Origin of the sequence: uncultured Paracoccus sp. (assembly GCF_947487305.1) — a bacterium.
In the GTDB taxonomy this organism is placed as follows: Bacteria; Pseudomonadota; Alphaproteobacteria; order Rhodobacterales; family Rhodobacteraceae; genus Paracoccus.
Map to the genome: position 1 here is coordinate 1 of NZ_CANKWH010000003.1, position 56876 is coordinate 56876.

Sequence of the window (56876 nt, forward strand, 5' to 3'; positions counted from 1 at the left end):
TTGGGGAAGGGTCACATGGGTCAAATCTCAATGGAAATTACGCGCCAACCCGGGTCAGTTCTGGGTGGAAATCAACACTCACGGTTGAGTCTCTCTCAGTTATCGACAAACGTCGGCAGCGAGTATGGACAGCGGTTATCTGCTTAACCCCTCAGGACGCATTTGACTGCTATACTGAATAGACCATGCCTTTTCAGACGTTAGCGGTACAAGTTCCACATAATCAATTTTGACCTTAGCACGGTTTGCCAGCGCGACGCCGGCGCAGCACCCCCCAAGCTTCCTAGTTCGAGGCGATTCCGCTGTTGTTGTCACCGCTCCCATGGCGCGCGGATGTAGCAAGTTTTGTAGCAAAACGTGTAGCAAAATGCTACGGTTTCATGGCCGATCAACTGGTAAAATATTGAAATCTAACAAATTAATGAAATGCAGTCTGGATAATTTGGTGGAGCCAAGGGGAGTCGAACCCCTGGCCTCATCATTGCGAACGATGCGCTCTACCAACTGAGCTATGGCCCCACAGCACGCGGTTCTAGCCTGCGCAGGCTGATTGTCAAGCCATGTCAGCCGGCGACGCGGGTGCAATCGAAGCTGTCGCCGGACTGGTGCGAGAACCAGGTCATGCTCCGATCGGTCACGTTCTGCAGCGACATGCGGTTGCCATTGGCCAGCGTGATCTGGGTCGCACCGCTGGCGGTGCGGAGGAATTCGGTGATCGCGATCGGCTCGTCCTCGTTCGAGGGCAGGTAGCCGTCGGGCAGGAAGGTCATCACCGTCACGCCGCAGTCCCAGCTGCCCATGAAGGCGAAATCGGCGGGGTAGGTGGGGCCGGGCGCGGGCGCGCAGGCGGCCAGCAGGGCGGCGAGAGGCAGAAGTGCAACGCAGCGAGGCATGGGGGCTCCTTTCGCGAGTCGGATGGCGGCGATGATACGCCGCAAGTCGCCGATCTCGAACGGAAATCAGCGCCGCCCGACTGCCGCCTCAGCAAAGCGGACCAGATCGGCGGCGGGGCGGGCGCCGGCCTCGCGGGCCAGTTCGCGGCCACCGCGGAAGAGGATGAAGGCAGGGATCCCGCGGATGGCCCAACGCTGGCTGGCGGCCGGTTCACGCTCGGTATCGATCTTCGCAAGGCGGACGCGACCTTTCAGCGTGAGTGCGGCCTTGTCGAACTCGGGCGCCATCTGCCGGCAAGGCCCGCACCAGGGCGCCCAGAAATCCACCAGCAGCGGCACCTGGTCGGTCTTCGCGGCCTTCTCGAGCGTCCTGGCATCGACGGCAACGGGCTTCCCCGGCATCAGTGCCACGCCGCAGGTGCCGCATTTGGGATCCTGGGCAAGCTTCTCGGCCGGCACGGCATTGGTCTGCCCACAATCGAGACAGGTCAGTTTCAGCTTCTCGGCCATGCGCGGGTTCCCCGGTTGTTGAAAGCGTTATCTGGGGGCTTGTGGCGGCGTTGCAAGGATTGGTGGGCGGTGGCGTTATTCCGGGATCGCGCTGGTCCCGCCGCGCACCACCAGATCAAAGCGCGGCAACCCGGCATGGGCCGAGGCCAGCGCGACAGCCTGACGCGCGGTGGCCCGGATCTCGGGCAGGATGCGGGTCAGCTGATGCCGCGCGTTCAGAAGATGGAGGTGCCAGATCGTCATGGAGCGGAGTTTCGCAGGTTCGGCGGAGGGGCGCCAGCGGGATCGGGCGGCGGGTCCTGGGCTTCGGCGGGGCGTTGCGCAACGGCGGCGTGCGGTGGGTGTTGCGTCGGAGGAGGGGTGAGGGGCGACAGGGCCAGCAAATACTGGGGATGGGGGTGCACAGGGCGTGCACAGGGGGTGCACGGAGGGTGCACTGGGATGGGGATTTGAGTTGATTGGGGACGGATCTCGTCCTAGGCCAGACAATCATGGCTTGCACAGTTGGATCCTCGGTTGGGGCCGAAGTAGGTGCTACTTGTTGTTAGTCGCGAGGCCACTTCGAACGAAGTATCCTCGTTGAGGTTTCACCTCAATTCACAGCGGGCGATTAAATATTGCTGAAAGCGATATTTTACTTGACGAGACAGCTGTACCGAGCCTAAAGCTGTAATTGTGATGAACCTTGCATATACAGAACCCGACGCAAACTGGGGCCAGAGGCCCTGTGAAGGTCTAGTGCCTTCGACTCACACCTGCGTCTCGGGGCGGGGGCTGGCCGCGCGCCGCACCCATCCGGGGTTGGGTGCGGCATGTAAGGGGTCAAACGCCGCTGATCTTGAACCTCATTCCTACGGGGGCCAGCGCTTGTGCTGGTCGGAACTGAGGAACTACTCTCATGTGCAAGAAGAACGTTCAGCACCAGCGGCGGCATCGCAAGCTACCTTCGAAGCGGCGATACGTCTATATCGCAATTCTGATTGGGCTCCGCATCTGGGACTTGATCAGCAGACATTGGGAGTGAATCCCAGTGCGATCGAGGACAGCGGCGGTGACCCCTTCACAGCCCTTTGGTGCGGAGATGTCTAGCCAGAAGAAGACTATGATCAGCGAGGCACTTAAGCTGGCTCGCCTGTATTGGGGCTACTCGCAGACTGAGATGTCGCAAGCGACCGGCATTTCGCAAGCGATGATTTCTGAGATTGAGCGCGGCACCAAAGCAGTTACGCTCGAAACATTGGATCGCTATAGTGAAGCGCTTGGTGTCAGGAAGTCGGATCTGTTGTTTTTCGCTGAGGAGATTGAGGGGCAGGCGCCGATTCGGAAGGGTCGCCTGATTATTGCTGAGAAGGCCCTGCGAATACTCAACAAGTTGAAGCCTGAGGAGAATCGCGGTGCAAAGGCTCCGTAGGTCCCGATCACTCGAACGGTATTCCCTCGATAGATCGCCATTCGCGCAGCGGCCGACCCAGCGTGATGTTGCCGAGCTCTTGCGAGAAACCAAGGATACTCTACAGAAGTTGGCGACCCCACGGTTCAAGGAGCAGTTCTTAGTTCGGAGAACAATTGAGTCAGGCGGGAAGAAACGAAATTTGGTTTATCCCGTAGCTCGCCTTCGTGCTGTACACGAGCGGCTCAGGTTTCAGCTCGCAAAGATATTTCAGCCGAGCTACTTGATGAGCCCGCGGGTCGGCAGAGCCCAGCGAGACAATTCTAAAGCGCATCTGAATTCTGCGGAATATCTGACCTTAGACCTCAAGCAGTTTTATCCTTCGACCACGCGTGCCATGATCCGCGAGTCTTTGATTGGGCAGTTTGGAATGGCCGCGGATGTGGCCGGCCTGATCGCACATCTTGCAACTGCCGATGACTGTGCCTGTTTTGGTTCGCCTCTCACGCCGGTCCTAGCGTCCTTAGTTCATCGACCCATGTTTGACGCTATCGCAGACCTCTGTATTGAATACGATCTCAGCTACACCGTTTGGGTGGACGATCTTACCATCTCCGGAGAATGTATCCCCGGAGAATTCCGATCCAAAATCCGACAAATTATCTCAAGGTACGGGCTGCGATCCCATAAACTTCGCTATAGGACAGGGAATCGTGTCGTTTTCATCACTGGTGTAGGCGTGGTGGGTTCGGTTCTAGTGGTGCCACGAAGTTTGGAAAAACGTAGCAAGGAACTGTGGGATGAACTCAAAGCATGCGAGTCCTTCGCTTCAATCGACGACGCTTCGACGCGCTTGTTAGCGCATCTTGGTGGAATACGATATGTTGTAGGTCGTGGATCCGCGAGATGGAAAAAGTTGTCCGATGAGATGAACTCGATCCGCCAGAAGCGAAGAAAGGCGTATCTCGCTAACGTGGCGCACCTTACAGCTGAGACAACCGGCTTACGATACCTTTCAGAGGAAGAAAAAGAAGCGCGAAAGGAAGAGATCGACGCGATCGCTTTCTAATACACCCAACGGCTCCCGGATCGCGTACACTCAATATGCCGTTTGAAATTGTGTGAACTACACCAAGTGCATCGAGTTAAGTGCGCTTTGCTTTTGGTGATCTAATAGATCATATTGCGGCTTGACGCTTGAGCGTCGGATTGTCAATTTCCGGTCGTAAGTTAACGCCGAACGGCCGTTCGATATAGTTGCGCCATAAAGGTGCTTGGCTCAACCGCCTCAGCGGCAGCCCGCGGTCGGCCGCTGGCCCTCGGGCGGGTGAGGGTGGTGACGCCGCTTTTTCACAGCTCTTACTGGAGCCGTATAGGTGCCTTGTACGGCCGCCTCCGCGACCCTCAGCGGTCGCAGGCTTGCCCTTGGTCGGGCGCAGGTGAGAGAGAAGCCCCCCTCACACCTCCGGCACCAGCACCTCGCGTTTCCCCACATGGTTGGCGCTGCTGACGACCCCCTGCTCCTCCATCTGCTCCACCAGCCTTGCGGCCTTGTTATAGCCGATGGCGAGTTTGCGCTGGATATAGCTGGTCGAGCATTTGCGGTCCTTGGCGACGATCATCACCGCCTGATCGTAGAGGGCATCGTCGCTGCCATCGCCGCCGAGGCCCAGAACGGCGTCGATATCCGAGGCGACCTCGTCTTCGGGGCCCTCGACCACGCCGGATTTGTAGCTCGGGGGGCCGAAGCTCTTGAGGTGGTTCACCACCTCCTCGACCTCCTCGTCGCTGACGAAGGGGCCGTGGATGCGGGTGATGCGGCTGCCGGTGCCCATGTAGAGCATGTCGCCCTGGCCCAGAAGCTGCTCGGCCCCCTGTTCGCCCAGGATGGTGCGGCTGTCGATCTTCGAGGTCACCTGGAAGCTGATCCGGGTGGGGAAGTTCGCCTTGATCGTGCCGGTGATGACATCGACCGAGGGGCGCTGCGTCGCCATGATGAGGTGGATGCCGCTGGCGCGGGCCATCTGTGCCAGGCGCTGGATGCAGGCCTCGATCTCCTTGCCTGCGACCATCATCAGGTCGGCCATCTCGTCGACGATGACGACGATATAGGGCAGGCTCTCGGGGGCGAATTCCTCGGTCTCGAAGACCGGCTCGCCGGTATCCTCGTCAAAGCCGGTCTGGACGGTGCGGCGGAACATCTCGTTCTTCGACAGCGCCTCGCGGACGCGGCCGTTATAGCCCTCGATGTTGCGCACGCCCATCTTGGACATCTTGCGATAGCGGTCCTCCATCTCGCTGACGACCCATTTCAGCGCGACGACGGCCTTCTTGGGGTCGGTCACGACCGGGGAGAGAAGGTGCGGGATGCCGTCATAGACCGACAGTTCCAGCATCTTCGGGTCGATCATGATCAGCCGGCATTCATCCGGCGTCAGCTTGTAGAGAAGCGACAGGATCATGGTGTTGATCGCCACCGACTTGCCCGAGCCGGTGGTGCCGGCGATCAGCAGGTGGGGCATCTTGGCGAGGTTCGCCACCACCGGATCGCCGCCGATATCCTTGCCGAGCGCCAAGGGCAGCGGGTGGCTGCCATCGCCGAAGGCGCGGGCCGAGAGGATCTCGCGCAGCACCACCTTTTCGCGGCGCTGGTTCGGCAGTTCGATACCGATGACGGTGCGGCCCGGAACGGTCGAGACGCGGGCCGAGAGCGCCGACATTGAGCGCGCGATGTCATCGGCCAGGCCGATCACCCGGCTGGCCTTCAGCCCCGGTGCGGGTTCCAACTCGTAAAGCGTGACCACCGGACCGGGCCGGACCTCGGTGATCTGGCCCTTGACGCCGTAATCGTCCAGCACGGCCTCGAGCATGCGGGCGTTTTCCTGCAGCGATTCCTGGCTCATCTGGTGCTGCGGGCTGGCCACCGCTGCGGTCAGCAGCGACAGCGGCGGGCGTTCATAGGCGCTGGTGGATTCGTCAAAGCGGAGCGCGGGTTGGGCCTCGGCCTGGGCCTGACGCGAGGGGGCAGGGGGCTTGGCCTTGGGCGGCATCACCACGCGGGCGGTCTCGGCGCCGAAGGGGCGGGCCTCGGCGGGTTCGATCTCGTCGATCTCGCGTTCGGGCTGGCTGCGGCCGCCGTCGCGGGCCAGCCGCGCGGCCACGGTCGCCAGCACCGAGGGGCGGTTGCCATGGGATTTGATGGCGTCGCTGATGCGGTGGTTGACCTCTTCGGCCGAGGGTGCCTCGCCGTCGTAATGGGCGCTGCGATCGACCAGTTCCGGCTCGGGCCAGTCCTCGGTCAGCTTCTCCATCGGCTCGGTTGCGGCGGGCTGGCCGCGCAGCCGGGCCATCAGGCCCATGCGCGCCTCGGTGAAGGTGGGCGCATCGGGAACAGCCGAAGCGCGCTGACGCTTCTCGGCCCGCTTCTCGCGCAGGCGTTGGGCGGTCTGGGATGACAAGACCGCACCGCGACCGGCCAGCCGCATGGCGCCGTCATAGGCCGTCACCAGCCCGATGACAAAGCGCCGCCACAGCTGGCGCAGCTCGGTCCGGTCGAAGCCGAGGACGAAGGCGGAAAAGGCCAGCGCACCGGCGGCGACCAGAAGAGCCGCGATCTTGATGCCGACATGCGGGCTGAAGGGCAGGATATTCAGGATCGCGCCCATCACCATGTCGCCGAAATGGCCGCCAAGGCCATAATTCTGCGCCCATTCGGCGGGCGGCACCATCGAGGTGGCGTAAATCGACCAGAGCGCCACGGCGATCGGCAGGAAGATCGCGCGCACGATTCGCTCTTCCCCCCGGTGCAGCATCAGGCGCAGGCCCCAGACCACCGCGCCGACGACCAGACCCCAGGCGCCATAACCGGCAATCATCATCAGCGGCGAGGCGATATAGGCGCCGAAGGTGCCCAGCAGGTTCTCGGCCGGCTGGTCGGTGGCCGAGAGGAAGCTCGGATCATCGGGGGACCAGCTCGACAGCATCATCGCGACGATGACGCCCAGCAGCACCAATCCGCCGCCCAGCAGTTCCTTGCCGCGCCGTTCCAGCGCTGCCTGCGTCGTCTGATCGAACAGCGGATCGCGGTGTTTCGCCTGCCAGCTTGCCATGATCCTTACCCTTCCCTACTCGTCCGCATCGTAAAGCACGGCCTTGAGCCGCGTCAGTGCGGTTTCTGTCTCGTCTGCTGGGCCGACCAGGGCCACCCGGATGAATCCTGCGCCGGGATTGCGACCCCCGACCTCGCGCGAAAGATAGGCACCGGGCAGGACCTGAATCCCGGCCTTTGCCCAAAGCGTCTTCGCCGCCGCCTCGCCATCCTCGACCGGCAGCCACAGGAAGAAGCCGCCAGCGGGGCCCTGATAGCCCGGCACATTGCCCAGAACCCGGTCGGCGATGGTGAATTTCTGCTGGTAGAGGCGCAGGCTCGCGGTCACATGCGCCTCGTCGCGCCAGGCCGCCTCGCTGATGCGCTGCGCCGGCAGCGGCAGGGGGGCACCGGCAAAGCTGCGCAGCTTGCGGATCTGGTCGATGTTCTCGGCACTGCCTGCGACGAAGCCCGAGCGCAGCCCGGGCAGGTTCGACCGCTTGCTGAGCGAGTTGAACATCACCACCCGGTCGGCATGACCCATGGCGGTGGCGACGGCCAGCGCGCCGGGGGGCGGCGTGTCGCGCCAGATCTCGGAATAGCATTCATCCGAGAAGATCAGGAAATCATGCCGCACCGCCAGCGTCACCAGTTCCTGCAGGTAATCGACCGAGGCGATGGCACCCTGCGGATTGGCCGGCGAGCAGATATAGGCGATGGCGGTGCGATCCAGCAGATCGCCGGGCAGGCCGGCATAGTCGGGCAGATCGCCGGTCTCGCGCGTGGCCGGGACATAGACCGGGTCGGCGTTCACGGCAGCCGCCGCGACCGTATAGACCTGATAGAAGGGGTTCGGCATCAGCACCGCCGGCCGCTCGCCATTCTTCCACTCGGGGCAGAGCGCCAGCGCGGCGTTGAACAGCCCCTCGCGCGTGCCGTTCAGCGCCATGATCCGCTCGGGCGCGACATGCAGCCCATAGCGGCGCTGGAGCCAGCCGGAGATGGCGTCCAAGAGGCCCGGCGTGCCCTCGTTGGTCGGATACTTGGCAAATTCGCCGATATGCTCGGCCATCACCGAGGCGACGAAATCGGGCATGGCATGGCGCGGCTCGCCAATGGTCATCACCATCGGCTCGCCGCCGGGCTGAATGCCCGACAGAAGCTTCCGCAGACGCGGAAACGCGTAATCCGGCAGGTTCGAGAACCGCTCGGGGATTGCCATACTGCCTCGCTTTCGGGATCTCATGTCCCGTTTTGCTGTCAGAGTAACGTGAAGCCCGGTTCCCGTCCAGCAAAAGGACGGCGGCAACAGGGGGTTGTGGCTTTTGGGTCGGGGTGCCGGGACCACCCCGTCAGGGCGCGGCAGGGCGCGCCGGGGGTCAGAGCCGCCCCAGCCGCTGCAGGATGCGGACCACGTCCGGGCCGATATGGTCATAAAAGGCATAAAGCCCGGCGCAGAGATAGTTCAGCCCCGGCTCGCCCGTGGCGGTCCGGATCAGCCGGTTCTTGGGACATTCGCCCCAGCAGAGCCGCAGATAGGCGCAATCACGGCATTTCTGCGGCAGGGTGGCGCTTTTCGCCCGGCCGAAATCCTGCTGCGGTTTGGAAAAGGCCAGCTCGGCCAGATGGGTCTGATTGATATTGCCGATGCGATAGTCGGAATAGACGAAATGGTCGCAGGAATAGACCTCGCCGTCATGCTCGACCGCCAGTGCCTTGCCGCAGAACTCGCTTTGCGTGCACATCTGCGCCGGCTGGCCGGCGGCCTGCGCCACGGCGGTCTCGAACAGGTTCACATGGACACGCCCGATATCGGTGGCGAACCATTCATCCCAGACCGCCGACAGGAAGGCGCCGTAATCCACCGGATCGACCGACCAGTCGGTGACGATCGAGTCCGGCAGACCGGGGCGGGCGCGTGGCTCGTCCTCGCGCGGCTGGTCGCGGGTCAGGGCGGGGGCGTCGGTCTGGAACTGGCGCGGCTCGACGGCGGGGGTGAACTGGATGCGCCATGTGCCCAGCTCGTCGGCGAGGAAGCGATAGACCGCGCGCGGTTCCAGCGCATTCTCGCGGTTCACCACGCAGAGCGCGGCAAAGGGAATCTTGGCCTCGCGCAACAGCTTGGCGGCGGCCATGACCAGATCGAAGGTCGGCTTGCCGTTCTTGGTGACGCGGAAGCGGTCATGAAGATGGCGCGGGCCGTCGATCGACAGGCCGACATGGAAGCCATGGGCCTTCAGGAAGGTGATCCAGCGTGCGTCGAGCAGCAGGCCATTGGTCTGCAGGTCATTTTCGATCCGCTGGCCGGGCTTGCGATATTTCGCCTGCAGCACCACGACCTTCTGGAAGAAGGGCAGGCCCATCAGCGTCGGCTCTCCACCCTGCCACGAGAAGATCACCTCCTCGCCGGTCTGGCCCTCGATATATTGCCGGATGTGCTGCTCGAGCACCTCGTCGGACATCCGCGAATGCGCGGGGTGATGCAACAGCCCCGACTTGTGCAGGTAGAAGCAATAGGTGCAGTCGATATTGCACTCGGCCCCCGAGGGTTTGACCATCGCGTGAAAGCGGTAGGTCCGGCCCTGGATGAGCCGGTCCCTGTCAAGCACGGGTGCGGGCATGGTCATGTCCTGTATCGGGTGAGGCGGGCGCCCCCGCGAAGGGGCACCCCATTGGGTCAGTTCGCGCCGGAGCCGACCTGATTCATGATCTTCGAGAGATCGAAGGACGGTGCGACCTGCACGGGCGGGTGTTCGATCAGCGTTTGCACATGCGCGGCCAGAAGGTCCTGGATCGGCCCCATCAGCCACTGCTTGCGCTCGTTGCCATAGGTCAGATCGGTCACGGTATCGAAGCTTTCATAGGGGTCGAAGTGCAGGTTCATCACCATCGGGAACTTCAGCTGCTTCCAGGCGTCATAGAAGCCTTCCGAGGTGGCGAAGTGCATCTTCCACTTGCCAAGCCGTACGGCCCGCACGTCGTTGCCTTCATAATAAATGAAATCGTTGCGGTTCGACTTGTCGGAGATGCCTTTCCACCAGTCGAGGTTGTTCACCCCGTCGATGATCTGGTTCTTCTCGGCCAGTACATCTGCCGCGACATCCTTGACGCCTGCCGCCGCTGCCAGCGTGGTGAAGACATCCATATTGGTCTGGATGCCCTGCATCACCCGACCACCCGGAATTTGGCCGGGCCACCAGGCGATGAATGGCACCCGGACGCCCCCTTCATAGGTGGTCATCTTCTCTCCGCGGAATGGCGTCGTGCCGCCATGGACACGGGCGCCATGCGAGGGTCCGTTATCGGTCGACCAGATGACGATGGTGTTGTCCAGTTCGCCCATCGCCTTGAGTTTCTCGAGCAGGTCGCCGACCTGCATGTCATGCTCGATCATGCCCGAGCCGTAGACGTCATCCTCCATCGTGGCTTCCTGCGCCAGATAGCGGTTCTCATCGGTAAGATGCTGGAACAGGTGCATCCGGCTGGGGTTCAGCCAGACGAACCAGGGCTTGTCGGCCTCTTTCGCGCGCGCAACGAAATCGAGACTCGCATCGATGAAGTTTGCATCGATCGTCTTCATCCGCTCGATGGTCAGCGGGCCGGTATCCTCGATGCGCTGCTTGCCGACCTTGCCGAAACGCGGGTCGACAGTTTGGTCATCAACATCGGTCGCCCAGCTGTGCAGCACGCCGCGCGGCCCGTATTTGGCCTTGAATTCGGGGTCCTGGGGATAGTCGCGCTGCTCGGGCGTTTCTTCGGCATTCAGGTGATAGAGATTGCCGAAGAATTCGTCGAAGCCGTGCACCGTGGGCAGCGAGCTGTTGCTGTCGCCCAGATGGTTCTTGCCGAACTGGCCAGTGGCATAGCCCTGGCCTTTCAAAACCTCGGCCAGGGTCGGGGATTCGGCCTTCAACCCCAAGGGCGAGCCGGGCAGACCGACCGAGGTCATGCCCGAGCGGATCGGGTATTGCCCGGTGATCAGCGCCGCGCGCCCTGCGGTCGAGGAGGGCTGGGAATAATGTTCGGTGAACATGATGCCTTCGCGCGCCAGCCGGTCGATATTGGGTGTGGTGTATCCCATCACGCCCTGACCGTAGGCGCTGACATTGGTCCAGCCCACATCATCGGGATAGATAATGAGGATATTGGGTTTGCTGGCTGCGTCTGACTGCGTGGCTTCACCCGTGGCCGCAGGCTCGGGTGTCGTCTGTGCAAGGGCCGGACCGGCAAGCATCGTGGCCAGCGCCAGGCTTGAGGTCGCAAGGACGGTCCGGATCGACGTTGGGGGTCTGAAAGACTGAGACATGGCTTTCCCTTTGAATGTAAACGCCAGCTCGGGGGGCCACGCGCATGATATCATGCTTAACCATGATCTGTGAAAGGCCCGGGGGGTGTGACCAATTGGCGCACAACCACAGGGAGGTGCGTCCGGGAGGGCGCGCGCACCGTCCAGATCGGGAAATTTCTCTTAATATTTAAAGGCGTTCGGCCCGCGATCCGGGCCGAACTCAGGGTCAGCCGAGCGCGGACTCGATCGCGGCGGCGACCCGCATCAGTCGCCGGTCGCCATCGGTCGCGCCCATGGCCATCAGTCCGCAACCGGGTTGGCCGGTGGGGATGGTGGCGGCGGGCAGGCCCATCAGGTTGCCAACGCGGGTATTGCGCAGCGTCAGCAGGTTCGCCTTGACGAAATAGTCGGTATCGGTCGCCAGCCGTTCGGCATCGGGCGGCAGGATCGGCACGGTGGGCAGGATCACCGCGTCATAGCCTGCCATCTCGGCCGCCCATTCCCGGCGATAGCGCACCAGCGATTCCCATGCGGCGACGAAATCGGGGGCGCGGACCTCCTTGCCGCCCCGAAAGCGTTCGAGGATAGGCGGATGCATCGCCTCGGGCGCGGCCTCGATCTGGTCGCGCCAGATGCCATAGGCCTCGGGCGCGAAAAGCAGCGGCGACAGCGCCATGGCCTTGGGCAGAAAGCCCGGTGCCGTGCGCGAGATGATGGCACCCGCAGCGGCGAGGCGGTTCACTGCGTCCTCGAAGGCCAGAACCGGGGCTTCCTGCGCCTCCTCGAAGGGCACGCCGTCCAGCACCATCAGCCGCAAGCCCGCGACCGAGGCACCGGCGAGATCGACCGGCTGATCGCCGCGCAGCGCCGCCAACAGGAAGGCGCAATCCTCGACCGTGCGGGCCAAGGGGCCGACCACGTCGAACTTGCGCGCCAGGGGCACCACGCCGCGGCTGTCGGTGCCGCCATGGCTGGGCTTGAAGCCCACGAGCCCGTTCCACGCCGCCGGCACCCGGATCGAGCCGCCGGTGTCGGAACCGATCGCCGCCGCCGCCAGACCCATCGCCACCGACACTGCCGCCCCGCTGGACGAGCCGCCGGGCGCCAGCGCAGCGTCGAGCGCATTGGGCGGCGTCGCCGTCATCGGGTTCAGGCCAAGGCCGGAAAAGGCCAGTTCGGTCATATGGGTCTTGCCGAGGCAGACGGTGCCCGCCGCCGTGGCGTTGGCCAGCGTCGCGGCGTCCTGCGCCGGGATCCGGCCTTCCAGCAGCCGCGAGCCCGCCTCGGTGGCGATGCCGGCGCTGTCGATATTGTCCTTCCAGCTGATCGCCACCCCGTCCAGCAGGGAACGGCGCATCCCGGCCTTGTTGCGGTCATGGGCGGCAATGGCCTCGACCTTGGCGCGGGCAGGGGTCACGCGGGCATAGATGCGCTTGGCAAAGGGATTGGCCTCGATCGCGGCCAGATAGGCCTCGGTCTGGTCGACCGGGTCCAGAAGCCCGGCCATGATCGCCCGGCCCTGCTCGGCCGCCGACGCCCTGAGCCAGTCCATCAGAAATCCACCGCCAAACCGTTCTTCTCGTAATCGCCAAAGCGCACCGGCTCGGCCCCGTCGCGGCCGCCATATTCCTTGGGCAGCGGCGGCAGCGCCTCGGCCTTCTTGCGGCGCTCGGCGGCTTCGGCAAGGGCACGCTGCGCTGCGGGGGGAAGGTCAGCGGGGATATCCTGCTTGTCGGTCATGGTCTTGGACCTCTAATGCGCCTATGTGTCTCACTTCGGTTTAGGCGAAGGAAGCGGCTTTGGCAAAGGTTCAGGCTCGGGGGGTTCAGGATCGGGCAGTTCAGGATGGCGCGCGCAAGGGTGCGCTGGCGCTGCTGGCGGGTCTGCGCGAGGGGCGGTCACTTGGCGATCAGGCCGGGCGGCTGAACCACCTTCCGCATGGCGACCGGGCGCGGGCGCAGCGGCTGGTACTGGCCGCCCTGCGCCACCGGGATCGCGCCGACCTGGTGCTGGGCCGGTTCCTGCAGCGCAAGCCCAAGCCCGAGGTGGCTGACCTGCTGCGTCTGGCGACGGTCGAACTGCTGGAACTGGGCGAGGCGCCGCATGGCGTGGTGAATGCCGCCGTCGGGCTGGTGCGCGGCATGGGCAAGAAGGGCGCGGCGGCCTCGGGCATGGTGAACGCGGTTCTGCGAAAGGTAGCCGAGGTCACGGACTGGGCCAACCTGCCGGTGCAGCCCCTGCCCAATTGGCTGCGGAAGGCGCTGGTCGCCGCCTATGGCCGCGAGGCGGTTGCGGCGATGGAGGCGGCGCATCAGGCCGGCGCGCCGCTGGACCTGACGCTGAAGCCGGGCGCTGCAGCGCCCGAGGGCGATCTGCTGCCGACCGGCTCGGTCCGGCTGGTTGGTACGCCGCAGCTTTCCGCGCTGCCGGGATATGAGGCGGGCGACTGGTGGGTGCAGGATGCCGCCGCCGCGCTGGCCGCGAAGCTGCTGAACGCGCAGCCGGGCGAGACGGTCGTGGACCTTTGCGCCGCGCCGGGCGGCAAGACGCTGCAAATGGCCGCCGCCGGGGCCAAGGTCACGGCGGTCGACATCTCGGATCAGCGCATGGCGCGGGTGGCCGAGAACCTCGCCCGTTGCGATCTCACGGCCGAATTGGTGGTGGCCGATGCGCTGGCATGGACCCCGGCCAGCCCGCCCGATGCGGTGCTGCTGGATGCGCCCTGTTCCGCCACCGGCACGATTCGCCGCCATCCCGACCTGCCGCTGTTGCGCGATGGCGCGGGGCTGGCCGAGATCACCGCGCTGCAATCGGCGCTGATCGACCATGCGTTCGCCATGCTGCCCACAGGCGGCCGGCTGGTCTTTGCCACCTGCTCGCTGCTGTCCGAAGAGGGCGAGGCGCAGCTGACTGCCGCGCTGGCGCGTCACCCGGACTTGCAGGTGATCCGCCCCGAGATGCCCGGCATCGATCCCGCCTGGATCACGCCCGAGGGTGGTTTGAGGCTGCGCCCGGACTATTGGCCGGATCGCGGCGGCATGGACGGGTTCTTCATCGCCGCCCTGCGGAAAACCGCCTGAGCGCTGGACGCGGCGCCGCCACGGGGGTAACTGACCCGCAAACCACGCCCGAGGACCCAGATGACCGACCTGATCCCGCTGCGCCGCGCGCTGATTTCCGTTTCCGACAAGACCGGGCTGATCGACTTCGCCCGCAGGCTGGATGCGCGGGGGATCGAGATCCTCTCGACCGGCGGCACCGCCAAGGCGCTGCGCGAGGCCGGGCTGACCGTGGTGGACGTGGCCGATGTGACCGGCTTTCCCGAGATGATGGACGGGCGCGTCAAGACGCTGCACCCGGCGGTGCATGGCGGGCTTCTGGCGCTGCGCGACAATGACGAGCATCTGGCCGCGATGGAGGCTCATGGGATCGGGCCGATCGATCTTCTGGTGGTGAACCTCTACCCGTTCGAGGAGACGGTGGCCAAGGGCGCCGGTTACGACGAGTGCATCGAGAATATCGATATCGGCGGGCCGGCGATGATCCGGGCGGCGGCCAAGAACCATGCCTTCGTCAATGTCATCGTCGATGTGCAGGATTACGACGCGCTTCTGGCCGAGATGGATGCGAATGACGACCGCTGCTCGCTGGCCTTCCGCAAGCGGCTGGCGCAGACCGCTTATGCCCGCACCGCGGCCTATGATGCGGCGGTGTCCAACTGGATGGCCGGGGCCATCGGCGAGGAGACCCCGCGCCGCCGTGCCTTTGCCGGGACCTTGGCGCAGGGCCTGCGTTACGGCGAGAACCCGCATCAGGCGGCGGCCTTCTATGTCACCGGCGAGGCGCGGCCGGGCGTTGCCACCGCGCGTCAGTGGCAGGGCAAGGAACTGAGCTATAACAACATCAACGACATCGACGCGGCTTTCGAGCTGGTGGCCGAGTTCGACCCGGCTGAAGGCTCGGCCTGCGCCATCATCAAGCACGCCAATCCCTGCGGCGTGGCGCAGGGTGGTTCTGCGCTGGACGCCTACAAGCGCGCCTATGACTGCGACCGGACCTCGGCCTTTGGCGGGATTGTGGCGCTGAACCAGGTGCTCGACGGAGCGACGGCGGAAGAGATCGTGAAGATATTTACCGAGGTGGTCATTGCGCCGGATGCCGACGAGAATGCCAAGGCGATTTTCGCCGGCAAGAAGAACCTGCGGCTGCTGACCACCGGCGGGCTGCCCGACCCGATGGCCGCAGGGCTGAGCTTCCGGCAGGTGGCCGGCGGGTTCCTGGCCCAGGGGCGCGACAACGGCCATGTGGCGTGCGAGGCGCTGAAGATTGTCAGCAAGCGCCAGCCGTCCGAGGCCGAACTGGCCGATCTGATGTTCGCCTGGACCGTCGCCAAGCATGTGAAATCCAATGCCATCGTCTATGCCAAGGATCTGGCGACCGTGGGCATCGGTGCGGGGCAGATGAGCCGCGTCGACAGCACCCGCATCGGCCGCCGAAAATCCGAGGACATGGCCGAGGTGCTGGCCCTGCCGCTGCCGCTGACCGTGGGTTCTGCCGTCGCCTCGGATGCGTTCTTCCCCTTTGCCGACGGGATCGAAGCTCTGGCCGAGGCCGGCGCCAAGGCGGTGATCCAGCCCGGCGGTTCGATGCGCGATGCCGAGGTGATCGAGGCCGCCGACCGTCTGGGTCTGGCCATGGTCTTTACCGGCCAGCGGCATTTCCGGCACTGATCCATGACCGAGAACAGCGCCCCGCCGCCGCTGCGGAAAAAACCCGCCGCCGCCAAGCCCAAGCCACGCGCGCCGAAGATCGAGCCGCGGCCCGATCCCGCGTTGACCGGCTCGATGCGTCTGGTCGCCTGGGTTGCGGGGGCGATCATCCTGCTGGACCAGGTGCTGAAATACTGGGTCGTGCATGTGCTGGAGCTGGACCGGGTGCGGGCCATCGACCTTTTGCCGCCTTGGCTCAACCTGCGCATGGCCTGGAACGAGGGGGTGAATTTCGGCCTTCTCTCCAGCGAGAGGGATTTCATGCGCTGGGTGCTGATCGCCGTGGCGGTGGTCATCTGCCTCTGGGTCTGGTTCTGGCTGAAGCGCAGCGCGCAGGGGCGGATCGCCAAGATTGCCGGGGGCCTGCTGATCGGCGGGGCCATCGGCAATGTGATCGACCGGATCTATTTCGGCGCGGTGGCGGATTTCCTGAACATGTCGCTGCCGGGCTGGGAGAATCCCTACAGCTTCAACGTGGCCGATATCGCGATCTTCGCCGGCGCCATCGGACTGATCCTGATGCCGTCCAAGGACAAGGCCGGGACGCCGGGCGACAAGACCCGTGACGAGCCTCGGAATTCACGCTAGAACGGGCCGAAAGAGACAGAGGGCAGGCACAGTATGCGGGCATTCGCGCTGACATTGACGATCACGGCCGGGCTTGGACTGGCCGCTTGCAGCAACGATCCGCGGCTGATGAACCTGAAATCCGGTCAGGACGGGCCGGACGAGTTTGCCATCCTGCCGACGAAACCCCTGTCCATGCCGCCCGATCTGGCGCTGCTGCCGACGCCGACGCCGGGTGGCGGCAACATCACCGATCCGACGCCCTTCGGCGATGCGGTGGGCGCGCTTGGCGGCAACCCGGCGCGGCTGGCCAATAACGGTGTCGGCGCCGCCGATGGCGGGCTGGTTTCCTATGCCTCGCGTTACGGGGTGCAGCCGAACATCCGTGGCGAGTTGGCACAGGCCGATGTCGAGTGGCGCTCGAACCATTCGCGCAAGCTGTTGGAGCGGCTGGCCCAGACCAGCGTCTACATGCGGGCCTATCGCCCGATGACGCTCGACTCGGATGCCGAGTTGCTGCGTTGGCGGCGGGCCGGGGCGCAGACCCCCAGCGCACCGCCGCCGCCTGCGGACGAATAAGACTGTCCGATCAGGGCCGGGTCGCCGCCCCCCAGGGATAGCGACCGACCTTGATGGTCTTGACCGGGTTGCGGCTGGCCACGTCGATCACCGTCACATCGCCCGAAACGCCGTTGGTGGTGAAGAGCTGGCTCATGTCCGGTGAAAACGCCATGTGCCAGACGCGGCGGCCGACCAGCACATAATCCTCGACCTCGAGAGTCTTCATGTTGACCACGGCGACATGGTTTGCCGGACCCAGGGCGACCCAGGCATATTCCCCCTTCTCGTCGAACTCGAAGCCGACCGGCTGGATCTTGTCGGGGTGGATGTTCGGTATGTCGAAGCGCACCTTGCCCAACTCGGCCTGGGACCTGGCGTCGAAGACGGTGATGGTGCCGCCGATCTCGGAACTGACCCACAGCTGACCGCCGTCATGGGTGAACTCGGCATGGCGCGGGCGGCTATCGACCAGGGTATTGGCAAAAAGCTGCTGCGTCCCGGTATCGATCCAATGCGCCATATTGGTGGTTTCCGAGGTGGTGATGGCGATGTTGCCGTCGGGGCTGACCGCCATGCCCTCGGGCTCGATCCCTACATTGATCTGTGCCACGACCTTCTGCGTCTCGGTATCGACAACCGTGGTGATCGCGTCATCTTCGTTGGCGATGTACAGGTGCTTGTCGTCGGGATGCAAAACGAATTGCTCGGGGTCCTCGCCCGAGGGCAGGTCATGCAGGATCTCGCCCGTCTCCGGATCCATAACCTGAACCGTGTCGCTGTCCGAGGCGCAGATATAGACGACACTGTAATCCTTGCTGAAGGTGATGCCGCGCGGACGCTCTCCGGTCGGGATGGTGCGCGTCACCTCCAGCGTCGCCACATCGATGACGCTGATGGTGTTGTCTTTTTCATTGGTGATCCAGATCTCGGCGGCATGGGCCATCGAGGCGGCGGAAAGGGCGGCCAGAAGCGGGGCGGAAAGGGCAAGACAGCGCATGGCAAACGTCCTTGGTCTGATCAGTCGGAAAAGGCGGTGCAGGCGGATTCGGCGCGGTCGGTGCCGAGCGTGTCGAGTTCCGTCACCTGGTGCATGAAGCCCTCGATCGGGGCCAAGGCCACCACGGCGCGGTCGCTGACCAGCGGGATCGGCTGGCGCATCTGGCCGTTCCAGTCACGGAAGCTTTGCGGGCGGCCCTTGAAGCCGGCCAGCTGGAACTGGTCGGAGAGCAGGAAATCCCGCAGCGCGGCCGGATCGGCGCTGTTCAGCCGCGTCACCGCCTCGCCCACGGCGCGGACCGCCGCCCAAGCGGCGTAGTCACCCGATTGCATCTCGCGGCCTGTCAGCTCGATGAAGCGGCTTTGCAGTTGTGCCGCGCCCGATTGTTCGACCGAGGGCGACCATGCCGCCGGCACGATGCCCTCGGTGCCCCCGGTGGGACGGGGAAGCCAGGTGTTGAAGGGGATGTAGCGGTCGAAATCGTCCAGCGTGTCCGAGATGAGCAGCAGGTCGTAATCGCCGAAATCCTGCGTGAACAGCGGCACTTCGGCACTGGCGTTGCGGCGCATGTCGGCATCGAAGGCCCAGGTCTTGCGGGCGGCGATCTTCTGCCCGAATTTCGTGGCCGAGGCGTCCAGCGCGGCGGAAAATTCGGCATCGCCCGGATGTTCGCCCTCGATCAGCACCAGGTCCGACCATTGCCGCCAGGCGATGAACTGCATCAGCGCATCGGTCAGCATTGAATCCGAGGGCGCGGTGTGCAGCAGGTTCCGACGGCAATCGGTGCCGCGCAAGCGGTCCTCGCCACGCGCGACATTGAAGATCAGCGCCCCCTGCGCCTCGGGCAGATCGGCGATCTTCACCATGGTCTCGGCGGGCGCATCTACCAGCAGGAAGGGGGTCTGGGCCAGTGCCGAACGGGCGGCGGCCAGCGGATCCTCGCCCTCGGGCACGAGGGTTTCGGTCAGCTGATAGTCATGGCCCGTGAAGCTGCCGGTGGTCGCATTGTCCTCGCGCCCCAGCCGCGCCCCGGCAAGGCCGGTATCGGCAGGCGGAGGGGCGAGGTTCGACAGGATCGGCGGGTCGGGCTCAACGACCTTCAGCCAGCCGATCGGCACGGCCAGCGGCTCATTCGCCGCGGTCTGGGCCAGCGCAGGCGGGGCAAGCGCGGTCGCCAGCAGCACCGCAACTGAAAGGCTGCGCCAGTCGCAGCGGGCGGCCTGTGCCGGTCCGGTCATCCTTATCCTCCCCTTTCGGAAAGAATAAAAACTGTCGTGCAGAGGCCCAATTCGACCATGGTCCCATGCCGGTCTGCTGCAGCGCGGCGCTTCGCTACCTATGTCGAATAGCCGTGAAGGAGTGCACCGACTTAGACCAAGAGCAAGGTGACAGGCTGAGGAGGAGTTTGCCATGTCCGGACTTGCGAAACCGACCGAACGGCTGATCCTGGCCGCGATCCTGAGCGTGGCGACGCTGACCCCGGTGGCCGTTCTGGCCCATGGCGACGTGGTGCCGCAGGCCGTCGATACGACCGGCCTGCCCGAGATCGCCGCCGATGACTGGGCAACCGTCAACCCCTATCGTGCCGATACCGCTGGCGACGAGGTGTTCAACAAGGCGGTCGCGATCGGAGCCTCGGGCTATAACCAGAACTGCGCCCGCTGCCACGGGCTGGAGGCGATCTCGGGCGGGCTGGCCCCGGATCTGCGCTATCTCGAGGCCGAGGAATATGGCGATGAGTGGTTCATCGAACGCTTCAGAGAGGGCTACACGCAGGACGGCGTGACCAAGATGCCAGCCTTTGGCGAGCTTCTGGGCCCGGCGGCTGCCTGGGCGATCCGCAGCTATGTCGAAAGCCGCCCCGATGACGGGCAGGTGACAGAGGCCGCGCCGGAGCTGACCGAGATCCGCGACTCGCTGAAGGCGGCGGCCGATGGCGGCAGTGCCGACAGCGCGGCGATTGCCGCCCGGTTGACCGAGATCGCAGGTGCCATCGAGACTCTGTCGGGCGCCCCGGTCTCGGACAATATCGCCATCCGCGCGGCCCATGTGCTGGAAGCCAAGCCCGAAGCCTATGGCGAGGCGGCCGAGGTGTTGACCATCGGGCTGTCGGCGGCGCATTGATGCCGATGTGATGCGGATGCGAACGAATTTCATCGCAGGCAAGGGGGCGCAATGCGCCCTTTTCGCCGTTCTGGCGCTTGGCCTTGCCACGCCATTTGCCGCGCAAGAGGCCGGGACCAAGGCCCCGCTGTCGCCCTTCGCCGTCACCACCCCGCCCTCGGCCGAGACGGCCCAGGGCAAACAGGATCCCTGCGCCGATTTCGTGCCGCAGGCCAAGCCGCAGAACGCGAGCCGCGACATCGTCGGGCAGGATCTGGATCAGGTCATCGAACGCGGCTTCATGACTTTCGCCGTCTATGATGCCTATCCGCCCTATTCCTGGCTCGAGGGCGAGACCCCGCGCGGGGTGGATGTCGATATCGCCAAGCTGATCGCCGGCGAGATCGGGGTCGAGCCGCGCTTTACCTTCGTCATGTCGGGCGAGAACCTGGAAACCGACCTGAGGCTGAACATCTGGCAGGGCTCGGCGCTGAATGCGCCGGTGTCGAACGTGATGATGCGCGTCCCCTATGACAGCCATTTCGCCTGCCGGGTCGAGCAGGTGGTGTTCAACGGCCAATATGCCGAGGAATCCATCGCCATCGCCTATGCCAAGAAGGACTACCCCGAGAACCCGCCGGTGCCGGCCTATTTCCGCATCGACACGGTGGGGGTCGAGAATGACTCGATCTCGGATTTCTACCTGACCGGCTTTGCCGGCGGGCAGACGGCGGCGGGGGTGCGGCGCTATCCGACCGTGGCGGCGGCGATGCAGGCGCTGGCGGATGGCGAGGTGATGGCGGCGATGGGGCCACGCGGGCAGCTGGAATATGCCATTGCCCAGCTTGGCCCCGAGGCCGGGATCGGGCTGCACCAGCCGCCCTTGCCGGGACTGGCCAAGTCACGCTGGACGCTGGGGACGGGCGAACATTTCGCCCATCGGCCGTTGGCCTATGCGGTGGATGACGCCATCGCGGCAGGTCTGGCCGATGGCCGCATCGCGAAGATCTACGAAAGCTACGGCATGACGCATCAGCCGCCCGAGAGGTAAGGGCTTTCAGCCCTCGGACGGTGTGACCGAGGCCAGAAAGCTGCGCAGGGCGTCGGTGTCCAAGGGCTTTGGCAGCAGCGCCATCCCCTCGGCGAGACAGGCCTCGACCAGCGTGGCCGAGCGGTCGGCCGAGATGATCCGGCCCGGGCGGCGGCCGAAGCGCAGCTCGACCTCGCGCGCCAGATCGAGCCCGGTTTCGCCCTCGCCCAGCTGATGATCCAGCAGAACCGCATCGGGGGCGATGCCGGTCTCGTCCAGCAGCACCAGCGCCTCGGCATAGCTGCCCGCCTCCAGCACGCTGACGCCCCAGCTGTCCAAGAGCCCCACCATCGCCTCGCGCATTTGGTCATCGTCATCGACCAAGAGCACGATCAGCCCGTCACCCGGCAGGGTCTGGTCATCGGCATCCGACAGATCGCCAGCCGCCATGGTCAACTGCGGCGCGGCCCCCGACCCGGCCAGCGGCAGCGTCACCTTGAACACGGTGCCCTTTCCGGGGATGGAACACAGTTCCAGATGATGCCCCAGCCGCGCGCAGGCGCGTTCCACGATGGCAAGGCCAAGCCCCATGCCCTCGCTGGCGCTGGCGCGGCGGTTCAGCCGGCGGAATTCCTCGAAGATCACCCGCTGATCGGCCTCGCGGATGCCGGGGCCGGTATCCCAGACCTCCAGCCTGAGCGCGCTGCCCTGCCGCCTTGCGCCGACAAGCACCCGGCCCGAGGCGGTATAGCGGATGGCGTTCGACATCAGGTTTTGCAGCACCCGACGCAGGAAGCCCGCATCGCTGACCACATGGGCGGCGCTTGGCATCACCCGCAGGTCCAGCCCCTTGGCCTCGGCCTGCGGCGCCAGCGCATTGGCGACCGGGATCAGGATCTCGTCCAGCGGGAAGGCATAGCGGTCCAGCGGCTCGTCGTCGCTGTCCAGCCGCGAGATATCCAGCAGCGCCTCGATGATGTCCTCGACATTCTGCAGCGCCTGTTCGGCCTTGGCGATGGTCTCGGCCTGCGGCCCCTCCTTGGCGCCCATCAGATAGAGCTTCGCCGCCGACAGCGGTTGCAGCAGGTCATGGCTGGCGGCAGCGACGAAACGGTTCTTGGCGGCGTTCGAGCGTTCGGCCCCCCGCAGGGCCAGTTGCAATTCGGCGGTGCGGGCGCGCACGCGGTCTTCCAGCGACTGGTTCACCCGGGTCAGGTCGGCCAGACTGGCGCGTTCTTCGGTCACGTCGGTCAGGCTGATGATGAAACCGTCATCCGGCAGGTGCTGCATGAAGGTTTCCAGCGTGCTGCCGTGACGGTCCGAGAGTTCCTGAAACACCGGCGCGCCGCGGCGGCTGTGATCGCGGACCCAGTCGGTGATCCGGTGCCGCGCCTCGGCATCGGGCAGCACGAACATCTGCTGCAACTGCTCGGCCACGCGCTCGAAATCGGCGCCGATGCGGAAGGCGGTCGGCGGCAGGCGGGTGAGAATGCGGAACTGCGAATTCCACAGGACCAGCCTTGCATCGCGGTCGAACACCGCCACGCCCTGCACCAGATGATCCAGCGCCGCGCGGATCACCTGCGACTGGTTGTCCAGCAGGTTCTCGCGCGCCGCCCGCTCGGCCCGGATCAGGTCGGTCACGTCGGTCTGGATGATGGCGGTGCCGCCATTGGCGGTGCGATGCTCGCTGATCTGCAGCCAGTGATCGCCGGCCAGCCCGATGGTCAGGTTGGCATGGGGCTGGCCGTGGCTTTGCAGCCGCGCCTCGCGCCAGTCGTCGCGGCTGACCCCGCGCGGCAGGCGCAGATGGGCGCTGTCGCTGGCCAGCGAGATATAGCTGGTGAATCCCATGCCCAGCCACAGCCGGTCCCGCACATCGCGCAGGCCCCAGCAGAAGCGGCTGTTATAGAGCTTCAGCCGGTCGTCCTGATCGAAAAGGGCAAAGCCCTCCTGCACGGTTTCCAGCGCGCTTTCGACATCGCGCCGCTCGCGTTCGACCAGGGTATTGGCCTGCGACAGCTGCTCGTTGCTTTCGTTCAGCAGACGCAGCGCGGTTTCCAGTTCCGAGGTGCGGCGGCGAACCTCTTCTTCCAGCACCACCGCGCGTTCGAAATGGGCATAGGCGGCACCATCGGCATCGGTCTGCGCCTCGACCCGGCGCATCAGCGCGTCGCAGATCGCGGTCATCTTCGACAGCTTCCGCTCGAGTGAATCGGCGGGGTCCAGAAGGCTTTCGGTCATCGCCGCGCCGGTTGCTGGGGGTGGAAGAAGGCCACCCCGGTCATGGTCATGTTCACATGGGTCGCGCCATATTGCTCGCCATAGGTCGAGAAGCCCACCACGTCATGGCGCCGAAAGCTGTCGGACATGGTGCGGCTGGCCTGTGTCTGCTCGGCCTCCTGCCGGCGCAGCACGCAGTCGCAGATCAGCACCCGGTCCAGATCACCCATCCGGGCAATGGCCTGCAGGTCCTGTTCCAGCGTCTCGGCAATGTCGCGGGTCTGGGCCAGCGTCAGCACCACCCCCTCGTCAATGGCCGAGTAGAAGACCAGATCGCCGTCATCGGTGACGCGCTGGATCGAGCGGACGTAATATTGCCCGCCGACCCGCACCACCAGCGGATGCGCGGCAAAGGTGAAGGTCGACAGCTGGTCCGGGTCCTTGCCGAGGATGCGGGCATATTCGCGTGCCGCCGGCTCGTCATTGATCCGCTGGACGATGCGGCCGTCGCGGTCGGCCTTTGTCACCACCATGCGCTTGTCGCCGGGCTCCAGGTGGTCGAAGCTGAACACCTTGATCGGACAATCGGTGCGCAGGAAGGCCAGCACCGCGGCATTGGTCATCACCCGGCCATTATGGGCGACAAGGCAGCGGTCGAACTGCTGCCCGTCGCCGGCCGATCCGCCGAACAGCGGCACCGGCCCCAGCCCCTGCGCGACCATGCGCATCAGCGCGTCCTCGCGCATGGTGATGCCATCGACCATCAGGAAGGCGAATTCATGGTGGAAATCCGGCCCGGCCCGCATCGTCGCCTTGCGGGCAAGGATCAGTTCGCGCACCTGACGTGCGGCATCCAGCGCCCCGAGATCGGGGAATACCACGGTGGCGGCGCGAAAATGCGCCTTCGGCAGGCCGACGGCGACGATGCGCCCCTCGACATAGCCGCGATCGATCTCTCCGGCGGTGGTGCAGGCGATGACCGAGACATCGGGCAGGGCCTCGCTGGCGGCGGCGCAGACGGCCGCGAAATCGGCGGCGGGCGAGACAAACAGCGCCAGCAGCGCCAGATCATCACCAAGCGCCGCGCGCAATTCGCCGCCGACATCGGCGCAATCGGGCGGCAGGTTGGCCACGCGGGTCAGGCGGGTGACAGTCTCGCTCACGTCTCGAAGGAACCCAGGTTGCCGATCCGCGCCTCTTGCGCCACCAGCACCGCCTGCGTGCGGCTGTTCACCCCCAGCTTGCGCATGATCGAGGTGACATGCGCCTTGACCGTGGTCTCGGCGATCGACAGCTCAAAGGCGATCTGCTTGTTGAACTTGCCCTCGCAGATCAGCGCGAGGATGCGCGCCTGCTGCTGGGTCAGGCTGTTCACCCGGTCGGCGGCGGGGTTGCCCGAACCGCCCTCGGAGGGGCGCGGCAGGACCGTGCCCTCGGGCAGGAAGCTCTCGCCCCGCGCCACCGCGTCGAAGGCCGACTGGTAGACATGGCGTTGGCTGTGCTTGGGCACGAAGCCCGCCGCCCCCGCACTCATGGCGGCGGCGATGATGCGCGGATCGGTGACGGACGAGACGATCATCACCAGCGATCCCGGCGCGGCGCGGCGCACGCGCAAAAGGCCCTCCAGCCCGTCCACATCCGGCAGGTTCAGGTCCAGCAAGATGATGTCGGGCGGCGGTGCGCTTTCCAGCCGGAGGATCGCCTCGTTCAACGTTTCCACGGCGGTGACATCGGTGATCCCCCGCACCATGCGAAGCGTGATCGAGATCGCGTCGCTGAACAGCGGGTGATCCTCGACGATCAGGGCGGTTTCGATGCGCCGGTTCGGGCCGTCGCGGTTCGATTCGGGGTGTGTGGCATTCTGCTGCATGAAGCCAGCATATCGTGATTGTGAAGCTTGTCGCCACGGTTGCGTGAAGGACGGGGGACGGGTCATGTCGCCTCGCTGATGAGATCGCCATTCGGGGCGATGGCGGTGATGCGGGTGACGGCGGGACCGGCGCGGCGCAGGATCGTCGCCAGCGCGGGGCGGTCGGCAAGGCAGAGGGCGGTGGAGAGCCCGTCGGCCAACGCGGCGCTGTCGGCCTCGACGCTGAGCGTGGACCAGAGCTGGTCGGTTTTTCCTGTCGGATCAAGAATATGCGGGGCGCTGCCCAGCATCATCGCGGTGGGCGAAGAGGTGGCGATGGCATTGCCGGAGAGAGACCGGTCCAGCACCAGCCCGAGGCCCGGATCGCCGACCCCTACCCGCCACGGCCCGCCAAGCGCGGCAAATTCACCCAGATCGACCAGCGCGCGGGTGAGGCCATGTTGCGCCAACACCTCGCGCACCGCATCGGCGGCGAAGCCCTGCGCGATGCCGTTCAGCGTCAGCGCCTGCCCCGGCGCCAGCTGCACCCGGTCGGCGGTGATCCGAAGCCGGTCCCAGCCAATCAACGCGCGGGCAGGGCCGGGGTCGCGCCCCTCGGCCAGCGCCCGCCAGAGCGGCTGCACCGTCGGATCGAAGCGGCCTTCCGTCAGCGCATGGACATCGCCTGCAAGCCGCAGGAGGGCAAGAAAATCCGGGTCGGGATCGTCGAGCCGCCCCGTCGCGTTCAGCTGCGACACGGCCGAGTTGAGGCGGTAAAGGCTGAACAGGTCCTCGATCTGCTGCATCCGGGCCAATGCGGCGGTCAGGGCCGGGCCGGTCTGCCGGGGCGGGCCGTGCAGCGTCAGGCGGGCATCGGCGCCCATGACGACACCCTGCCAGTCGGCGGGGGCGGCCAGCGCGGGCCGGGCCAGCGCGGCGAAGGCGGTGACGGCGAGAAAACGGCGGCGGGTCTGGGCGCTCATTCCGCGGCCTCCGGGATGCGCAGCCCACGACGGCGCGACAGGACCAGAGGCACGCATTGGCGCGGATTGTCATGGATGGTCACGCAATCGAGGCATTGGAAGCATTCGGCATATTCGATCTCGCCGGATTTGCGGATCGCCGCATAATTGCAGCGCACCTTGCACAGCTGGCAGGGCGTGCCGCATTCCACCCGGCGCGGGATCCAGTCGCGCCCGCGCAGCGCCCCGCCAATGGCCATCAGCGCGCCAAGCGGGCAGAGATAGCGGCAGAAGCCCTTGAAGACGAACAGGCCGAGGACCAGCCAGAAGCCCGCGTAGGCGACGTAATACCAGTCGCGGATGAAGAAGACGGTGATGGCGGTCTTGAACGGCTCGATCTCGACCGCCTTGTCCAGATGGCCGGGCGAGATCAGCATGGTGGCGACCAGCCCCGCCAGCGCGGCGAATTTCACCAGCTTCAGCCGGGCGTCCCAGACCGCGCGCGGCTCGATCCGGGGCAGGCGCAGGGCGCGGCCAAGGTGATGGGCGAATTCCTGCAACGCGCCGAAGGGGCAGAGCCAGCCGCAGAAAAGCCCGCGCCCCCAGAGGAAGAAACCAAGGATCGCGGCGCCCCAGATGATCAGCGAGAACGGGTCATAGAGGAGGAAGTTCAGGCTGCCCCCGTCGATCAGCGCTCGGGCGGTTGCCAAGGGCGTGACGATGGACAGCTGCCCCTGACCCCACCAGCCGACGAACCCCACCACGACCGCGAGGATCGAGAGCCGCACCGGGGTAAAGCTGCGCAAGCCGGCCAGCCAGCTTTGGCGCAGCAGCAGAAGCGGCAGCAGCACGACCAGCCCGCCGGCCAGCAGGATCAGGTCGCTTTCGCGGTTCAGCAGCGCCTCGCGCCAGGGCGGCAGGGTCTGCGGTTGCTCGACCGTCTTGAAGAAGCGTGGGTCCGAGCGCGCGGTGATCTGGATGTGCTGGCTGCCCGTCTCGGGCTGGAACATGCCATGCTGGCGCACGATCTGGACGTTCAGCAGCCAGTCCTCAACCGGGTTGAAGCCAAGCCGGCGGTCGGTGCGCAGGATCATCGCGGTGCCGTCATGGAGGGCATCGGGCACCTGATCCGACAGCCCGACAAGCAGATCGGCATCGCGCAGCGCCACCGGCAGGCCGCCCTGTTCCGCCGTCAGCCGGTCGGGCGCGGTATTACGAACGAAATCCGGTGAAACCAGCCCGTGACGGCCGGTGTCGATGATCAGCAACGGCTCGTCATCGGGCGAGATCTGCTGGAAATCCTGCAATTCGGCCAGGGTGCGCGCGTCCAGCACGGCGCGGGCGACCGAGGGCGGGCCGATATCGATCAGCCAGAGGTCCAGAAAGGGTGCCTCGGGCTCGGCCTTGGCCTCGGGGTCGTCATCGGCCCAGATCGTGCCCTTGAACAGGGCGTCCACCTCGGCATTGCTGACCCGGCGATGCACCGCCAGACCCTGCGCCACCAGATCATCCCAGCTCAGCGCCTCGTCATGGTCGGGATCGGGCGCGGCGGGCGGGCCGCTGGCGATGCCCTGCATCCGCTCGCGCGCGACCTTCAGCGCCGCCGCCAGCAGGCTTTCATGGGCAATGCGCACGCTGGCCGTGGCCTTGGTCACGCCGTCCAGATAGACCAGATCGCTGCCCGCCCCGCCCGCGCCATAGGCATTGCCGACCACCATCGGATCGGCGATCGACAGGCCCGGATATTGCTCGAAAAAGGCATGGAAAGGCGCCTGCCCCAGACCCGAGACGAAGATCGGCTCGTTATGGTCCAGCAGCTTCACATCCAGGAAGCGGCCGTTCTGGTCCAGCACCACCAGCATGTTGATCGGCGCGCCGGAAAAGCCGGGCAGGGGGGCCAGCGGCCCGGTCTCGAAGACATAGCCGGCCAGCGCCCCGCCGGAATTCAGCAACTCATAGACCCCGTCCTCGGTCAGCGGTTCGCCCAAAGTCATCGGCGGCACGATGAGCGCGGCGATGCGCTCGGGCGAGCTGGGCATGACCTTGGGGGCCGCCTCGATGCGGGCGGGCAAGGCCAGAAGGACAAAGAGGACGATCAGGACTGCGCGCATGATCCTCAGCCTAATCGTGGGCCGGGTCTCGCCGTAGTTCGACTTAGGTCTTGGCCGGGGGTTACGACCATCGTCCGTCTGGTCAGGTGGGTGGCGCACCCATAGCCTCACCGGCAGGAGGTGAGAATGTCTGAGCCTGCAACCTTCCCCTGCGTCGCCGCCCTTGCCCTCATGCTGGCTTTGCCGGCCGTGGCGCAGCAATCCGATCCTTACGGCACGCTCAATCCCGACGAGCAGAGCATGGAGCGGATGATCCAGAACGCCCGCGAGGGACGGCTGGACATGATGACCTGCGCCTCGGGCTATGCGATGACCAAGAAAGGCGAACATGGCATTGCGCGCGAGACCTTCACCGCCTGCGCCGATGCCGGCTGGACGGCGGCGATGACCTGGATGAGCCAGCTCGACAATAACGGGCTGGCCGGTCCCTATGACCCCGATACCGCCGCCGAATGGAGCCGCCGCGCCGCCGAGGCGGGCGATCCGATCGGCAAGTTCAACCATGGGCTCGACCTGATCCGTGGCTATGGCGTGGCAAGGGACGAGAATACCGGGCGGGCGCTGATCGATCAGGCCGCGGCCGAGGGCGTCGATTCCGCCATCCGGCTGCGCAATGCCGGCTATGACCCCGACGAGGTGACGCCGGATGCCGACAACTGGCGTTATGGGCCGATGTTCTGATCTGCCTTGCCATCCGCCGCGACGCGGCGAATCAAATCGGCGCAAATCTCCGACCAAAGTCTTACGACAATACGAGAATTGATCGGTTTCAGCCCCCGGACTTAACTCGGCGAAGCGAGCGCGACAGGCGCTGACCGCGAGGGAGGATACCGATGAAATTACTCACCGCGACCGCAATGCTGGCGGTCATGATGGCAGTGCCGGCTCTGGCGCAGGTCACCGAGGAAGACCTGGCCAAGGACCAGAGCGTGACCGAGACGGTGCTGACCAATGGCATGGGCCGCGATCTGCAGCGCTTCAGCCCGCTGGACAAGATCAACAAGGACAACGTCAAGCAGCTGGTTCCGGCCTGGGCCTTCTCGATGGGCGGAGAAAAGCAGCGCGGGCAGGAAACCCAGCCGCTGATCTATGACGGCGTGATGTATGTCACCGGCTCCTATTCGCGGCTCTACGCCATCGACGTGAAGACCGGCGAAGAGCTGTGGCAATACGACGCTCGCCTGCCCGAGGGCATCCTGCCCTGCTGCGACGTGATCAACCGGGGCGCCGCGATCTATGGCGACAAGATCTATTTCGGCACGCTGGACGCGCGCATCGTGGCGCTGGACCTGAAGACTGGCGATGTCGTCTGGCGCGACCAGATCGCCGATTACAAGGCCGGCTACAGCTATACCGCCGCGCCGCTGATCGTCGACGGGCTGGTCATCACCGGCAACTCGGGCGGTGAATTTGGCATCGTCGGCGAGGTGCAGGCGCGCAACGCCGATACCGGCGAGGTGGTCTGGACCCGTCCGATGATCGAGGGTCACATGGGCACATTCAACGGCGCCGAAAGCAGCATGACCGGCACGCTGAACGCGACCTGGCCAGGGGATCTGTGGAAGACCGGCGGCGGGGCGACCTGGCTCGGCGGTTCCTACGACCAGGACACCAAGACGCTGGTCTTCGGCGCGGGCAACCCCTCGCCCTGGAACAGCCACCTGCGCGGCGCCGGCACCCCGGTCGAAGGCAACAAGGGCGACAACCTCTATGCCGCCTCGCGCGTCGGCATCGATCCGGCCAATGGCGAGATCAAGTGGCACTTCCAGACCACGCCCCGCGAGGGCTGGGACTATGACGGCGTGAACGAGGTGGTGTCCTTCACCGACAAGGACGGCGCCAAGAAATACGCCACCGCCGACCGCAACGGCTTCTTCTACGTGCTGAACCGCGAGGACGGGAAATTCCTGAACGCCTGGCCCTTCGTCAAGGACATCACCTGGGCCTCGGGCATCGACGAGACGGGCCGGCCGATCTTCGTCGAGGAGAACCGCCCGGGCGATCCGACCGCCGCGACCGAGGGCAACAAGGGCGCGACCGTCTTTGCCTCGCCCAGCTTCCTTGGCGGCAAGAACTGGATGCCGATGGCCTTCAGCCAGAATACCGGCCTGTTCTATGTGCCCTCGAACGAATGGGGCATGGACATCTGGAACGAGCCGATCACCTACAAGAAGGGCGCCGCCTATCTGGGCGCGGGCTTTACCATCAAGCCGAATTACGAGGACCATATCGGTTCGCTGAAGGCCATCGACCCGATGACCGGCGAATGGAAATGGGAGTTCAAGAACGCTGCTCCGCTGTGGAGCGGCGTCATGACCACCGCCGGCGGGCTGGTGTTCTTCGGCACGCCCGAGGGCAAGTTCATCGCGCTGGATGACAGCACCGGCGAGGAACTGTGGTCGTTCCAGACCGGCTCGGGCATCGTCGGACAGCCGGTGACTTGGGACATGGATGGCGAGCAATATGTCTCGATCGTCTCGGGCTGGGGCGGCGCGGTGCCGCTCTGGGGTGGCGAAGTGGCCAGCAAGGTCAACTACCTGAACCAGGGTGGCATGGTCTGGACGTTCAAACTGCCCTCGGGCGCCAGCACCGCCGCGACCGAACCGGCGGACGCAGCCCCGGCGGAAGCCGCCTCCAACGGCTGACGCGCCGGTCTGACAACTCCCTGCAGAACGGCACGACAGCGCCCCGCCGGCCCGAAAGGTCGGCGGGGCTATTTTATTGGGTTTCCTGTGTCGTTGCAGGACCGTCCAATTTCGCCGGTTGATCCGGAGACATCGCCCGGAACAAGGGTCGCAGACCCGCCGGGCGAGCGCCTGCCCGTCCGGGCGGGCTGGCGCTTGGGTTACGCTGGTCCCGAGTTCAGGCAAGAGAGGGCCTTGGCACCATAAATCGCGCGGGCGTGCCGTCGGCAGCGCCATCCCACGGCCAGGCGCTCGCCCTGTGTTCCACCCGGGGCATCGGGTCGGGCGACCGATCTTCCCCGCCCCCCCTGCAATTCCCGCTTGACCCACGGCCAAACTCCTGTCCAATCGGCGCGCCCCAATTGCGAGCCCGCCATGGACCTGACCCAGATCCTGACCTTTGCCAGCGTCACCGCGCTGCTGGTGATGTCGCCCGGCCCGAATGGCCTCCTGATCGCCAAGACGGTGCCGATATCCGGGCGCGCGGCGGGATTTGCCAATATCGCCGGGTTCATTGCCGCCTTCTTCGTTCACGGCACGCTGTCGATCCTCGGCATCTCGGCCATCCTGATGGCCTCGGCCACGGCCTTCGCCTTCATCAAGCTCCTGGGCGCGGCCTACCTGATCTGGATCGGGGTCAAGGCGCTGATCGGTGCCTGGCGCGGCGGCAAGCTGCCGCGCGAGGTCCAGGCGGCGCGCCGTCCGCGCAGCCTGCATCGCGCCTTTGTCGAGGGGTTCCTGACCAATGCCCTCAATCCCAAGGTCTCGATGTTCTACCTCGCGGCCTTCCCGCAATTCATTGCCGCCAGCCACGCGGGCATCGGCTCGGCCTATCTCCTGGTGGTCATCCACAGCCTGATCAACGCGCTGTGGTTCGGCTGGATGGTGCTGATGTTCGCCCGGCTCGGCCGCTTCAGCCGCAGCGCCCGCATGCAGCGCTGGCTGAAGGGGGTGACGGGGGTGGTGTTCATCGGCTTCGGGCTGAAGCTCGCCAGCCTTCGCCAGGGCTGACGCGGACCGGCAAGAATTGGCCCGCATTCGACATTTTTCCCGGCAGTCCTGCCCGCTCATCGGCTTGCGGGTCCGAAATCGCTTCCTATATAGACCAGCGAAGGCCGGACGTTGTCTGTCACCCCGTGCGGGCAGCGGATCGGAACTCATGGGATCGGGCCGCGGAGGCCGTAATGGATCCGGGGCCCATTATATCGCCGTAAGAAAGGTTACATGAATGTCTAAAGTCATCGGGATCGACCTTGGCACCACCAACAGCTGCATTGCCATCATGGACGGCAGCCAGCCCAAGGTCATCGAGAACAGCGAGGGTGCGCGCACGACCCCCTCGATCGTCGCCTTCACCGAGAATGAGCGACTGGTCGGCCAGCCGGCGAAACGCCAGGCGGTGACCAACCCCACCAATACCATTTTCGCCGTCAAGCGCCTGATCGGCCGCCGCCTGACCGACCCCGAGGTCGAGAAGGACCGCAAGCTTGTGCCCTATGCCATCGTCGATGGCGGCAATGGCGACGCCTGGGTCGAGGCCCGGGGCGAGAAATATTCCCCTTCGCAGATCAGCGCCATGATCCTGCAGAAGATGAAGGAAACGGCCGAGAGCTATCTGGGCGAGACGGTCGCCCAGGCGGTCATCACGGTTCCGGCCTATTTCAACGACGCGCAGCGTCAGGCGACCAAGGATGCCGGCAAGATCGCCGGTCTCGACGTGCTGCGCATCATCAACGAGCCGACCGCGGCCGCGCTGGCCTATGGTCTGGACAAGAAGGAAAACAAGACCATCGCGGTCTATGACCTTGGCGGCGGCACCTTCGACATCACCATCCTGGAAATCGACGATGGCCTGTTCGAGGTGAAATCGACCAACGGGGATACCTTCCTCGGCGGTGAAGACTTCGACATGAAGATCGTCAACTACCTGGCCGACGAGTTCAAAAAGGAACATGGCGTCGACCTGACCAAGGACAAGATGGCGCTCCAGCGCCTGAAAGAGGCGGCGGAAAAGGCCAAGATCGAACTGTCGAGCGCAAGCCAGACCGAGATCAACCAGCCGTTCATCTCGATGGACAAGGACAGCGGCGTGCCGCTGCACATGGTGGTCAAGCTGACCCGCGCCAAACTGGACAGCCTCGTCGGCGATCTGGTCAAGCGCACGCTGAAGCCCTGCCAGGACGCGCTGAAGGATGCCGGCGTGTCGAAGGGTGACATCGACGAGGTGATCCTCGTCGGCGGTCAGACCCGGATGCCGCTGGTCATCGAGGAAGTGACGAAGTTCTTCGGCAAGGAACCCCACAAGGGTGTGAACCCCGACGAGGTCGTGGCACTGGGTGCCGCGGTTCAGGGCGGTGTGCTGCAGGGCGACGTGAAGGACGTGGTTCTGCTCGACGTGACGCCGCTGTCGCTGGGGATCGAGACGCTGGGTGGCGTGTTCACCCGCCTGATCGACCGCAACACCACCATCCCGACCAAGAAAAGCCAGATCTTCTCGACCGCCGAGGACAACCAGAACGCCGTAACGATCCGGGTCTTCCAGGGCGAGCGCGAGATGGCGGCAGACAACAAGATGCTGGCGCAGTTCAACCTCGAGGACATTCCGCCGGCACCGCGCGGGTTGCCGCAGATCGAGGTGACTTTCGACATCGACGCCAACGGCATTGTCTCGGTTTCGGCCAAGGACAAGGGCACCGGCAAGGAACAGAACGTCACCATCCAGGCCTCGGGCGGCCTGTCCGACGAGGATATCGAGCGGATGGTGAAGGATGCCGAGGAAAACGCCGATGCCGACAAGTCCCGGCGCGAGCTGATCGAAGCCAAGAACCAGGCCGAAAGCCTGATCCACTCGACCAAGAAGTCGCTGGAAGAGCATGGCGACAAGGTTGACGGTTCGACCGTCGAGGCGATCGAGCTGGCCATTGGCGCGCTGGAAGATGCCGTCAAGTCCGAGGATGCCGGCAAGATCAAGTCCGGTATCCAGAACGTCATGGATGCGTCCATGAAGCTGGGCGAGGCGATCTACAAGGCGCAGTCGGCGGAAGGCGCGTCCGATGAGGGCGATGCTGACCGCGACGGTCCGCGCGACGTGGATGACGATATCGTCGATGCCGATTTCGAAGATCTCGGCGACGACAAGAAACGGGGCTGATCCCGGCAACACCTTTGAGGCCGGTCCGCAGCGCGGGCCGGCTTCTTCCGTGAGGGTCCGGTACGGGAAACTACATGGCAAAGCGCGACTATTACGACGTTCTGGGTGTGACTCGCGGTGCTTCCACCGACGAGATCAAGAAGGCCTATCGCCAGAAGGCGAAAGAGCTGCACCCCGATCGGAACATGACCGACAACAGCTGCGAGGCCCGCTTCAAGGAAGTGAACGAGGCCTATGAATGTCTGAAGGACGACCAGAAAAAGGCCGCCTATGACCGCTTTGGTCATCAGGCCTTTGAAAATGGCGGTGGCTTCGGCGGACGTGGCGGACATCCGGGCGATTTCGGCTCGGCCTTCGCCGATGTGTTCGAGGATCTGTTCGGCGACATGATGGGCCGTCGCGGTGGCGGCGGCGGTCGCACCCGCGCGCAGCGCGGGCAGGACCTGCGCTATAACCTGCGGGTGACGCTGGAAGAGGCCTACCAGGGCCTGCAGAAGAAGATCACCGTTCCCGGCTCGGTCACCTGCGACGAATGCAACGGTACCGGCGCCGAGGGTGCGATCGAACCGACCACCTGCCCGACCTGCTCGGGCATGGGCAAGGTCCGGGCGCAACAGGGCTTCTTCACCGTCGAGCGCACCTGCCCGACCTGCGCGGGCCAGGGCCAGATCGTCAAGAACCCCTGCAAATCCTGCGCCGGCGCAGGCCGGATCGAGCGGGAACGCACCTTGTCGGTGAACATTCCGGCGGGGGTCGAGACCGGCACCCGCATCCGTCTGGCCGGCGAGGGCGAGGCGGGGATGCGCGGCGGTCCCTCGGGCGATCTCTATATCTTCGTCGAGGTGCAGGAACACGCGATCTTCCTGCGTGACGGCAAGACGCTGGCCTGTCAGGTGCCGGTCAGCATGGTCACGGCCACCCTTGGCGGCGAGGTCGAGGTGCCCAGCATCGATGGCGGCCGCTCGCGGGTGAAGGTGCCGGCAGGCAGCCAGACCGGCCGGCAGATGCGCCTGCGCGGCAAGGGGATGCCGCCCCTGCGCCACGGCGCCGGCGCCCATGGCGAGCCGGGCGACATGCTGATCGAGCTGACGGTGGAAACCCCGGTCAACCTGACAGCGCGGCAGAAAGAGCTGCTGCGCGAGTTCGAAAGCGTGAAGGCCGACAACAGTCCGCAATCGACCAGCTTCTTCAACAAGGTCAAGGGTTTCTGGGACGACATGACAAGCTGACCCGGTGGGGCGGGTGGTCCCGCCCGCCCCGCCTTCTGCTCAGGCCAGCGCCTGCACTTCGGCCCAGACCTTCTCGTCCACCGGCACGCCGTCCTGCAGGTTCTCGGCCCGCGTGCGGCGGGTATTCTGGCCCGGATAGGTGACGCCGCGCCCGGCCTCGGCAAGGGTGGATGATGCCAGATGCCGGGCCATGCCCGCCAGCGTCTCGCGCAGGTGGTCGGCGCTGCCAAGCGTCTCGGGATCGAAACCCATGTAGATCTGCGAGCAGCCAGTGCAGCTGCCTTCGCCCACTTTGTCGATGCCATCGGTCGCAAGCCCCTCCGACAGCGCCGCCGCCAGCACGTCCAGAACGATCGACAGCCCCGCACCCTTCCACAGCCCGGTCGGCAAAATGCGCCGCGTCGCCTCGATCGCCGCCGGATCGGTGGTCAGCTGGCCTTCGCTGTCAAATCCGCCCGGATAGGGCAGTTGCCGGCCCTGCTGCCGCGTCACCTCGAGCTTGCCATAGGAATATTGCGACATTGCCATATCGAGGACCAGCGGCGCCTGATCCGGTGTGCCGGGCAGGGCGATGACCAGGGGATTGTTGCCGATCCGCGCATCCGTCCCGCCCCAGGCCGGCATGACGGATTCGGTATTGGTCCAGGCAATCAGAATCTTGCCCGCCTCGGCCGCTCGCCAGCCATAGGCGCCGCCTCGCATCCAGTGCGTGGTATTTCTCAGCGCGACAATGCCGCAGCCTTCCTCGGCCGCAATCGCCAGCGCCCGGTCGGTCGCCGCCAGCGCGTTCAGAACACCCGGACCGCGCCGCCCGTCCCAGATCTCGATCGGCCCGACGCGGCGGGCCAGTGCCGGCTCGGCCCCGGCATCGACCCAGCCCCGCTGCAGGTAATCGACAAAGCGCGGCACCCGGTTCAACCCGTGCGAGGCCACGCCGTCGCGGCTGGATTCGGCATGGATCCGGGCGCAGATCCTCGCCTTGTCGGGGGCCATGCCGGCGCGCCGGAAGGCGGCCTCGATTATGTCTGCAACGGTGTCGAATGGCACGCGCATCTGTTGTCCTCCCTCGTTCCCCGGCAGTTGATCGCTTTCTTTCCCCAAGGGAAAGAGCCGCCGGTGATCCTGCGCGGTTTCTTTACCGAATCTTCAGCCCTGCCGTGCCAGTCTGCCGCCATGGACCCGAATCGCGCCTTCTCCGAAGCACCGCTGCCGCTGTTCCTGCCGGCTGCGGATGATGTCGGCCTGCTGCGTCCCGTCGTCGCAGGGCCACCGGGCAAGGTGCAGCCCTCCTATCTCGCCGATCACCGCGCGCGGCTGCGCGACCGCCTGCTGAGCGGCGGGGCGGCGGCCATGCCCGACTATGAACTTCTGGAGCTCATCCTGTTCCGGGCCGTGCCGCGGCAGGACATGAAGCCGCTGGCCCGGCTGCTGCTGGACCAGTTCGGCGATTTCAACCGGGTCATCAGCGCCAACCCGCAGCGATTGCAGGCGGTGCCGGGTGTCGGTCCTGCCGTCATTGCCGAACTGAAGATCGTTGAGGCCGCCGCCCAACGCCTTGCCCGGGCTCGGGTGATGAACCGCCCGGTCCTCTCCAGCTGGCAGGCGCTGCTGGACTATTGCCACACCGCCATGGCCCATGCCGAGACCGAGCAGTTTCGCGTGCTCTATCTTGACCGCAAGAACAATCTGATCGCGGACGAGGAACAGGGCCGTGGGACGGTTGACCATGTGCCGGTCTATCCGCGCGAGATCCTGCGCCGGGCGCTGGAGCTGAACGCCTCGTCGCTGATCCTTGTGCATAATCACCCCTCGGGCGATCCCAGCCCCTCCGAGGCCGATATCACCATGACCGCCCGGATCTGCCAGGCGGCGGCCAGCCTGTCGATCACCCTTCATGACCATCTGATCATCGGCAAATCGCGCGAGGTCAGTTTTCGCGCCGAAGGGCTGATCTGACCGGCACCGACGATTCGCGCCTCTGATTGCACTGCCCCTTCATCCGTGCTGAAATATTCCAAGGGTGCGGCGGTCGCGCGCCCGCCTTGCCCACCCGGCCCGCCGCCATGACCGGCCCGATCAGCACCGGCATCCCGGGGCCGCGACAATTTTCCAACAACCCCGGTCCTTTGCCACCATTTGCCCGGGCAAACCCGCTGGACTGACGCGAATTTGACCGCTACAACGCCCCGGCAATGGCTGCCATCCGCGCGGCCCGGATTGTCGTACCGGCCAAGCATAAGGCCCGAACTGGAGAAAAACCCGTGTCCAACGTAGATGATCACGCAGGCACCCGGAGGGACTTCCTCTATTATGCCACGGCCGGGGCCGGCGCCGTCGCCGCAGGTGCCGCCGGCTGGACCCTTGTGAACCAGATGAATCCCTCGGCCGATGTACAGGCGCTGTCCTCGATCCAGGTCGATATCAGTGGCGTTCAGCCGGGGTCGCAGCTGACCGTCAAGTGGCTGGGCAAGCCCGTGTTCATCCGCCGCCGCACGCCCGAAGAGATCGAGGCTGGCCGCGCCGTCGAGCTGGGCGAACTGATCGACCAGGGCGCCGAGAATGCCAACAAGCCTGACGAGCCGGCGACCGACGAAAACCGCACCATGGACGAGGCCGGCGAATGGCTGGTGATGATCGGCGTCTGCACCCATCTGGGCTGCGTGCCGATCGGCGATGGTGCCGGTGACTTCGGCGGCTGGTTCTGCCCCTGCCACGGCAGCCATTACGACACGGCGGGCCGCATCCGTCGCGGCCCCGCGCCGCAGAACCTGCATATTCCCGTTGCCGAATTCGTCAACGAAACCACGATCAAGCTGGGCTAAGGGGGCACCACATGGCCGGAATTCCGCACGACCATTACGAGCCCAAGACGGGCCTGGAAAAGTGGCTGCATCGCCGCCTGCCGGTGGTCAGCATCATTTATGACACGCTGATGATCCCGACGCCGAAGAACCTGAACTGGTGGTGGATCTGGGGCATCGTCCTGGCCTTCTGCCTGGCGCTGCAGATCGTCACCGGCATCGTGCTGGCCATGCATTACACGCCGCAGGTCGATCTGGCCTTCGCCAGCGTCGAGCACATCATGCGCAACGTGAACGGCGGCTACATGCTGCGTTACCTGCACGCCAATGGCGCCTCGCTGTTCTTCCTCGCGGTCTATATCCACATCTTCCGTGGTCTCTATTACGGCAGCTACAAGGCCCCGCGCGAAGTCACCTGGATCATCGGCATGCTCATCTACCTGGCGATGATGGCCACCGCCTTCATGGGTTACGTGTTGCCCTGGGGTCAGATGTCCTTCTGGGGCGCGACGGTGATCACCGGCCTCTTCGGGGCGATCCCGGGCATTGGCGAATCGATCCAGACCTGGCTGCTGGGTGGACCGGCGGTGGACAACGCCACGCTGAACCGCTTCTTCTCGCTGCATTACCTCTTGCCCTTCATCATCGCGGCGCTGGTCGTGGTGCATATCTGGGCCTTCCACACCACCGGCAACAACAACCCGACCGGTATCGAAGTGCGCCGCACCTCGAAAGCCGACGCTGAAAAAGACACGCTGCCCTTCTGGCCTTATTTCGTCATCAAGGACCTGTTCGCGCTGGCGCTGATCCTGGTGGTGTTCTTCGCCGTGGTCGGCTTCATGCCGAACTATCTCGGCCACCCCGACAACTATGTCGAGGCGAACCCGCTGGTGACGCCCGCGCATATCGTGCCGGAATGGTACTTCCTTCCCTTCTACGCCATCCTGCGCGCCTTCACCTCGGATGTCTGGGTGGTGATGCTGGTCGAATGGCTGAGCTTCGGCATCATCGACGCCAAGTTCTTCGGCGTGCTGGCGATGTTCGGTGCCATCCTGGTCATGGCGCTGGTGCCCTGGCTGGATACCAGCCGCGTGCGCTCGGGCCGCTATCGCCCGCAGTTCAAGTGGTGGTTCTGGCTGCTGGCCGTCGATTTCGTCGTGCTGATGTGGGTTGGCGCCATGCCGGCCGAGGGGATCTATCCCTATATCGCACTGGCCGGCTCGGCCTATTGGTTCGGCTATTTCCTCGTCATCCTGCCGCTTCTGGGTGTGATCGAGAAGCCCGAGCCGATGCCCTCGACCATCGAGGAAGACTTCAACGATCACTACCGGGCTGACGCCCAGCCTGCCGAGTAAGGAGAGCCGAGAATGACCCTGAGAACCAAGACGCTCTCGGCCGTTTCGGCCCTGCTGATCGGCTCGGCCGGTTTCGCCGTCGCGCAGACCGCAACCACCGAGCAGCCCGCCGAAGCGCAGGTCGTCCCGGCCCCGACTGAGGCGGAAGCCCCGGCCGCGGCTGAACCTGCTGCCGAGGCACCGGCGGCGGAAGCACCCGCTGCGGAAGCCCCGGCGGCTGAGCCTGCCGATGCCCCTGCGGCAGAAGAACCTGCCGTGGAGACCCCGACAGAAGCGGCGGCTGATGACACCGCTGCCGATGCCGCGCCGGCGGAAACGGTGGCCGGTCAGCAGGATTCGGAAGAGCTGCCGACCGATGCCTCGGCTGACCAGTCGGAAGCCGAAGAGTCTGCGCAGGACGAGACGGCGACTGCCGCCGACGAGACTGCGGTTGAAACCACCGCGACCGAACAGGATGCAGCGGCCGGCGACACCGCCGAGACCGCCAGCGAGATGGTCGAGGCCGAAGCCCCGACCGCAGCCGAAGGCGAAACCACCGCCGAGGCCGATGAGGCTGCCGAACACGCGACCGCGGAAAAGGACTCGGAGGAAGCCGGTGGCGGCCATATCGAGGACATCGCCTTCAGCTTTGAAGGCCCGTTCGGCGCCTATGACCAGTTCCAGCTTCAGCGCGGGCTGCAGGTCTATACCGAGGTCTGCTCGGCCTGCCACGGCATGAAGCAGGTGCCGATCCGCACCCTGCATGACGAGGGCGGCCCCGGCCTGCCCGAGGATCAGGTGCGCGCCTACGCGGCGCAGATGTCGATCATGGACGAGGAGACCGGAGAAGAGCGTCCGCGCCTGCCGACGGATCACTTCCCGACCGTCAGCGGTGACGGCATGGGTCCGGACCTGTCGATGATGGCCAAGGCCCGCGCCGGCTTCCACGGCCCGGCCGGCACCGGGATCAACCAGCTGATGAAGGGCATCGGCGGCCCTGAATACATCCATGCGATCCTGACCAGCTATACCGGTGAGGACATGGAACAGGCGGGCACTGTGCTCTACGAGAACACCGCCTTCTCCAGCGGCTATATCGGGATGCCGGCACCGCTGTCGGACGATCTGGTCACCTATGAGGACGGCACGCCCGCGACGGTCGACCAGATGGCCCGCGACGTGTCGGCCTTCCTGATGTGGACCGCCGAGCCGAAGATGATGGCCCGAAAGCAGGTCGGTCTGGTCGCGGTGCTGTTCCTGATCGTGCTGTCGGGCCTGCTCTTCTACACCAACAAGCGGCTCTGGGCGCCCCACAAGGGCAAGCACTGATCCCTGAAGCAGCGACCGTGATTTTGGAACGCGCCCTTGCCGGGCGCGTTTCTTTTTGTCACATCGGCAGGGCGGGGATCATCGGAAGGGGCAGGCAATGACGGTCTGGAATCTGGGCTCGATCAATATCGATTATACCTATCGCCTGCCGCATCTGCCGCGTCCCGGCGAGACCCTCTCGGCCAGCGAGTTCCGCAAGGGGCTGGGCGGCAAGGGCGCCAACCAGTCGCTGGCGGCGGCGCGGGCCGGGGCCAGCGTGGTGCATCTGGGTGCGGCGGCGCGGGCCGATGACTGGGTGGTCGGGCGGCTGACCAGCGCCGGGGTCGATACCACCCATATCTTCCGCCACCACGATCAGGCCACCGGCCATGCGATCATCCTTCTGGACGACGCGGGCGAGAATTCCATCGTCATCCATGGCGGCGCCAACCGGACCTTGCAGCAGGACCAGTTCAAATCTGCCATCGCCCGGATGAAGGGCGGAGATTTCCTGCTGATGCAGAACGAGACCAACCTGCAGGTCGAGTTGGCCCAGATCGCTGCCAAACGCGGGGTGCGGGTGGTCTATTCCGCCGCGCCTTTCGATATCGAGGCGCTGCGCGCCGTGCTGCCCCATGTCGGCATCCTGGCGGTGAACGAGGGCGAGGCGGCCGAGATGGCCGAGACCTTCGGCGAGGATCTGGCGGTCGAGGGGATGCTGGTCACGCGCGGTGCGAAAGGGGCCGAATATCGAGACCTGCACGGCGGGCGGCGCTTCGAAGTGCCGGCCTTCCCGGTCGAGGTGGTGGACACGACCGGGGCGGGCGACTGCTTTGCCGGCTATTTCATCGCCGGGCTGGATCGCGGCGACGACATTCCCACGGCGCTACGCCGTGCCGCAGCGGCGGCTGCACTGAAAGTGACCCGGACCGGCGCCGGCGATGCCATCCCGAAATTCGACGAGGTCGAGAAATTCCTGGCCAGAACGGAGCAAGAATGACCCTTCCCATCCCCAGCCTGCCTTTCGACGGCAACGTTTTTCCGGTCCGCCGCATCTTCTGCATCGGCCGCAACTATGCCGACCATGCCGCCGAGATGGGAAATGAGGTTGACCGCGAGAAGCCCTTTTTCTTCACCAAATCCGCCCATGCGCTGACCGGGCCGGGCGATGTGCCCTATCCGCCGGGCACTGCCGACCTGCATCACGAGGTCGAACTGGTGCTGGCCATCGGGGCCGAGCTGGTCGATGCCGCGTCCGAGGCGGCAACGGCGGCGATCATCGGGCGGGCCGTGGGCATCGACATGACCCGGCGCGACCTGCAGGCCGAGGCGAAGGACAAGCGCCGGCCCTGGGACGTGGCCAAGGATTTCGATTTCTCGGCGGTCATTGCCCCGCTGTCCTCGGCCCCCGCCGGCCCCGGCATCCGGCTCAAGGTCAATGGGAAGGTGCGGCAGGATGGCCGACTGGACCAGATGATCTTTACTGAAGTCGAGATCGTGGCCTTCCTGTCGACGCTCTACCGGCTGATGCCGGGCGACCTGGTGATGACCGGAACGCCCGCTGGCGTCAGCGCCCTGCAGCGCGGCGACCGGATCGAGGCGGAGGTGGAGGGGTTGCCGCCGCTGAGCGCGCGGATCGTCTGAGAACTCGGCCCTTCCTCAACCGATCTGGCCGCGCACCCCGCCGGTCTGCGCCCGGTCCATCAGCAGGTGGTCCAGGATCACGCAAGCCGCCATCGCCTCGGCCACCGGCACGGCGCGGATGCCGACACAAGGGTCGTGGCGGCCCTTGGTGATCAGGTCGATTTCTGCACCCTTGGCATTGATCGAGCGGCGCGGCGTGGTGATGGAACTGGTGGGCTTCACCGAGAAGCGCACGACAATATCCTGACCCGAGGAAATGCCGCCCAGAATCCCGCCGGCATGGTTCGACAGGAAGATCGGGCCGTCATTGCCCATGCGGATCTCGTCGGCATTGGCGGTGCCGGTCAGGGCGGCGGCGGCCATGCCCTCGCCGATCTCGACCCCCTTCACCGCGTTGATCGACATCATCGCGGCGGCAAGGTCGGTATCGAGCTTGGCATAGACCGGCGCGCCCAGACCCGGCGGGCAGCCCTCGATCAGCACCTCGACCGCCGCGCCGACGCTGTTCTGGTCCTTGCGGATGCCGTCGAGATAATCGGCCCATACATCCGCCGCCGTGGCGTCGGGCAGGAAGAACGGGTTCTCGTCGATGGCCGAGCGATCGAAAAGCCCGCGCTCCAGGTGCATCGCGCCCATCTGCACCATGTAACCGGTGATCCTGAGGTCGGGCAACATCTGCCGCAGCACCGCATGGGCGACGCCCCCGGCGGCCACCCGCGCCGCCGTCTCGCGGGCCGAGGAGCGCCCGCCGCCGCGATAGTCGCGATGGCCGTATTTCAGCTGATAGGTGATATCGGCATGGCCCGGACGATAGGCTTGCGCGATATCGCCGTAATCCTTGCTGCGCTGGTCGGTATTTTCGATCATCAGCTGGATCGGCGTGCCGGTGGTCCTGCCCTCGAACACGCCCGAGAGGATGCGCACCTGATCGGCCTCGCGCCGCTGCGTGGTGTGCTTGCTGGTCCCCGGACGGCGGCGGTCCAGAAACTGCTGGATGAAGGCCTCGTCCAAGGGCACGCCCGGCGGCGTGCCATCGACGGTCGCGCCAAGCGCGGGCCCGTGGCTTTCGCCCCATGTGGTGAACCGGAATTCGCGGCCAAAGGTGTTGTAGCTCATGCGGTCTCTCCGGTCAGGGATTTCAACTCGTAGATCAGGTCCAGCGCCTCGCGCGGGGAAAGGCTGTCGGGATGGATGGCCTTGATGCGGGCAGCCAGCGGGCTTTCCTTGGGCTTTCCCGGGGCAGGGGCCGCAGGGGCTGCGCGGAACAGCGGCAGGTCGTCGATCAGCGCGGCCGGACGTACCGCGCCCTCGCGTTCGCCCGATTCCAGCGCGGTCAGCACCTCGCGCGCGCGTTCCACGACCGAGGCCGGAAGCCCCGCCAGCCGTGCCACCTGCACGCCATAGCTGCGATCGGCGGCACCCTTCCTGACCTCATGCAGGAAGATCACTTCGCCCTCCCATTCGCGCACGGCGACGGTGGCGTTTTCCACCCCGTCGAGCCGCGCCGACAGCGCCGTCATCTCGTGGTAATGGGTGGCGAACAGCGCCCGGCAGCGGTTGGCGCCGTGCAGATGCTCCATCACAGCCCAGGCAATCGACAGCCCGTCCCAGGTCGCGGTGCCGCGCCCGATCTCGTCGAGGATGACCAGTGCATGATCGTCGGCCTGATTGAGGATGGCGGCGGTTTCCACCATCTCGACCATGAAGGTCGAGCGTCCGCGCGCCAGGTCATCCGCCGCGCCGACCCGGCTGAACAGCTGGCTGACCATGCCGAGATGGGCGCGGCGGGCAGGGACATAGGCGCCGGCCTGGGCCAGCACGGCGATCAGCGCGTTCTGGCGCAGGAAGGTCGATTTGCCGGCCATGTTCGGTCCGGTCAGCAACCAGATCGCCGGGGTCTCGCCGGTGGTCAGGTCGCAGTCATTCGCGACGAACCCCTCGGCCTTGCGCTTCAGCGCGCGTTCGACGACCGGATGCCGCCCGCCCTCGACCAGAAAGGCGCGGCTGTCATCGACGCGGGGACGGGTCCAGCTCTCGCCGGTGGCGATATCGGCAAAGGCGGCGGCCAGATCGATCTCGGCCAAGGCTCGCGCCGCCTGCCCGATGGCGGCGGCCTGATCCAGAACCGCGCTGCGCAGACGCTCAAAGATACCGCGCTCGATCCCCAGCGCCCGGTCGCGGGCGTTCAGGATGCGGGTTTCCAGTTCCGACAGCGGAACGGTGGTAAAGCGGATCTGGTTGGCGGTGGTCTGGCGGTGGATGAAGGTCTCGTTCAGCGGCGGGGCCAGCATCTTCTCGGCATGGGTGGTGGTCGTCTCGATGAAGTAACCGAGCACATTGTTGTGCTTGATCTTCAGGCTCGAAACGCCGGCCAGCGCGATGTAATCGGCCTGCATCCCGGCGATGACGCCCCGGCCCTCGTCCCTGAGCCGCCGGGTTTCGTCCAGATCGGCCTCATACCCCGGCGCCACAAAGCCGCCATCGCGGGCCACCAACGGCGGCTCGGCCACCAATGCGTCATCCAGCAGGTCGATCAGTTCGTCATGGCCGGTCAGGTCGCGGGCTGCATCCTGCAGCACCTGCGGCGCGTCCTCGGGCAGGCGGGCGGCGATCCCTGCGCCTTGCGTCAGCCCGGCGCGGATGGCGGAGAGATCGCGCGGGCCGCCCCGGTCCAGCGCCAGCCGCGACAGGGCGCGGTCCATGTCCGGTACGCGCGACAGGGCATCGCGCAGGTCGGCGGCAAGGCGGGCATCCTCGACCAGCGCCGTCACCGCATCCTGCCTTGCATGGATCAGCGCCAGGTCGCGGCTCGGCGCGCTGATCCGCCGTTCCAGCAGCCGCGCCCCCGCCGCCGTCACCGTGCGGTCGATGGCCGACAGCAGCGAACCCTCGCGCCCGCCCGACAGCGCCTGTGTCAGTTCAAGGTTGCGCCGCGTGGCGGCGTCGATCTGCATCGCCCCGCCCGCGCGTTCGCGGACAGGCGGGCGCAGCAGCGGCAGCTTGCCCTTCTGCGTCATGTCCAGATAATCGACGATCGCGCCCATGGCCGACAGTTCGGCCCGGGTGAAGGCCCCGAAGCCGTCCAGCGTCTCGACCCCGTAAAGCGCCGACAGCCGCCGCGCCCCCGCGCCGCTGTCGAAGGCGCCGGGCGGCAGGTCGGTCAGTGCCGCCCCGGCATCCGTCGCCAGATCGTCAAGGCCCGCGCCATCGACGGCCAGCAACTCGCGCGGGGCCAGCCGCGCCAGTTCCGGGGCAAGGCGGGGCAGCGGACACTCCATCACCTGAAAGGCCCCGGTCGAGATATCGACCCAGGCCAGCGCCGAATCCTCGCGCACCGTGGCGAAGGCGGCGAGGAAATTGTGGCGGCGCGCTTCCAGCAGCGATTCCTCGGTCAGCGTGCCGGGCGTGACCAGCCGCACCACGTCGCGGGCAACGACCGATTTCGAGCCGCGCTTCTTGGCCTCGGCCGGGTCCTCCATCTGCTCGGCGATGGCCACGCGGAAGCCCTTGCGGATCAGCGTCAGCAGATAGGACTCGGCGGCATGGACCGGCACGCCACACATCGGGATCGGCTCGCCCTGATGGGTGCCGCGCTTGGTCAGGGCGATGTCCAGCGCCGCGGCCGCCGCCACCGCATCGTCAAAGAACATCTCGTAGAAATCGCCCATGCGATAGAACAGCAGCGCGCCGGGATTGGCCTCCCGGATCGCCAGATATTGCACCATCATCGGAGTGGGCTGGTCGGTCATCTGCGCCTTGCCTGTCGTTCCGGGCGTTTCTAGCCGCTTGCGCTGGCCGGTGGAACCTCTACATTTGCGACCACCTCGGGGTGCCCACAGGGCTGAGACGCGATAGCGGACCCGTTGAACCTGATCCGGCTCACACCGGCGGAGGGAAGGTTTCGCGATCCTTCTTTTCGGAACCCTGACAAAGGAGGTCGCGATGAAACGCCTTGCCCTTCTGGCCGTTCTGGCCGCGAGCCCCGCGCTGGCGCAGGAAAAGCCGGTGCTGACCGTCTATGCCGAGGATTACGTCACCAGCGAATGGGGGCCGGGACCGAAGATCGAGGAAGGTTTCGAGGCAATCTGCGGCTGTGATCTGACATTCGTCACCGGCGACATCCTGCCCCGCCTGCTGATGGAAGGCGAGGGGACCGAAGCCGATGTAGTCTTTGGCCTCAATACCGATGTGCTGGCCCGCGCCCGCGCCTCGGGCCTCTTCGCGCCGCATGGGCAGGATACCTCGGATATGTCGCTGCCGGTGGTGTGGGAGGACGAGATCTTCCTGCCCTATAACTGGAGCGAGACCGCCTTCATCTATGACGAGACCCGCACGCCAAATCCGCCGAAAAGCTTCGCCGAATTGCTGGACGCGCCCGAGGATCTGAAGATCGTCATCCAGGACCCGCGCGGCTCGATCTCGGGACTGGCGCTGCTCTTGTGGGTCAAGTCCGTCTATGGCGAGGGCGCGCCGCAGGCCTGGGCCAAGCTGGCGCCGAAGGTGCTGACCGTGACCAAAGGCTGGTCCGAAAGCTATGGTCTTTTCACCGAGGGCGAGGCCGACATGGTCCTGTCCTTCACCACCTCGCCCGCCTATCACATCGAGGCCGAGGGCGACAAAACCAAGCACGCCGCGATTTTCCCCGAGGGGCATTATTTCCTGACCGAGGTGGCGGCGCAGGTGAAGGGCACGGATCAGCCGGATCTGGCGCAGAAGTTCATGGACTGGGTGCTGACGCCCGAGTTCCAGACCGTCATTCCCCATGCCAACTGGTCGCTGCCGGCGAAACTGCCCGAAGCTGACTGGCCGCAGGTCATGCGCGATCTGCCGCGCCCCGAAAAGACCCTGTTCTATAGCGAAGACGAGGCCGAGGCGCTGCGCCAGCCGGCGCTGGATGAATGGCTGGCGGCGTTCTCGCGGTAAGGTCCGGCTTCGGTGGCGCGGTCACGGCCGCGCTGCTGGCCGGGCTGATTCTTGGCACGCTGGCGGCAGTGGCAAGCTATGCCGGCGGGCTGTCGGGGCTGGGACCTTGGGACTGGCGGGCGGTCTGGTTCACCCTGTGGCAGGCCGCCGTCTCGGCCACGCTTTCGGCGATACTGGCGATCCCGGTGGCCCGGGCGCTGGCCCGGCGGCAGTTTCCGGGCCGTTCGGTGCTGGTCACGCTTCTGGGCGCGCCCTTCATCCTGCCGGTGATCGTGGCGATCATGGGGCTGATCTCGGTCTTTGGCCGGAACGGGCTTCTGAACGAGGGCTTCCGCGCCCTCGGCCTGCCCGAGATCAGCATCTACGGCTGGCAGGGGGTGATTCTTGCCCACGTCTTCTTCAACCTGCCCTTGTCGGTGCGACTGGTACTGCAGGGCTGGCAGGCCATTCCCGCCGAACGCTTCCGGCTGGCCGAGAGCCTCGGTTTCGCGCCCGGCGACGTCGCCCGGCATCTGGAACGCCCAATGCTGCGGGCGGTGCTGCCCGGCATCTGGCTGGCGGTGTTCCTGGTCTGCCTGACCAGCTTTGCCGTGGCGCTGGCGCTCGGGGGCGGGCCGAAGGCCACGACGGTTGAACTGGCGATCTATCAGGCCTTCCGCTTCGATTTCGAGATGGGCCGCGCGGCGACGCTGGGGCTGGTGCAGGTGGGGCTGTGCCTTGGCGCCATGGCTCTGGCCAGCCGGTTCACCATCCCCTCGGGTTTTGGTGCCGGCATGGACAGCACGGCCTCGCTGCGCGGTCCGGCTGGCTGGCGGCGTGGCGGCGATGCGCTGGTGATTGCGCTGGCGGCGGGCTTCCTGCTCTGGCCAATGCTGACGGTCATCCTCGCCGGCCTGCCGCGCCTTCCGGCGCTGGAGACGACGGTCTGGGCTGCGGCGGGACGTTCGGTCATCATGGCGCTGGTCTCGGCGCTGCTGACGCTGGCGCTGGGGCTGGTCTTGTCGCTGGACATCGCGCGAGGACGCGCAGGATGGCCAGCCCGGCTGATCGAGGCTGCCGGAATGCTGCCGATCATCGCCTCGCCGCTGGTCCTGGGCACCGGATTGTTCCTGATCCTGCGGGTCTGGATCACGCCGGGGCAATTGGCGCTGCCGGTGACGGTGGCGATCAATGCGATCATGGCGCTGCCCTTCGCCCTGCGCGCGCTGATCCCGGCGGCGCGGGTGCTGGAACAGGATTACGGACGGCTGGCGGCCTCGCTGGACCTGCGGGGCTGGGCGCGGTTGCGCCATCTGACCCTGCCGCGTCTGGCCCGGCCCTTGGGCTTTGCCGGCGGGCTGGCGGCGGCGCTGGCGATGGGTGATCTAGGGGTCATCACGCTGTTCGCCAGCGACCAGCCGACTTTGCCCCTGAAGCTTTTCCAACTGATGACCGCCTATCGCATGGCCGATGCCGCGGGATGTGCGGTGCTACTGATGGCGATCAGCTTTGCCCTCTTCTGGGCCTTTGACCGGGGAGGGCGGTTGAATGCTTGAGTTTCGCGGAGTGCGGCTGGCGCTTGGTGATTTCCGCCTGTCTGCCGATCTGACCGTCGGGGCCGGGGCGCGGGTGGCGCTGATCGGGCCGTCGGGCTCGGGCAAGTCGACGCTGCTGGGGCTGATCTCGGGCTTCCTGATCCCCGATCAGGGGCAAGTGCTGTGGCAGGGGCGCGATCTGGCGCCACTGTCGCCGGGCAAGAGGCCGGTCTCGGTGCTGTTCCAGGACCAAAACCTGTTTCCGCATCTGAGCGTCGGGCAGAATGTCGGCCTTGGGTTGCGTCCCGATCTGCGGCTGTCACCGGCCGAGCGGGATCGGGTTGCAGGCGCACTGGCACGGGTCGGGCTGCAGGACATGGCCGACCGCCGACCGGCGCAGCTCTCGGGCGGCCAGCAAAGCCGGGTGGCGCTGGCCCGGGTGCTGCTGCGGGCGCGCCCGATCCTGCTTCTGGACGAACCCTTCGGCGCGCTTGGACCGGCGCTGAAGGACGAGATGCTGGACCTGCTGGCCGAGATTGCCGGGCAGACCGACGCCACGGTGCTGATGGTCTCGCATGATCCCGATGACGCGCGCCGCTTTGCCGCCGAGACCATCGTGATCCATGACGGCCGTGCCGATCCGCCCGTGCCGACCGGTGCGCTACTCGATGATCCGCCGCCGGATCTGAAAGCCTATCTGGGAGGATAGATGGACGAGCATTGCGCCCGGCAGGAGTTTCGCCCCATCATGCGGCGAAAAGCGGAAAGGAAGCGGATGAAACGGTTGCTCATCACGGGGGCAGCGGGCGCGCTGGGGCAGATGTTGCGGGAACGGCTGGCGCCGATGGCCGAGGTGCTGCGGCTGTCGGACATCGCGGATCTGGGCCGGCCGGCGAAGAACGAGGAAGTCTTCAGCTGCGATCTGGCCAACGAAGAGGCGGTGTTCGACATCGTCGCCGATTGCGACGGCATCGTGCATCTGGGCGGCGTTTCGGTCGAGCGGAGCTTTGACCAGATCTCGCCGGCGAACCTGCGCGGGGTCTATAACCTCTACGAGGCGGCGCGGGTGAACGGCATGCCGCGCATCCTTTTCGCCAGCACCAACCACACCATCGGCTACTACAAGCAGGACCAGCGCCTGCACGCCAGCGACCCGGTGCGGCCCGACGGGCTTTACGGCGTCTCCAAGGTCTTTGGCGAGGCAATGGCGCGGATGTATTACGACAAGTTCGGTCAGGAAACGGCGATCGTCCGCATCGGCTCGTGCACGGCCGAGCCGCAGGACTGGCGGGCCTTGGGAAGCTGGTTCAGCCATGACGATTTCGTCTCGCTGATCGGCACGGTGTTCCGCGTCCCGCGCCTTGGCTGCCCGATCATCTGGGGCGCGTCCAAGAACGATGCCGGCTGGTGGGACAATTCGGCGGCAGGCTACCTGGGTTGGGCGCCGCAGGACAATGCCGCCGACCACCTCGACCGGATCCAGTCCGAGGTGCCGCGCCCGGCGAAGAACGCGCCGGTCGCCGTCTACCAGGGTGGCAGCTTCACCGCCGAGCCGATTCACCGCGAGAAGAAGTAGTTCCGGACCCTTGAGGGCCTGACCGGACGCCAAATCAGAAGATCGCGCCTCAACTGGGGCGCGATCTTCTTCATTTTGTGCAAAACTCGGGCAGGGCGCCGCGTTTTCCCCGCATCTTTCCCGCGGACATCGAGGTTTTTGCAGGGCTGGCACATAAATGGTATACCAGAATTGCGGAAACCATGTTAGACGGCGTGCCATCGCAGAGGAGGACTGACGAGAATGACCATCAAGAAAACCATGATCTGCACCGCTGCCCTGATCGGACTGGCCGTGCCGGCGGCAGCCGAAACGCTGCGGATTCAAACGCATTACGCCCCCGAGACCACCTCGGGCAAACTGGCGCAGGGCTTTGTTGACCAGGTTGCCGCCGATTCGAACGGCGATCTGACCATTGAAATGTTCTATTCATCCTCGGTGGTGAAGACGGTCGAGACCTTTGACGCCGCTGCCAACGGCATTCTCGATTGCGACATGACCGGCGGCGCCTACCAGACCGGCAAGAACCCCGCCTTCCAGTTCGTCGGCGACATCATGGGCGGCTATGACGTGCCGCAGCAGCAATATGACTGGCTGAAGCAGCCGGGCAATATCGAGCTGGTGCAGGCGCTCTACAACCAGTACGGGATGCAGTTCATCGGCTGGTGGATGTATGGACAAGAGGCGCTGGCCTCGTCGAAGCCGCTCGACAATCTCGCCAGCCTGAAGGACTGGAAATTCCGCTCGCCCCCGGGGATGGAGACCGAGATCTTCGCAAAGCTCGGTTCGAAGCCGGTGGTGATGGATTTCACCGAGGTCTTCACCGCGCTGGAAACCGGCATCATCGACGGGGCCGATGCCTCGGCCATCTCGAACAATGTGGGCCTTGGTCTCTATGACGTGGTGAAGAACGCCACCTATCCGGGATTTCACTCGATGCCCGCCGACCACCTGGCCTGCAACAAGACCAAATGGGACAGTCTGACCGACGAGCAGCGCGCCGTGGTGCAGAAGGCGATGGACGACCTGTCGATCCGCTCGGCCGAGACCTTCGCCGCCGCCAACGAGGAAGCGGCCAAGGCGCTGACCGAGAAGGGCATCCATATTTCGGACTGGTCGCAGGAAGACCGCGCCGGCTTCCGCAAGGCGGCGCAGGATACCTGGCAGGAATGGGCGGCCAAGACGCCCGAGGCCAAGTCGCTGGTCGACAGCCACATCGCCTACATGAAGGAAATCGGTCTGATCACCGAATAATCCGGCTCGCGCGGCGCGGCCCGGAAGTGGGCCGCGCCATGTTTTTCCCGTGAAAGGACATGGCGATGCAACCTGCGATGCGCTTTGGCAAGGACATGATGTGGCCGGCGATCTTCGTCGCGGCGATGATGTGGGTGATCTGGTATTTTCCGCGCTTCATCGTCTCGATGGGCAAGGCCAATGACAATCTTCTGTCAAAATACCAGTCCGCCGGGCTGATCGACTATGTCTTCGCGCTGGTCGCGCTGGTGGCGCTGGTCATGGGCATCCGCACCGCCCGCGCCACCAAGGGCGAGATCGAGCTGCGCAGCAGCTTCGACCGTTTCGCGCTGTTCGTGTCGCGCGTGACCATGCTGATCCTGACCGGCGTGGTCGGCGTCATGTTCTTCGAAGTGGTCGCCCGCTATGTCTTCGAGCGTCCGACGCTCTGGGCAAACGAGACCTCGCTGTGGATGGCGGGGTTCATCTACCTGCTCTCGGGCCTCTATGCGATGCAACAGCGCTCGCATATCTCGATCTACCTCGTCTATGACCAGATGCCGCGCGGCCTGCAGCGGGTCTGCGACCTGATCTCGACCGGGCTGATCTGCCTGTTCGCGCTGGCGATCCTCTGGGGGTCATGGACCGAGGCCGCACAGAAATTCATGCGGTGGGAGACCTTCGGCACCGCCTTCGACCCTCCCTTGCCGGCGACGATGAAGATCATGGTGATCTTCGCCACGCTGGCCATCGCGGCGCAGGCCGTCGCCAACCTGATCGTCGACTGGCATCGCGGCCCGGAGAGCCATGGCGTCGTGGATGAAAGCGAAGTCGGCGAGATGATCGAATCCGCCCAGCACCAGTTCGACCACTCCAAAAGGGCGTAATTCATGGATATCTCGACGATCTCGATCATCCTTCTGGGTGCGCTTTTCCTGCTCTTGATCATCGGTATGCCGCTTGGCCTCGCCTCCGGCGTGCTGGGCGTCGCGGTGCTGGTGATGAAATTCGGCCCGACGCTGCTGTTTGCCGATTTCGGCAGCGGGCCGCTGAACATCATCGGGCAACGCATCTACGGCATCCTGACCGATTACGTCCTGATCTCGGTGCCACTCTTCATCCTGATGGCGAACCTCCTCGAACGCTCGGGCATCGCCGCCGAGATGTACAATTCGCTGAACGTCTGGCTGAACCGCACCCGCGGCGGCATCGCGCTGGTCACTTCGATCATGGCCGTCATCATGGCCGCCATGTCGGGCATTATCGGCGGCGAGGTCGTGCTGCTGGGCCTGATCGCGCTGCCGCAGATGCTGCGGCTCGGCTATAACCGCAACCTCGCCATCGGCACCATCTGCGCCTCGGGTTCGCTTGGCACCATGATCCCGCCCTCGATCGTGCTGATCATGTACGGCATGATCACCGAGACCTCGATCAAGGCGCTGTTCACCGCCAGCTTCCTGCCGGGCTTCGTGCTGGCGAGCTTCTATCTGATCTACATCTTCGTCCGTGTCCGCCTGCATCCCGAGGATGCGCCGCTGCCACCCCCGGTTCCGGGCGAGCCGATGGGGTCCGAGAAGGCCGCGCTGTTCGGCACCTTCCTGCTGACCCTGCTGGCCGGTGGCACCGGGGCGCTGGCGCTGCGGGCGATCTTCCTGACCGTCACCGGGCAGAATGCCGTGGTGACGGGCGTTGATCCGATCGCGCTTGGCACACCGGCCCATGCGCTCTGGCTCAGCATCATCGCGCTGGCCGCCATCGCCGTGATCCTTTTCGTCTGCGGGCGTGAGCGTCTGGCTGTCTCGTGGGGCATGGGCAAGGGCATGGTCGCGCCGCTGATCGTCATCGGTGTCGTGCTCGGCTCGATCTACGGTGGCGTCACCGGCATCACCGAGGCCGCCGGCATGGGCACCATCGCCGTCGCCGTCATCGCCACGCTGCGCGGCGAGATGACCATGGATCTGCTGACGGAATCGCTGAAGCGCACGCTGAAGGCCACCGGCACGATCCTGTGGGTGACGATCGGCGCCACCGCGCTGGCCGGGGCCTATACCATCGTCGGCGGCCCGAACTATATCGCCAGCACCATCATCGGCTCGGACATGCCGACCATGGTCGTCATCCTGATCATGATGCTGATCTTCCTCGTTCTTGGCATGTTCATGGACTGGGTTGGCATCGTGCTTCTGGTCATCCCGGTCTTCCTGCCGATCATCAGCCAGCTGCCGATCGAGGAGATCGGTTTCATCGGCCAGATCGCGCCGGAGCATCTGGCCATCTGGTTCGGCGTGGTCTTCTGTATGAACATGCAGGTCAGCTTCCTCTCGCCGCCCTTCGGTCCGGCCGCCTTCTACCTGAAGTCGGTGGCTCCGCCCGACATCTCGCTGACCGACATCTTCAAGGGGTTCCTGCCCTTCATCTGCCTGCAGCTTCTGGCCCTGTCGATCCCGCTGATCTGGCCGAATATCGTCTCTCTCTTCCTCTGAAGGCACCACCGACATGACCCGTATCGTGATCCTCGACCCCGCCGACAATGTCGGCACCGTCACCGGCGCGCTGGCCAAGGGGGAGCAGGGGGCCAATGCCGCCATCCCGCGCGGCCACAAGATCGCGCTGGCCGACATCCCGAAAGGGGCCGAGGTCACGAAATACGCGCAGGTCATCGGTTGGGCCTCGGAGGAGATTGCCAAGGGCGATCATGTTCACACCGAGAATGTCGAGTTTCGCAACATCAGCCATGAACATGTCTTCGGGGTGAACCTGCGCCCGGCGGCCACGCCGGCGAAGATGGACCGTTTCATGGGCTATCGCCGCCCGAATGGCCGGGTCGGAACGCGGAACTTCATCGCCATCCTGACCTCGGTCAACTGCTCGGCCACGGCGGCGCGGCAGATCGCGGCGCATTTCACCCCCGAGAAGCTGGCCGATTACCCGAATGTCGATGGCGTCACCGCCTTCGTCCATGGCACCGGCTGCGGCATGGCCGGGTCCGGTGACGGGTTCGAGGCGCTGCAGCGCGTCATGTGGGGCTATGCCAGGAACCCGAATGTCGGCGCGGTGCTGATGGCGGGTCTGGGCTGCGAGATGAACCAGATCGACTGGCTGATCGAAGCCTATGGCCTGACCCCCGGCCCGCTGTTCCAGACGATGAACATCCAGGACGTGGGCGGCTTGCGCAAGACCATCGAGCTGGGCGTGAAGAAGGTCGAGGCGATGCTGCCCCTCGTCAACGCCGCCGAGCGGACGGAATGCCCGGCGAGCGAGCTGATGGTGGCGCTTCAATGCGGCGGCTCGGACGCCTGGTCGGGGATCACCGCCAACCCGGCGCTTGGCTATGCCTGCGACCTGCTGGCCGGTCAGGGCGCGACCGGGGTTCTGGCCGAAACGCCCGAGATCTATGGCGCCGAACACCTGCTGACCCGCCGCGCGGCCAGCCCCGAGGTCGGCGAGAAGCTGCTCGGCCTGATCTCGTGGTGGGAGGATTACACCGCCCGCAACAAGGGCAGCATGGACAACAACCCCAGCCCCGGAAACAAGAAGGGCGGCCTGACCACCATCCTCGAAAAGTCACTGGGCGCGGCGGCCAAGGGCGGCACCACGCCGCTGAACGGCGTCTACAAATATGCCGAGCCGGTGACGGCGCGGGGTTTCACCTTCATGGACAGCCCTGGCTATGATCCGGCCTCGGTCACCGGCCAGATCGCCTCGGGCTGCAACCTGGTGGCCTTCACCACCGGGCGCGGTTCGGCCTTTGGGTCGAAACCATCGCCCTCGATCAAGATCGCCACGAATAGCGAGATGTATGGCAGGATGACCGAGGATATGGACGTGAATGCCGGCCGCATCCTGACCGGCGAGGCGACGGTGGAAGAGGTCGGGCGCGAGATCTATGAACTCCTGTTGCGCATCGCCTCGGGCGAGAAGTCGAAATCCGAGGCGCAGGGTCTGGGCGATTACGAGTTCGTGCCCTGGCAGATCGGCGCGGTGATGTAGCCCACCGATGCCGACCAGTGCCGAAATCCTCGCCCGGCGGCTGAGGCCGAAGGGCGATGATCCCGACGCCGCCGACCGTCTGGCCGGGATCGCCATCTTCACCTGTGCGGTGGCGCTGTTTGCCGTGGTCGATACCTCGGCCAAATGGCTGATCCTTGCCGGCGTGCCGACGCTGACCGTGGTCTTCGTGCGCTATTTCGGCCATCTGGCGCTGATCCTCGCCGTGACCCTGCCGCGCGACGGGCTGAAAAGCTTCCGCTCGGTGAACCCGAGGCTGCAATTCTTCCGCTCGATGTGCCTGCTCGGCTCGACGCTGTTGAACTTCACCGCGCTCAGCTTTCTGCCGCTGCCGGTGGCGATCTCGATCATGTTCGCCGGGCCGATCTTCGTGACGCTGCTGTCGATGCAGCTTCTGGGCGAGCCGGTGACGCGGGCAAGGCTCGCGGCGGTGGGGTTTGGCTTCCTGGGCGTGCTGGTCGTGGTCCAGCCCTGGGGCGGGGCGTTTCACCCGGCCATGCTGATCTCGATCTGCGCCATGCTCTGCGCCTCGATGTATTTCATCCTGACCCGCCGGCTGTCGAACGAATCGACCATCACCCACCAGATCTGGTCGGGGGGCGTTGCGACGGTGGTGCTGCTGCCGATCCTGCTTCTGCACTGGGAATGGCCGCAGGGGGTGCTGGAATGGGTGGTCTTCGTGCTGATCGGCCCGGTGGCGCTGGCTGCGCATACGCTGGTGGTGCAGGCGCATCAGAAGGCGCGGGCCTCGGTTCTCGCGCCGGTGGTCTATCTGCAGCTGATCTTCGTCAGCATCACCGGCTATCTGGTCTTTGGCGATATCCCGGGCCTCAGCGTCATCACGGGCGGCGGAATCATCATCGCCGCCGGGCTGTGGCTCAGGCAGATCGAGCGGGCGAGCGCGCGTTAATCGGCGCGCGTTAGTCAGCACCTGAACCGGCGCCGAAATGCGCCTCGATATTGCCCAGCATTCCGGTCATGTGATTGTCGATATGGCGGCGGATCTCGGCCGGGTCGCGACGGCTCAGCGCCTCGATCATTCCGGCATGATCGCCAAGCGTCCGGTTCATGTCATGGCGCTGTCGCGCCGAGAGAAAGCGGATGCGCCAGAGCCGCTGCAGATATTCCTGATGGGTCCGGGCCAGCGCGGCA

The 56876-nt window shown here is 65.5% G+C and carries 47 protein-coding genes, 1 tRNA gene, 1 pseudogene and 1 riboswitch (1 of these 50 running past the window's edge); of the genes and pseudogenes, 28 read left to right on the forward strand and 21 right to left on the reverse strand.

The genetic code is table 11. The features are described from left to right. Positions 1–443: 443 nt before the first annotated feature. From Q1A36_RS04730 to Q1A36_RS04745, 4 genes are all read right to left on the reverse strand, one after another. Positions 444–519, reverse strand: a tRNA-Ala gene (locus Q1A36_RS04730). A 44-nt stretch (positions 520–563) separates the two neighbouring features. After that, complete coding sequence (locus Q1A36_RS04735; RefSeq protein ID WP_299840510.1) at positions 564–893, reverse strand: hypothetical protein; 330 nt, start codon at positions 891–893, stop codon at positions 564–566. 66 nt (positions 894–959) lie between these two features. Beyond that, complete coding sequence (locus Q1A36_RS04740) at positions 960–1403, reverse strand: thioredoxin domain-containing protein (protein WP_299840513.1); 444 nt, start codon at positions 1401–1403, stop codon at positions 960–962. A 75-nt stretch (positions 1404–1478) separates the two neighbouring features. After that, complete coding sequence (locus Q1A36_RS04745) at positions 1479–1646, reverse strand: hypothetical protein (protein ID WP_299840516.1); 168 nt, start codon at positions 1644–1646, stop codon at positions 1479–1481. Between the two features lie 859 nt (positions 1647–2505). Here Q1A36_RS04745 and Q1A36_RS04750 point away from each other — a divergent pair. After that, on the forward strand, positions 2506–2814 hold the full coding sequence (locus Q1A36_RS04750) for a helix-turn-helix transcriptional regulator (protein ID WP_299840519.1): 309 nt from the start codon (positions 2506–2508) through the stop codon (positions 2812–2814). Positions 2815–3079: 265 nt separating this feature from the next. Next, positions 3080–3862: a hypothetical protein gene (locus tag Q1A36_RS04755; protein WP_299840522.1), complete on the forward strand. Its 783-nt coding sequence runs from the start codon at positions 3080–3082 to the stop codon at positions 3860–3862. Positions 3863–4250: 388 nt separating this feature from the next. Here Q1A36_RS04755 and Q1A36_RS04760 read toward each other — a convergent pair whose 3' ends face one another. The 6 genes from Q1A36_RS04760 to Q1A36_RS04785 all read right to left on the reverse strand — a co-directional run bounded on the left by Q1A36_RS04760 (position 4251) and on the right by Q1A36_RS04785 (position 12908). Then, positions 4251–6902, reverse strand: a complete 2652-nt coding sequence (locus Q1A36_RS04760; RefSeq protein ID WP_299840525.1) for a DNA translocase FtsK — start codon at positions 6900–6902, stop codon at positions 4251–4253. Between the two features lie 15 nt (positions 6903–6917). Beyond that, positions 6918–8102, reverse strand: coding sequence for an aminotransferase class I/II-fold pyridoxal phosphate-dependent enzyme (locus Q1A36_RS04765; protein WP_299840528.1), 1185 nt, complete (start codon positions 8100–8102; stop codon positions 6918–6920). Positions 8103–8259: 157 nt separating this feature from the next. Further along, positions 8260–9501: an anaerobic sulfatase maturase gene (locus tag Q1A36_RS04770; RefSeq protein ID WP_299840531.1), complete on the reverse strand. Its 1242-nt coding sequence runs from the start codon at positions 9499–9501 to the stop codon at positions 8260–8262. 56 nt (positions 9502–9557) lie between these two features. Next, the gene (locus Q1A36_RS04775) at positions 9558–11186 is read right to left on the reverse strand and encodes an arylsulfatase (RefSeq protein WP_299840534.1); all 1629 of its coding nucleotides are present in this window, start codon (positions 11184–11186) and stop codon (positions 9558–9560) included. A gap of 208 nt (positions 11187–11394) precedes the next feature. Next, a complete protein-coding gene (locus Q1A36_RS04780) occupies positions 11395–12720 on the reverse strand; it encodes an amidase family protein (RefSeq protein WP_299840537.1) in 1326 nt (441 codons plus the stop codon). Next, positions 12720–12908, reverse strand: coding sequence for a DUF1674 domain-containing protein (locus Q1A36_RS04785; protein ID WP_299840540.1), 189 nt, complete (start codon positions 12906–12908; stop codon positions 12720–12722). The genes Q1A36_RS04780 and Q1A36_RS04785 overlap by 1 nt, the downstream gene beginning before the upstream one ends. Before the next feature lie 59 nt (positions 12909–12967). Here Q1A36_RS04785 and Q1A36_RS04790 point away from each other — a divergent pair, with 59 nt between their 5' ends. From Q1A36_RS04790 to Q1A36_RS04805, 4 genes are read left to right on the forward strand one after another with little or no spacing between them, the layout of a single operon-like run. Beyond that, a complete protein-coding gene (locus tag Q1A36_RS04790) occupies positions 12968–14248 on the forward strand; it encodes a transcription antitermination factor NusB (protein ID WP_299840542.1) in 1281 nt (426 codons plus the stop codon). Between the two features lie 60 nt (positions 14249–14308). Beyond that, a complete protein-coding gene (purH, locus tag Q1A36_RS04795) occupies positions 14309–15898 on the forward strand; it encodes a bifunctional phosphoribosylaminoimidazolecarboxamide formyltransferase/IMP cyclohydrolase (protein ID WP_299840545.1) in 1590 nt (529 codons plus the stop codon). Between the two features lie 3 nt (positions 15899–15901). After that, a complete protein-coding gene (lspA, locus tag Q1A36_RS04800; RefSeq protein ID WP_366141545.1) occupies positions 15902–16525 on the forward strand; it encodes a signal peptidase II in 624 nt (207 codons plus the stop codon). Positions 16526–16558: 33 nt separating this feature from the next. Next, on the forward strand, positions 16559–17083 hold the full coding sequence (locus Q1A36_RS04805; protein WP_299840548.1) for a DUF3035 domain-containing protein: 525 nt from the start codon (positions 16559–16561) through the stop codon (positions 17081–17083). A gap of 10 nt (positions 17084–17093) precedes the next feature. Here Q1A36_RS04805 and Q1A36_RS04810 read toward each other — a convergent pair whose 3' ends face one another. Together Q1A36_RS04810 and Q1A36_RS04815 are read right to left on the reverse strand one after the other, a co-directional pair. Further along, a complete protein-coding gene (locus Q1A36_RS04810) occupies positions 17094–18062 on the reverse strand; it encodes a YVTN family beta-propeller repeat protein (protein ID WP_366141546.1) in 969 nt (322 codons plus the stop codon). Between the two features lie 20 nt (positions 18063–18082). Then, entirely contained in the window at positions 18083–19300 is a 1218-nt protein-coding gene (locus tag Q1A36_RS04815; RefSeq protein WP_299840551.1) for an ABC transporter substrate-binding protein, read from the reverse strand. 172 nt (positions 19301–19472) lie between these two features. Between Q1A36_RS04815 and pedF the strand changes: the two genes are divergently transcribed. Next, on the forward strand, positions 19473–20186 hold the full coding sequence (gene pedF, locus Q1A36_RS04820) for a cytochrome c-550 PedF (RefSeq protein ID WP_299840554.1): 714 nt from the start codon (positions 19473–19475) through the stop codon (positions 20184–20186). Positions 20187–20196: 10 nt separating this feature from the next. Next, positions 20197–21216 (forward strand): transporter substrate-binding domain-containing protein, encoded by a 1020-nt coding sequence (locus Q1A36_RS04825; protein ID WP_299840557.1) that lies wholly within the window; start codon positions 20197–20199, stop codon positions 21214–21216. Between the two features lie 6 nt (positions 21217–21222). Here the strand turns inward: Q1A36_RS04825 and Q1A36_RS04830 are convergent, their stop codons facing one another. The 5 genes from Q1A36_RS04830 to Q1A36_RS04850 all read right to left on the reverse strand — a co-directional run bounded on the left by Q1A36_RS04830 (position 21223) and on the right by Q1A36_RS04850 (position 28340). Then, positions 21223–23439 carry a PAS-domain containing protein gene (locus Q1A36_RS04830; RefSeq protein WP_299840560.1) on the reverse strand — a complete coding sequence of 739 codons (2217 nt, stop codon included), beginning with the start codon at positions 23437–23439 and terminating at the stop codon, positions 21223–21225. After that, a complete protein-coding gene (locus Q1A36_RS04835) occupies positions 23436–24581 on the reverse strand; it encodes an FIST N-terminal domain-containing protein (protein ID WP_299840563.1) in 1146 nt (381 codons plus the stop codon). Before Q1A36_RS04835 ends, Q1A36_RS04830 begins: the two co-directional genes overlap by 4 nt. After that, complete coding sequence (locus Q1A36_RS04840) at positions 24578–25288, reverse strand: response regulator transcription factor (RefSeq protein WP_299840565.1); 711 nt, start codon at positions 25286–25288, stop codon at positions 24578–24580. The genes Q1A36_RS04835 and Q1A36_RS04840 overlap by 4 nt, the downstream gene beginning before the upstream one ends. Positions 25289–25350: 62 nt before the next feature. Then, entirely contained in the window at positions 25351–26250 is a 900-nt protein-coding gene (locus tag Q1A36_RS04845) for an FAD:protein FMN transferase (protein ID WP_299840568.1), read from the reverse strand. Beyond that, positions 26247–28340 carry a 4Fe-4S binding protein gene (locus Q1A36_RS04850; protein WP_299840571.1) on the reverse strand — a complete coding sequence of 698 codons (2094 nt, stop codon included), beginning with the start codon at positions 28338–28340 and terminating at the stop codon, positions 26247–26249. The genes Q1A36_RS04845 and Q1A36_RS04850 overlap by 4 nt, the downstream gene beginning before the upstream one ends. A 126-nt stretch (positions 28341–28466) precedes the next feature. On the opposite strand from Q1A36_RS04850, the gene Q1A36_RS04855 reads away from it, so the two are divergent. From Q1A36_RS04855 to dnaJ, 5 genes are all read left to right on the forward strand, one after another. After that, a complete protein-coding gene (locus Q1A36_RS04855; RefSeq protein WP_299840574.1) occupies positions 28467–29021 on the forward strand; it encodes a sel1 repeat family protein in 555 nt (184 codons plus the stop codon). A 152-nt stretch (positions 29022–29173) separates the two neighbouring features. Then, positions 29174–30985: a PQQ-dependent methanol/ethanol family dehydrogenase gene (locus Q1A36_RS04860; protein WP_299840577.1), complete on the forward strand. Its 1812-nt coding sequence runs from the start codon at positions 29174–29176 to the stop codon at positions 30983–30985. Positions 30986–31399: 414 nt separating this feature from the next. Beyond that, entirely contained in the window at positions 31400–32035 is a 636-nt protein-coding gene (locus Q1A36_RS04865) for a LysE family translocator (RefSeq protein WP_299840579.1), read from the forward strand. Positions 32036–32252: 217 nt separating this feature from the next. Further along, on the forward strand, positions 32253–34175 hold the full coding sequence (dnaK, locus tag Q1A36_RS04870; protein ID WP_299840581.1) for a molecular chaperone DnaK: 1923 nt from the start codon (positions 32253–32255) through the stop codon (positions 34173–34175). A gap of 74 nt (positions 34176–34249) precedes the next feature. Continuing rightward, entirely contained in the window at positions 34250–35404 is a 1155-nt protein-coding gene (gene dnaJ / locus Q1A36_RS04875; protein ID WP_299840584.1) for a molecular chaperone DnaJ, read from the forward strand. A gap of 39 nt (positions 35405–35443) precedes the next feature. Here dnaJ and yiaK read toward each other — a convergent pair whose 3' ends face one another. Further along, positions 35444–36457 carry a 3-dehydro-L-gulonate 2-dehydrogenase gene (gene yiaK, locus Q1A36_RS04880; RefSeq protein WP_299840586.1) on the reverse strand — a complete coding sequence of 338 codons (1014 nt, stop codon included), beginning with the start codon at positions 36455–36457 and terminating at the stop codon, positions 35444–35446. A 120-nt stretch (positions 36458–36577) separates the two neighbouring features. On the opposite strand from yiaK, the gene radC reads away from it, so the two are divergent. The 6 genes and pseudogenes from radC (at position 36578) to Q1A36_RS04910 (ending at position 42491) form a co-directional block, all read left to right on the forward strand. Beyond that, the gene (radC, locus tag Q1A36_RS04885) at positions 36578–37360 is read left to right on the forward strand and encodes a DNA repair protein RadC (protein WP_299840588.1); all 783 of its coding nucleotides are present in this window, start codon (positions 36578–36580) and stop codon (positions 37358–37360) included. Between the two features lie 305 nt (positions 37361–37665). After that, positions 37666–38226, forward strand: a complete 561-nt coding sequence (gene petA / locus Q1A36_RS04890; RefSeq protein WP_299840590.1) for a ubiquinol-cytochrome c reductase iron-sulfur subunit — start codon at positions 37666–37668, stop codon at positions 38224–38226. Positions 38227–38237: 11 nt separating this feature from the next. Continuing rightward, positions 38238–39560, forward strand: coding sequence for a cytochrome b (gene petB / locus Q1A36_RS04895; RefSeq protein ID WP_299840592.1), 1323 nt, complete (start codon positions 38238–38240; stop codon positions 39558–39560). A 594-nt stretch (positions 39561–40154) separates the two neighbouring features. Then, positions 40155–40868, forward strand: a pseudogene (locus Q1A36_RS04900) (cytochrome c1); the annotation flags it as partial. A gap of 97 nt (positions 40869–40965) precedes the next feature. Further along, entirely contained in the window at positions 40966–41847 is an 882-nt protein-coding gene (locus Q1A36_RS04905) for a ribokinase (RefSeq protein WP_299840594.1), read from the forward strand. Beyond that, the gene (locus Q1A36_RS04910; protein WP_299840596.1) at positions 41844–42491 is read left to right on the forward strand and encodes a fumarylacetoacetate hydrolase family protein; all 648 of its coding nucleotides are present in this window, start codon (positions 41844–41846) and stop codon (positions 42489–42491) included. The genes Q1A36_RS04905 and Q1A36_RS04910 overlap by 4 nt, the downstream gene beginning before the upstream one ends. Positions 42492–42506: 15 nt before the next feature. On the opposite strand, the gene aroC is transcribed toward Q1A36_RS04910, so the two are convergent. Both aroC and mutS read right to left on the reverse strand, forming a co-directional pair. After that, positions 42507–43607 carry a chorismate synthase gene (gene aroC, locus Q1A36_RS04915; RefSeq protein ID WP_299840598.1) on the reverse strand — a complete coding sequence of 367 codons (1101 nt, stop codon included), beginning with the start codon at positions 43605–43607 and terminating at the stop codon, positions 42507–42509. Then, positions 43604–46240 (reverse strand): DNA mismatch repair protein MutS, encoded by a 2637-nt coding sequence (gene mutS / locus Q1A36_RS04920; RefSeq protein ID WP_299840600.1) that lies wholly within the window; start codon positions 46238–46240, stop codon positions 43604–43606. Before mutS ends, aroC begins: the two co-directional genes overlap by 4 nt. A gap of 66 nt (positions 46241–46306) precedes the next feature. Beyond that, positions 46307–46404, forward strand: a riboswitch (TPP riboswitch). Positions 46405–46433: 29 nt separating this feature from the next. On the opposite strand from mutS, the gene Q1A36_RS04925 reads away from it, so the two are divergent. The 9 genes from Q1A36_RS04925 (at position 46434) to Q1A36_RS04965 (ending at position 56634) form a co-directional block, all read left to right on the forward strand. After that, on the forward strand, positions 46434–47414 hold the full coding sequence (locus tag Q1A36_RS04925) for a thiamine ABC transporter substrate binding subunit (protein WP_299840602.1): 981 nt from the start codon (positions 46434–46436) through the stop codon (positions 47412–47414). Next, the gene (locus Q1A36_RS04930) at positions 47390–48949 is read left to right on the forward strand and encodes a thiamine/thiamine pyrophosphate ABC transporter permease ThiP (RefSeq protein WP_299840604.1); all 1560 of its coding nucleotides are present in this window, start codon (positions 47390–47392) and stop codon (positions 48947–48949) included. Before Q1A36_RS04925 ends, Q1A36_RS04930 begins: the two co-directional genes overlap by 25 nt. Beyond that, entirely contained in the window at positions 48942–49637 is a 696-nt protein-coding gene (locus tag Q1A36_RS04935; RefSeq protein WP_299840606.1) for an ATP-binding cassette domain-containing protein, read from the forward strand. Before Q1A36_RS04930 ends, Q1A36_RS04935 begins: the two co-directional genes overlap by 8 nt. A gap of 66 nt (positions 49638–49703) precedes the next feature. Further along, complete coding sequence (locus Q1A36_RS04940; protein ID WP_299840608.1) at positions 49704–50504, forward strand: NAD(P)-dependent oxidoreductase; 801 nt, start codon at positions 49704–49706, stop codon at positions 50502–50504. Positions 50505–50726: 222 nt separating this feature from the next. Then, a complete protein-coding gene (locus Q1A36_RS04945; RefSeq protein ID WP_299840610.1) occupies positions 50727–51737 on the forward strand; it encodes a TRAP transporter substrate-binding protein in 1011 nt (336 codons plus the stop codon). A gap of 65 nt (positions 51738–51802) precedes the next feature. Continuing rightward, a complete protein-coding gene (locus tag Q1A36_RS04950; RefSeq protein WP_299840612.1) occupies positions 51803–52603 on the forward strand; it encodes a TRAP transporter small permease in 801 nt (266 codons plus the stop codon). A gap of 3 nt (positions 52604–52606) precedes the next feature. After that, entirely contained in the window at positions 52607–54199 is a 1593-nt protein-coding gene (locus Q1A36_RS04955; RefSeq protein ID WP_299840614.1) for a TRAP transporter large permease subunit, read from the forward strand. A 13-nt stretch (positions 54200–54212) separates the two neighbouring features. Beyond that, on the forward strand, positions 54213–55706 hold the full coding sequence (locus Q1A36_RS04960; protein WP_299840616.1) for an altronate dehydratase family protein: 1494 nt from the start codon (positions 54213–54215) through the stop codon (positions 55704–55706). A 7-nt stretch (positions 55707–55713) separates the two neighbouring features. Further along, the gene (locus Q1A36_RS04965; RefSeq protein WP_299840618.1) at positions 55714–56634 is read left to right on the forward strand and encodes a DMT family transporter; all 921 of its coding nucleotides are present in this window, start codon (positions 55714–55716) and stop codon (positions 56632–56634) included. A 10-nt stretch (positions 56635–56644) separates the two neighbouring features. Here the strand turns inward: Q1A36_RS04965 and Q1A36_RS04970 are convergent, their stop codons facing one another. Further along, positions 56645–56876 carry the 3' end of a GntR family transcriptional regulator gene (locus Q1A36_RS04970; protein ID WP_299840620.1) on the reverse strand. 458 nt of this gene lie beyond the right edge of the window, so the window shows 232 of its 690 coding nt (coding positions 459–690); its start codon lies beyond the right edge, outside the window; it ends in the stop codon at positions 56645–56647.

What these genes read in the sequence shown, in the direction of transcription:
- Q1A36_RS04735 (WP_299840510.1), bottom strand. Translation starts at nt 893, where the DNA reads ATGCCTCGCTGCGTTGCACTTCTGCCTCTCGCCGCCCTGCTGGCCGCC.
- Q1A36_RS04740 (WP_299840513.1), bottom strand. Translation starts at nt 1,403, where the DNA reads ATGGCCGAGAAGCTGAAACTGACCTGTCTCGATTGTGGGCAGACCAAT.
- Q1A36_RS04745 (WP_299840516.1), bottom strand. Translation starts at nt 1,646, where the DNA reads ATGACGATCTGGCACCTCCATCTTCTGAACGCGCGGCATCAGCTGACC.
- Q1A36_RS04750 (WP_299840519.1), top strand. Translation starts at nt 2,506, where the DNA reads ATGATCAGCGAGGCACTTAAGCTGGCTCGCCTGTATTGGGGCTACTCG.
- Q1A36_RS04755 (WP_299840522.1), top strand. Translation starts at nt 3,080, where the DNA reads ATGAGCCCGCGGGTCGGCAGAGCCCAGCGAGACAATTCTAAAGCGCAT.
- Q1A36_RS04760 (WP_299840525.1), bottom strand. Translation starts at nt 6,902, where the DNA reads ATGGCAAGCTGGCAGGCGAAACACCGCGATCCGCTGTTCGATCAGACG.
- Q1A36_RS04765 (WP_299840528.1), bottom strand. Translation starts at nt 8,102, where the DNA reads ATGGCAATCCCCGAGCGGTTCTCGAACCTGCCGGATTACGCGTTTCCG.
- Q1A36_RS04770 (WP_299840531.1), bottom strand. Translation starts at nt 9,501, where the DNA reads ATGCCCGCACCCGTGCTTGACAGGGACCGGCTCATCCAGGGCCGGACC.
- Q1A36_RS04775 (WP_299840534.1), bottom strand. Translation starts at nt 11,186, where the DNA reads ATGTCTCAGTCTTTCAGACCCCCAACGTCGATCCGGACCGTCCTTGCG.
- Q1A36_RS04780 (WP_299840537.1), bottom strand. Translation starts at nt 12,720, where the DNA reads ATGGACTGGCTCAGGGCGTCGGCGGCCGAGCAGGGCCGGGCGATCATG.
- Q1A36_RS04785 (WP_299840540.1), bottom strand. Translation starts at nt 12,908, where the DNA reads ATGACCGACAAGCAGGATATCCCCGCTGACCTTCCCCCCGCAGCGCAG.
- purH (WP_299840545.1), top strand. Translation starts at nt 14,309, where the DNA reads ATGACCGACCTGATCCCGCTGCGCCGCGCGCTGATTTCCGTTTCCGAC.
- lspA (WP_366141545.1), top strand. Translation starts at nt 15,902, where the DNA reads ATGACCGAGAACAGCGCCCCGCCGCCGCTGCGGAAAAAACCCGCCGCC.
- Q1A36_RS04805 (WP_299840548.1), top strand. Translation starts at nt 16,559, where the DNA reads ATGCGGGCATTCGCGCTGACATTGACGATCACGGCCGGGCTTGGACTG.
- Q1A36_RS04810 (WP_366141546.1), bottom strand. Translation starts at nt 18,062, where the DNA reads ATGCGCTGTCTTGCCCTTTCCGCCCCGCTTCTGGCCGCCCTTTCCGCC.
- Q1A36_RS04815 (WP_299840551.1), bottom strand. Translation starts at nt 19,300, where the DNA reads ATGACCGGACCGGCACAGGCCGCCCGCTGCGACTGGCGCAGCCTTTCA.
- pedF (WP_299840554.1), top strand. Translation starts at nt 19,473, where the DNA reads ATGTCCGGACTTGCGAAACCGACCGAACGGCTGATCCTGGCCGCGATC.
- Q1A36_RS04825 (WP_299840557.1), top strand. Translation starts at nt 20,197, where the DNA reads ATGCGGATGCGAACGAATTTCATCGCAGGCAAGGGGGCGCAATGCGCC.
- Q1A36_RS04830 (WP_299840560.1), bottom strand. Translation starts at nt 23,439, where the DNA reads ATGACCGAAAGCCTTCTGGACCCCGCCGATTCACTCGAGCGGAAGCTG.
- Q1A36_RS04840 (WP_299840565.1), bottom strand. Translation starts at nt 25,288, where the DNA reads ATGCAGCAGAATGCCACACACCCCGAATCGAACCGCGACGGCCCGAAC.
- Q1A36_RS04845 (WP_299840568.1), bottom strand. Translation starts at nt 26,250, where the DNA reads ATGAGCGCCCAGACCCGCCGCCGTTTTCTCGCCGTCACCGCCTTCGCC.
- Q1A36_RS04850 (WP_299840571.1), bottom strand. Translation starts at nt 28,340, where the DNA reads ATGCGCGCAGTCCTGATCGTCCTCTTTGTCCTTCTGGCCTTGCCCGCC.
- Q1A36_RS04855 (WP_299840574.1), top strand. Translation starts at nt 28,467, where the DNA reads ATGTCTGAGCCTGCAACCTTCCCCTGCGTCGCCGCCCTTGCCCTCATG.
- Q1A36_RS04860 (WP_299840577.1), top strand. Translation starts at nt 29,174, where the DNA reads ATGAAATTACTCACCGCGACCGCAATGCTGGCGGTCATGATGGCAGTG.
- Q1A36_RS04865 (WP_299840579.1), top strand. Translation starts at nt 31,400, where the DNA reads ATGGACCTGACCCAGATCCTGACCTTTGCCAGCGTCACCGCGCTGCTG.
- dnaK (WP_299840581.1), top strand. Translation starts at nt 32,253, where the DNA reads ATGTCTAAAGTCATCGGGATCGACCTTGGCACCACCAACAGCTGCATT.
- dnaJ (WP_299840584.1), top strand. Translation starts at nt 34,250, where the DNA reads ATGGCAAAGCGCGACTATTACGACGTTCTGGGTGTGACTCGCGGTGCT.
- yiaK (WP_299840586.1), bottom strand. Translation starts at nt 36,457, where the DNA reads ATGCGCGTGCCATTCGACACCGTTGCAGACATAATCGAGGCCGCCTTC.
- radC (WP_299840588.1), top strand. Translation starts at nt 36,578, where the DNA reads ATGGACCCGAATCGCGCCTTCTCCGAAGCACCGCTGCCGCTGTTCCTG.
- petB (WP_299840592.1), top strand. Translation starts at nt 38,238, where the DNA reads ATGGCCGGAATTCCGCACGACCATTACGAGCCCAAGACGGGCCTGGAA.
- Q1A36_RS04905 (WP_299840594.1), top strand. Translation starts at nt 40,966, where the DNA reads ATGACGGTCTGGAATCTGGGCTCGATCAATATCGATTATACCTATCGC.
- Q1A36_RS04910 (WP_299840596.1), top strand. Translation starts at nt 41,844, where the DNA reads ATGACCCTTCCCATCCCCAGCCTGCCTTTCGACGGCAACGTTTTTCCG.
- aroC (WP_299840598.1), bottom strand. Translation starts at nt 43,607, where the DNA reads ATGAGCTACAACACCTTTGGCCGCGAATTCCGGTTCACCACATGGGGC.
- mutS (WP_299840600.1), bottom strand. Translation starts at nt 46,240, where the DNA reads ATGACCGACCAGCCCACTCCGATGATGGTGCAATATCTGGCGATCCGG.
- Q1A36_RS04925 (WP_299840602.1), top strand. Translation starts at nt 46,434, where the DNA reads ATGAAACGCCTTGCCCTTCTGGCCGTTCTGGCCGCGAGCCCCGCGCTG.
- Q1A36_RS04930 (WP_299840604.1), top strand. Translation starts at nt 47,390, where the DNA reads ATGGCTGGCGGCGTTCTCGCGGTAAGGTCCGGCTTCGGTGGCGCGGTC.
- Q1A36_RS04935 (WP_299840606.1), top strand. Translation starts at nt 48,942, where the DNA reads ATGCTTGAGTTTCGCGGAGTGCGGCTGGCGCTTGGTGATTTCCGCCTG.
- Q1A36_RS04940 (WP_299840608.1), top strand. Translation starts at nt 49,704, where the DNA reads ATGAAACGGTTGCTCATCACGGGGGCAGCGGGCGCGCTGGGGCAGATG.
- Q1A36_RS04945 (WP_299840610.1), top strand. Translation starts at nt 50,727, where the DNA reads ATGACCATCAAGAAAACCATGATCTGCACCGCTGCCCTGATCGGACTG.
- Q1A36_RS04950 (WP_299840612.1), top strand. Translation starts at nt 51,803, where the DNA reads ATGCAACCTGCGATGCGCTTTGGCAAGGACATGATGTGGCCGGCGATC.
- Q1A36_RS04955 (WP_299840614.1), top strand. Translation starts at nt 52,607, where the DNA reads ATGGATATCTCGACGATCTCGATCATCCTTCTGGGTGCGCTTTTCCTG.
- Q1A36_RS04960 (WP_299840616.1), top strand. Translation starts at nt 54,213, where the DNA reads ATGACCCGTATCGTGATCCTCGACCCCGCCGACAATGTCGGCACCGTC.
- Q1A36_RS04965 (WP_299840618.1), top strand. Translation starts at nt 55,714, where the DNA reads ATGCCGACCAGTGCCGAAATCCTCGCCCGGCGGCTGAGGCCGAAGGGC.